The 57,269-nt window shown below is 59.7% G+C and carries 52 protein-coding genes (2 of these 52 cut by a window edge); 32 read left to right on the forward strand and 20 right to left on the reverse strand.

Going from position 1 to position 57,269, the window contains the following annotated elements; genetic code table 11:
* The 4 genes in view from C934_RS0117930 to C934_RS0117945 are tightly spaced (at most 4 nt apart) and all read left to right on the forward strand, a layout consistent with a single transcriptional unit that may run on beyond the window.
* Positions 1-909 carry the 3' portion of an ABC transporter permease gene (locus C934_RS0117930; protein WP_018858030.1) on the forward strand. It extends 27 nt beyond the left edge of the window, so the window shows 909 of its 936 coding nt (coding positions 28-936); its start codon lies off the left edge, out of view; it ends in the stop codon at positions 907-909.
* A 4-nt stretch (positions 910-913) separates the two neighbouring features.
* Entirely contained in the window at positions 914-1,735 is an 822-nt protein-coding gene (locus C934_RS0117935) for an ABC transporter permease (protein ID WP_018858031.1), read from the forward strand.
* Positions 1,732-2,640 carry an ABC transporter ATP-binding protein gene (locus C934_RS0117940; protein ID WP_018858032.1) on the forward strand — a complete coding sequence of 303 codons (909 nt, stop codon included), beginning with the start codon at positions 1,732-1,734 and terminating at the stop codon, positions 2,638-2,640. The genes C934_RS0117935 and C934_RS0117940 overlap by 4 nt, the downstream gene beginning before the upstream one ends.
* A complete protein-coding gene (locus C934_RS0117945; protein ID WP_018858033.1) occupies positions 2,637-3,602 on the forward strand; it encodes an ATP-binding cassette domain-containing protein in 966 nt (321 codons plus the stop codon). Before C934_RS0117940 ends, C934_RS0117945 begins: the two co-directional genes overlap by 4 nt.
* Before the next feature lie 175 nt (positions 3,603-3,777).
* On the opposite strand, the gene C934_RS0117950 is transcribed toward C934_RS0117945, so the two are convergent.
* Together C934_RS0117950 and C934_RS0117955 are read right to left on the reverse strand one after the other, a co-directional pair.
* Positions 3,778-4,755 carry a L,D-transpeptidase family protein gene (locus C934_RS0117950; protein ID WP_018858034.1) on the reverse strand — a complete coding sequence of 326 codons (978 nt, stop codon included), beginning with the start codon at positions 4,753-4,755 and terminating at the stop codon, positions 3,778-3,780.
* A 180-nt stretch (positions 4,756-4,935) separates the two neighbouring features.
* On the reverse strand, positions 4,936-5,715 hold the full coding sequence (locus tag C934_RS0117955) for an ABC transporter ATP-binding protein (RefSeq protein ID WP_018858035.1): 780 nt from the start codon (positions 5,713-5,715) through the stop codon (positions 4,936-4,938).
* Between the two features lie 442 nt (positions 5,716-6,157).
* On the opposite strand from C934_RS0117955, the gene C934_RS0117960 reads away from it, so the two are divergent.
* A complete protein-coding gene (locus C934_RS0117960) occupies positions 6,158-6,595 on the forward strand; it encodes a hypothetical protein (protein WP_018858036.1) in 438 nt (145 codons plus the stop codon).
* A 105-nt stretch (positions 6,596-6,700) separates the two neighbouring features.
* Here the strand turns inward: C934_RS0117960 and C934_RS0117965 are convergent, their stop codons facing one another.
* Positions 6,701-7,333, reverse strand: a complete 633-nt coding sequence (locus tag C934_RS0117965) for a hypothetical protein (protein WP_018858037.1) — start codon at positions 7,331-7,333, stop codon at positions 6,701-6,703.
* Positions 7,334-7,829: 496 nt separating this feature from the next.
* Between C934_RS0117965 and C934_RS0117970 the strand changes: the two genes are divergently transcribed.
* A complete protein-coding gene (locus C934_RS0117970) occupies positions 7,830-9,107 on the forward strand; it encodes a DUF3422 family protein (RefSeq protein ID WP_026371888.1) in 1,278 nt (425 codons plus the stop codon).
* A gap of 214 nt (positions 9,108-9,321) precedes the next feature.
* On the opposite strand, the gene C934_RS0117975 is transcribed toward C934_RS0117970, so the two are convergent.
* The 4 genes from C934_RS0117975 to gabD form a co-directional block, all read right to left on the reverse strand.
* Positions 9,322-10,863: a SpoVR family protein gene (locus tag C934_RS0117975; protein WP_018858039.1), complete on the reverse strand. Its 1,542-nt coding sequence runs from the start codon at positions 10,861-10,863 to the stop codon at positions 9,322-9,324.
* An 11-nt stretch (positions 10,864-10,874) separates the two neighbouring features.
* Positions 10,875-12,191 (reverse strand): YeaH/YhbH family protein, encoded by a 1,317-nt coding sequence (locus tag C934_RS0117980; protein WP_018858040.1) that lies wholly within the window; start codon positions 12,189-12,191, stop codon positions 10,875-10,877.
* 25 nt (positions 12,192-12,216) lie between these two features.
* The gene (locus tag C934_RS0117985) at positions 12,217-14,166 is read right to left on the reverse strand and encodes a PrkA family serine protein kinase (protein ID WP_018858041.1); all 1,950 of its coding nucleotides are present in this window, start codon (positions 14,164-14,166) and stop codon (positions 12,217-12,219) included.
* Positions 14,167-14,571: 405 nt separating this feature from the next.
* Entirely contained in the window at positions 14,572-16,026 is a 1,455-nt protein-coding gene (gabD, locus tag C934_RS0117990; protein WP_026371889.1) for an NADP-dependent succinate-semialdehyde dehydrogenase, read from the reverse strand.
* Between the two features lie 234 nt (positions 16,027-16,260).
* On the opposite strand from gabD, the gene C934_RS0117995 reads away from it, so the two are divergent.
* The 4 genes from C934_RS0117995 (at position 16,261) to C934_RS0118010 (ending at position 18,589) form a co-directional block, all read left to right on the forward strand.
* Positions 16,261-16,953 carry an RNA polymerase sigma factor gene (locus C934_RS0117995; protein WP_018858043.1) on the forward strand — a complete coding sequence of 231 codons (693 nt, stop codon included), beginning with the start codon at positions 16,261-16,263 and terminating at the stop codon, positions 16,951-16,953.
* Positions 16,954-17,042: 89 nt separating this feature from the next.
* The gene (locus C934_RS0118000; RefSeq protein WP_018858044.1) at positions 17,043-17,567 is read left to right on the forward strand and encodes a DUF4142 domain-containing protein; all 525 of its coding nucleotides are present in this window, start codon (positions 17,043-17,045) and stop codon (positions 17,565-17,567) included.
* A gap of 11 nt (positions 17,568-17,578) precedes the next feature.
* Positions 17,579-17,896, forward strand: coding sequence for a plastocyanin/azurin family copper-binding protein (locus C934_RS0118005; protein ID WP_018858045.1), 318 nt, complete (start codon positions 17,579-17,581; stop codon positions 17,894-17,896).
* 105 nt (positions 17,897-18,001) lie between these two features.
* Positions 18,002-18,589, forward strand: a complete 588-nt coding sequence (locus C934_RS0118010; RefSeq protein ID WP_018858046.1) for an IMPACT family protein — start codon at positions 18,002-18,004, stop codon at positions 18,587-18,589.
* 69 nt (positions 18,590-18,658) lie between these two features.
* On the opposite strand, the gene C934_RS0118015 is transcribed toward C934_RS0118010, so the two are convergent.
* The 7 genes from C934_RS0118015 to C934_RS0118045 all read right to left on the reverse strand — a co-directional run bounded on the left by C934_RS0118015 (position 18,659) and on the right by C934_RS0118045 (position 27,411).
* On the reverse strand, positions 18,659-19,681 hold the full coding sequence (locus tag C934_RS0118015; RefSeq protein ID WP_018858047.1) for an LLM class flavin-dependent oxidoreductase: 1,023 nt from the start codon (positions 19,679-19,681) through the stop codon (positions 18,659-18,661).
* A gap of 134 nt (positions 19,682-19,815) precedes the next feature.
* Entirely contained in the window at positions 19,816-21,363 is a 1,548-nt protein-coding gene (locus C934_RS0118020) for a DHA2 family efflux MFS transporter permease subunit (RefSeq protein ID WP_026371890.1), read from the reverse strand.
* Positions 21,364-21,413: 50 nt separating this feature from the next.
* The gene (locus tag C934_RS0118025; protein ID WP_018858049.1) at positions 21,414-21,791 is read right to left on the reverse strand and encodes a VOC family protein; all 378 of its coding nucleotides are present in this window, start codon (positions 21,789-21,791) and stop codon (positions 21,414-21,416) included.
* A 353-nt stretch (positions 21,792-22,144) separates the two neighbouring features.
* A complete protein-coding gene (locus tag C934_RS0118030) occupies positions 22,145-22,366 on the reverse strand; it encodes a hypothetical protein (RefSeq protein WP_018858050.1) in 222 nt (73 codons plus the stop codon).
* 323 nt (positions 22,367-22,689) lie between these two features.
* Entirely contained in the window at positions 22,690-23,883 is a 1,194-nt protein-coding gene (locus C934_RS0118035; RefSeq protein ID WP_018858051.1) for a helix-turn-helix domain-containing protein, read from the reverse strand.
* A gap of 222 nt (positions 23,884-24,105) precedes the next feature.
* The gene (locus tag C934_RS0118040; RefSeq protein ID WP_018858052.1) at positions 24,106-25,326 is read right to left on the reverse strand and encodes a dihydrolipoamide acetyltransferase family protein; all 1,221 of its coding nucleotides are present in this window, start codon (positions 25,324-25,326) and stop codon (positions 24,106-24,108) included.
* Positions 25,327-25,329: 3 nt separating this feature from the next.
* Entirely contained in the window at positions 25,330-27,411 is a 2,082-nt protein-coding gene (locus C934_RS0118045) for an alpha-ketoacid dehydrogenase subunit alpha/beta (protein ID WP_018858053.1), read from the reverse strand.
* Positions 27,412-27,762: 351 nt separating this feature from the next.
* On the opposite strand from C934_RS0118045, the gene C934_RS33775 reads away from it, so the two are divergent.
* The 4 genes from C934_RS33775 (at position 27,763) to minE (ending at position 30,021) form a co-directional block, all read left to right on the forward strand.
* A complete protein-coding gene (locus C934_RS33775) occupies positions 27,763-27,900 on the forward strand; it encodes a DUF1127 domain-containing protein (protein WP_018858054.1) in 138 nt (45 codons plus the stop codon).
* Positions 27,901-28,187: 287 nt separating this feature from the next.
* Positions 28,188-28,913 (forward strand): septum site-determining protein MinC, encoded by a 726-nt coding sequence (minC, locus tag C934_RS0118055; protein WP_018858055.1) that lies wholly within the window; start codon positions 28,188-28,190, stop codon positions 28,911-28,913.
* A 32-nt stretch (positions 28,914-28,945) separates the two neighbouring features.
* Positions 28,946-29,764 (forward strand): septum site-determining protein MinD, encoded by an 819-nt coding sequence (minD, locus tag C934_RS0118060; RefSeq protein ID WP_018858056.1) that lies wholly within the window; start codon positions 28,946-28,948, stop codon positions 29,762-29,764.
* Complete coding sequence (minE, locus tag C934_RS0118065; RefSeq protein ID WP_018858057.1) at positions 29,761-30,021, forward strand: cell division topological specificity factor MinE; 261 nt, start codon at positions 29,761-29,763, stop codon at positions 30,019-30,021. Before minD ends, minE begins: the two co-directional genes overlap by 4 nt.
* Before the next feature lie 57 nt (positions 30,022-30,078).
* Here the strand turns inward: minE and C934_RS0118070 are convergent, their stop codons facing one another.
* Positions 30,079-30,690, reverse strand: coding sequence for a TetR/AcrR family transcriptional regulator (locus C934_RS0118070; protein WP_245267968.1), 612 nt, complete (start codon positions 30,688-30,690; stop codon positions 30,079-30,081).
* Between the two features lie 216 nt (positions 30,691-30,906).
* Between C934_RS0118070 and C934_RS0118075 the strand changes: the two genes are divergently transcribed.
* The 12 genes from C934_RS0118075 (at position 30,907) to C934_RS0118130 (ending at position 44,576) form a co-directional block, all read left to right on the forward strand.
* Positions 30,907-31,380, forward strand: coding sequence for a (2Fe-2S)-binding protein (locus tag C934_RS0118075; RefSeq protein WP_018858059.1), 474 nt, complete (start codon positions 30,907-30,909; stop codon positions 31,378-31,380).
* Positions 31,380-32,363: an FAD binding domain-containing protein gene (locus C934_RS0118080; protein ID WP_018858060.1), complete on the forward strand. Its 984-nt coding sequence runs from the start codon at positions 31,380-31,382 to the stop codon at positions 32,361-32,363. The genes C934_RS0118075 and C934_RS0118080 overlap by 1 nt, the downstream gene beginning before the upstream one ends.
* Positions 32,360-34,654, forward strand: a complete 2,295-nt coding sequence (locus C934_RS0118085; RefSeq protein ID WP_018858061.1) for a xanthine dehydrogenase family protein molybdopterin-binding subunit — start codon at positions 32,360-32,362, stop codon at positions 34,652-34,654. Before C934_RS0118080 ends, C934_RS0118085 begins: the two co-directional genes overlap by 4 nt.
* Positions 34,655-35,224: 570 nt before the next feature.
* Entirely contained in the window at positions 35,225-35,974 is a 750-nt protein-coding gene (locus C934_RS0118090) for a glycerophosphodiester phosphodiesterase family protein (RefSeq protein WP_018858062.1), read from the forward strand.
* Between the two features lie 72 nt (positions 35,975-36,046).
* Positions 36,047-36,751, forward strand: coding sequence for an HAD-IA family hydrolase (locus C934_RS32095; RefSeq protein WP_018858063.1), 705 nt, complete (start codon positions 36,047-36,049; stop codon positions 36,749-36,751).
* Between the two features lie 54 nt (positions 36,752-36,805).
* Positions 36,806-37,762, forward strand: coding sequence for a sugar-binding transcriptional regulator (locus C934_RS0118100; RefSeq protein ID WP_018858064.1), 957 nt, complete (start codon positions 36,806-36,808; stop codon positions 37,760-37,762).
* Between the two features lie 265 nt (positions 37,763-38,027).
* A complete protein-coding gene (locus C934_RS0118105) occupies positions 38,028-39,656 on the forward strand; it encodes an ABC transporter substrate-binding protein (protein WP_018858065.1) in 1,629 nt (542 codons plus the stop codon).
* A gap of 89 nt (positions 39,657-39,745) precedes the next feature.
* Entirely contained in the window at positions 39,746-40,762 is a 1,017-nt protein-coding gene (locus C934_RS0118110; RefSeq protein ID WP_018858066.1) for an ABC transporter ATP-binding protein, read from the forward strand.
* Complete coding sequence (locus C934_RS0118115) at positions 40,759-41,742, forward strand: ABC transporter ATP-binding protein (RefSeq protein WP_018858067.1); 984 nt, start codon at positions 40,759-40,761, stop codon at positions 41,740-41,742. The genes C934_RS0118110 and C934_RS0118115 overlap by 4 nt, the downstream gene beginning before the upstream one ends.
* An 11-nt stretch (positions 41,743-41,753) precedes the next feature.
* Positions 41,754-42,680, forward strand: coding sequence for an ABC transporter permease (locus C934_RS0118120; protein ID WP_018858068.1), 927 nt, complete (start codon positions 41,754-41,756; stop codon positions 42,678-42,680).
* Between the two features lie 10 nt (positions 42,681-42,690).
* Entirely contained in the window at positions 42,691-43,569 is an 879-nt protein-coding gene (locus C934_RS0118125; RefSeq protein ID WP_018858069.1) for an ABC transporter permease, read from the forward strand.
* Positions 43,570-43,661: 92 nt separating this feature from the next.
* Positions 43,662-44,576: a TIM barrel protein gene (locus tag C934_RS0118130; protein ID WP_018858070.1), complete on the forward strand. Its 915-nt coding sequence runs from the start codon at positions 43,662-43,664 to the stop codon at positions 44,574-44,576.
* 694 nt (positions 44,577-45,270) lie between these two features.
* On the opposite strand, the gene C934_RS0118140 is transcribed toward C934_RS0118130, so the two are convergent.
* Both C934_RS0118140 and C934_RS0118150 read right to left on the reverse strand, forming a co-directional pair.
* Positions 45,271-45,552, reverse strand: coding sequence for a GlsB/YeaQ/YmgE family stress response membrane protein (locus C934_RS0118140; RefSeq protein WP_018858072.1), 282 nt, complete (start codon positions 45,550-45,552; stop codon positions 45,271-45,273).
* Positions 45,553-46,930: 1,378 nt separating this feature from the next.
* The gene (locus C934_RS0118150) at positions 46,931-47,155 is read right to left on the reverse strand and encodes a hypothetical protein (protein ID WP_018858074.1); all 225 of its coding nucleotides are present in this window, start codon (positions 47,153-47,155) and stop codon (positions 46,931-46,933) included.
* Positions 47,156-47,993: 838 nt separating this feature from the next.
* Here C934_RS0118150 and C934_RS35205 point away from each other — a divergent pair.
* The 4 genes from C934_RS35205 (at position 47,994) to C934_RS33785 (ending at position 49,483) form a co-directional block, all read left to right on the forward strand.
* Complete coding sequence (locus C934_RS35205) at positions 47,994-48,140, forward strand: hypothetical protein (RefSeq protein ID WP_018858075.1); 147 nt, start codon at positions 47,994-47,996, stop codon at positions 48,138-48,140.
* A gap of 109 nt (positions 48,141-48,249) precedes the next feature.
* Positions 48,250-48,516, forward strand: a complete 267-nt coding sequence (locus C934_RS0118160) for a DUF1488 domain-containing protein (protein WP_018858076.1) — start codon at positions 48,250-48,252, stop codon at positions 48,514-48,516.
* 50 nt (positions 48,517-48,566) lie between these two features.
* Entirely contained in the window at positions 48,567-48,758 is a 192-nt protein-coding gene (locus C934_RS0118165; protein WP_018858077.1) for a hypothetical protein, read from the forward strand.
* Between the two features lie 392 nt (positions 48,759-49,150).
* Positions 49,151-49,483, forward strand: a complete 333-nt coding sequence (locus C934_RS33785; protein ID WP_083929875.1) for a hypothetical protein — start codon at positions 49,151-49,153, stop codon at positions 49,481-49,483.
* Positions 49,484-49,667: 184 nt separating this feature from the next.
* On the opposite strand, the gene C934_RS0118180 is transcribed toward C934_RS33785, so the two are convergent.
* The 3 genes from C934_RS0118180 to C934_RS0118225 all read right to left on the reverse strand — a co-directional run bounded on the left by C934_RS0118180 (position 49,668) and on the right by C934_RS0118225 (position 54,094).
* Positions 49,668-49,922: a hypothetical protein gene (locus tag C934_RS0118180; protein WP_018858080.1), complete on the reverse strand. Its 255-nt coding sequence runs from the start codon at positions 49,920-49,922 to the stop codon at positions 49,668-49,670.
* Positions 49,923-50,863: 941 nt separating this feature from the next.
* Positions 50,864-51,082 carry a DUF982 domain-containing protein gene (locus tag C934_RS0118195; RefSeq protein ID WP_018858081.1) on the reverse strand — a complete coding sequence of 73 codons (219 nt, stop codon included), beginning with the start codon at positions 51,080-51,082 and terminating at the stop codon, positions 50,864-50,866.
* A 2,424-nt stretch (positions 51,083-53,506) separates the two neighbouring features.
* On the reverse strand, positions 53,507-54,094 hold the full coding sequence (locus C934_RS0118225) for a L,D-transpeptidase (protein ID WP_018858086.1): 588 nt from the start codon (positions 54,092-54,094) through the stop codon (positions 53,507-53,509).
* Between the two features lie 656 nt (positions 54,095-54,750).
* On the opposite strand from C934_RS0118225, the gene C934_RS0118230 reads away from it, so the two are divergent.
* Positions 54,751-56,502 carry a type I secretion system permease/ATPase gene (locus C934_RS0118230; RefSeq protein ID WP_018858087.1) on the forward strand — a complete coding sequence of 584 codons (1,752 nt, stop codon included), beginning with the start codon at positions 54,751-54,753 and terminating at the stop codon, positions 56,500-56,502.
* Positions 56,499-57,269: the 5' portion of an HlyD family type I secretion periplasmic adaptor subunit gene (locus C934_RS0118235; RefSeq protein WP_018858088.1), read on the forward strand. The gene runs 534 nt beyond the window's last position; only the first 771 of its 1,305 coding nucleotides appear in the window; its start codon is at positions 56,499-56,501; its stop codon lies beyond the right edge, outside the window. Before C934_RS0118230 ends, C934_RS0118235 begins: the two co-directional genes overlap by 4 nt.

Genomic DNA, 57,269 nt, shown 5'->3' on the forward strand with positions numbered 1-57,269 from the left:
CTGCAGATCGTGCCGACGGTGATCGTCGTGGCGTTGTTGATCTTCGTTATCTTCAGCGTTGTGCCGGGCAGCTTTGCCACCAGCCTTCTTGCCGACGGCAAGCGCACCGCTGACCCACAGCTGATTGCCCACCTCAACCAGGAATTCGGCCTCGACAAGCCGCTGACGGAGCGGTTCGTGAAATACGTCACCGACCTTGCGCGGCTCGACCTCGGGACCAGCTTTCGAAGTCGCCAGCCGGTGCTCGATCTGATCGGCGACCGCATGTGGGCTTCGCTGGAACTAGCGCTCGCCGCCATGGCGTTCGCGGTCGTGGTCGGCGTGCCCCTCGGCTTTCTCGCCGCTCTCCGTCCCGGATCGATTCTCGACACGACGACGATGATCGGCGCGGTCTCGGGTCTTTCCATGCCCCAGTTCTGGCTCGGGCTCCTGATGATGTACGTCTTTGCGCTTCATCTGAACTGGCTGCCGAGCTTCGGCTATGGCGACGGATCGTTCCGTAACCTGATCCTGCCCGCCGTCACGCTCGGCGTTACGCCGCTGGCGCTTCTGGCACGCACCACGCGGGCTGGGGTTCTCGACGTGCTGAACGCGGATTTCATTCGCACCGCGCATTCGAAGGGCATGAGCGAAGCCAAGGTCGTGCGCTGGCACGTGATGCGCAACGCTCTCGTGCTGATCGTGACAACGGTCGGTCTGCAATTCGGTTCGCTGATCGGGCAGGCCGTGGTGATCGAGAAACTTTTCGCCTGGCCTGGCATCGGCTCGCTCCTGGTGGACAGCGTGGCGATCCGCGACATTCCCGCGGTGCAGGGAACGATCCTGGTCATCGTCCTCTGGTTCCTCGTCATCAACACCCTTGTCGACCTGATCTACGCGGCGATCGACCCGCGCATCAAGCAGGGGTGAGGCGATGCGCTTTGGTTTCAATTTCATCCTCGGCGCGCTTCTCACGGTGCTCGTCATCCTCGCCGGCATCTTTGCTCCCTGGATCGCGCCGTTCGATCCGGTGTTGAATGCCGATCTGATGAATGCCGAATTGCCGCCCGATGCCACATTCTGGTTTGGTACGGACGCTCAGGGCCGTGATGTCTTTACGCGCATCCTCTTTGGCGCGCAGATTTCGCTGACCGTCGGGATCGTCTCGCAGGTCATCAACTCCATCATCGGCTGCACGCTCGGCATGACTGCCGGCTACTGGGGCGGCTGGTGGGACGATCTCGTAAACGGTCTCACAAACGTCATGCTTGCCATCCCCTCCTTGATCTTCGCGCTGGCGGTCATGGCCGTACTTGGCCCGGGCCTGCCATCACTACTGATTGCCCTGGGGCTCACGAACTGGAGCTGGACGTGCCGCATTGCGCGCTCCTCCACCCTGTCGCTGAAGTCTCAGGGATATGTGCAGGCGGCACAGACGCTCGGCTACGGCGATCTGCGCATCATGTTCACGCAGATCCTGCCCAACATGATGGGTCCGATCCTTGTCATGGCGACGCTGGGCATGGGCTCGGCGGTGCTTTCAGAGGCGGCTCTCTCCTTCCTCGGACTTGGCGTCCAGCCGCCCTTCCCAAGCTGGGGCGCGATGCTGACGGATGCGCGCCAGTTGATCCGGACCGCACCCTGGGTCGCGGTGTTTCCGGGGCTTGCCATCTTTCTCTCGGTGCTGGGCTTCAACCTTCTGGGCGATGGGCTGCGCGACAGGCTTGATCCGCATATGAGGACGCGCACGCCATGACTGCTCCGCTTCTCGACATCAAGGAACTCAAGCTCGATGTTTCGGCCGGGCGCTCTCTTCTTCCGATCCTCAAGGGCGTCTCGTTCCAGATCATGCCGGGTGAGGCCTATGGACTCGTTGGCGAATCCGGTTCTGGCAAATCGGTGACGTCGCTTGCCGTGATGGGTCTCCTGAAAAGGCCCTTGCGCGTTTCGGGCGGTGAAGTCGTCTTCAAGGGCCAGAACCTGCTCGCCCTGCCGAAGCGGGAGATGAGACGGCTGCGGGGAAACCGCGTCGCCATGATCTTCCAGGAGCCGATGACGGCGCTTAATCCGCTCTCCACGGTCGGGCGCCAGATCGCCGAGATGTTCGTCCTGCACCAGGGCAAGGACTGGGGCGAAGCGATGAAACTTGCCGTAGACGCGCTCGCAAGCGTGCGCGTGCCCAATCCGGACCGACGCGCGACGAACTATCCGCACCAGATGTCGGGCGGCTTGCGCCAGCGCGTGATGATCGCCATGGCGCTCGCCTGCAATCCGGATCTCTTGATCGCGGATGAGCCGACAACGGCGTTGGACGTGACCGTTCAGGCCGAAGTGTTACGGTTGATCAAGGAACTCTGCGCCGCGCGCGGCACCGCGGTCCTGTTCATCAGCCACGATCTCGGCGTGATCGCCAGTGTTTGCCAGCGGGTGGGAGTGATGTATGCCGGTTGCCTGGTGGAGGAGAACGATACCGCCCTGCTGTTTTCCGATCCGAGGCACGAGTACACGCGCGGGCTTCTCGGAGCGCTGCCGCGGCTGGGGAGTCGCAGCCTGCATGGACGCCAGCGCCTGGTAGACATCGACAGCATCATCGCCGATCGCTCGAAGTTGACCGAGACGCGGTTCATTGCGCCACGCCGCGACGAAGGAGGAAAGCCGTGACCGGGTCTTTGCTGCAAGTGGACGACCTGCATGTGCGCTTTCCGGTGTCTGGCGGCGGGCTTTTGGGAACCGGACGGCGGACGCTTTACGCCGTAAACGGCATCAGCTTCGAATTGGGCAAGGGTGAGTGTCTGTCGATCGTTGGCGAATCAGGCTGCGGCAAGTCCACGACGGCGCTGTCGATCCTCGGTCTGCAGGCGCCGACCTCAGGAACGATCCGCTACCGGGGTCAACCGCTGACCGGTCCTGGTGCGCCGGGGCGCATGCAGCGCGCCAAGGCGGTGCAGATGGTGTTTCAGGATCCGTACGCCTCGCTGAATCCCCGCCAATCGATAAGGGCGTCACTTGCCGCACCCCTTAGCCTTCATGGCATCAAATCGGCATCGGAGATTTCCGACAGGATCGAGGCGATGCTGATCAATGTCGGTCTGAAGCCGGAACAGGCCAGTCGCTACCCGCACGAGTTCTCGGGCGGGCAGCGCCAGCGCATCGGCATTGCCCGCGCACTCATCCTCGAGCCCGAGATCGTCGTATTGGACGAACCTGTATCCGCCCTCGACGTCTCGATCCGAGCGCAGATCATCAATCTTCTTCTGGATCTGCAGGAAAAGCTCGGTCTTTCCTATCTGATGATCAGTCATGACCTAAGCGTGGTGGAGCACATGAGCGATCGTGTGCTGGTGATGTTCTTCGGCCAGGTCGTCGAGGAAGGTGGGTGGCGCCAGATCTTCGAGACGCCGGCCCATCCCTATACACGCCGCCTTATAGGGGCCATTCCCGATCCCGAAATCGCCATGAGCGGGCAGCCGAAGGCGAAGCGCTTCCATGATGCCCAGCTCCCGGCCGGACGCGGTTTCGGATCGGACGGGAGCCCGGCACCGGATGTCTTTGCCGCGCCGACCCCGTCGGAACTGGTCGAAATTGCCGACAATCACAGGGTGAGGCTGTCCGTCGCGGCTTGATTGAATTAGGGCCGCACTGCAATGACGTCCTATGCCCCAGTTGCCGGTGAGGAAGGTGGTTGGAAGCATTTGAAATCGCTTTTGCTGCTTGGTGCGTCGCGTTTGATCCCGATGCGTGACCCATACGAAGAGGCGTGCGAAAAGCCTTGTCAGCAAGACACCTGACAGGCTCGCATCAGTCGACAAACTCGACAGTCACGCCTGGTTTTACCATCGCGGCCAATTCCTCGGCGTCCCAGTTGGTCAGGCGGACGCATCCATGTGATCCGATCTTGTCGATAAGGGAGGGTTCCGGTGTGCCGTGAATTCCATAGGTCGGCTCTGTCAGATCGATCCAGATGGTTCCAACCGGGCCGTTGGGACCTTTGGGCAGCGTTAAGGGCCTGGTGTTCTTTCCCTGCTGAAAGTTGATTTTCGGATCGTAACTGTATGGCGGCATTCGCGCGACGCCCTTGACCTTGTGGGTTCCTGACGGCGAAGGCGTTTGCCTGCTGCCGATCGTGGCGGGATAAACGGCCAGCAAGGAGCCATCCTTGCCAAACGCCAGGACTTGCCCAATTCGTCGTCGCACTTCAATCCTCTTGACCATATCTTCTTTCGCGCTGCCGGGCATCGCCACCAGTATTGTCTTTCCGACCGTAAACGGCGTGCCGGCGTTCAGCGCTTTCAGAAGATCGATGTCCATGTGGAACCGCTCGGACAGTTTCTCGGCAACACTTGTGTATCCGAGGTACCTCATCTCGGCTTGCCTGGCGTAGTCTTTGGGAATGCGGTCGACGAGATCTTGTGTGTCTTCCGGGGAGATTACATAGGTCCCGATGACTGGCTGGTCGTCAAGCAGAAGGCGAATGACGTCAGGATCCAGCTTTCCATCAGTCGGGATGCCCCGCATGGCTTCCAGGCCAGCGATCGCCTTGGTGACGTTCTCGCCGTAATGCCCGTCTATCACCCCGGGAGACGACCCCAAGCGATCCAGAAGCACCTGCAGACGTATAACGGCAGGCTCTGGTCGAGGGGAGGCTTTGGCTGGTCGCTCGGTTGGAATGGAGTCGAGCGAGGCACTGTTGATGGTTTCCGCACCAAGCTCCTGGGCGCTTGCGGTGCCAAGCAGGCCCAGGGTCAGCGACACGACGAGAAAGATCGTTGTTTTCATGAGCGTGAAATCTACGACTGGCCAAGTTGTTCCAACGGCGGCGTCCGTTGAGGCAGTCGGGAGTTCAATATCATCAAACGGTATGCAGAATGCTTTCACGCGGTTCACTGCACCGCGACTCTGTTACAGCTCACTCACTGAGTGGAGTCTCGGTCAAAGCCGGATCGCAAGACTACGGCTTTAGAGAACGTAGCTGATCGGATCGTTGCTGACCGGATGCGGAAAGACACCCATTTCCAGATCGAAGACCGATTTGAGCACATCGGACCTTATGATGTCGGCTGGCGTGCCGTGTGCCGAGATGCGGCCTTTCCTCAAAGCCACGATCTCGTCGCAATAGCGGGCGGCCAGATTGATATCGTGGAGGACGACGACGATCGTTAGCCGGCGCTCGTGACTGAGTTCGCGCAGCAGCGCCAACACGCTGTCCTGGTGTAGCAGATCCAGCGCGGAGGTCGGCTCATCAAGAAGCAGGCACTGCGCATTCTGCGCCAGCATCATGGCGATCCAGGCGCGTTGCCGCTCGCCGCCGGACATGCTTGCAACCGGGCTGTCTGCAAAACGCTCGAGATCGGTTCGCCCTATGGCCTCGTCGACGAGTTTCTGATCGGCGCTGGTGAAACGGCCGAGCGTGCCGTGCCACGGGAATCGGCCAAGCGCCACCAGTTCACGAACCGTCATGAAATCGGTCGCTGGTGTGAACTGCGGCATGTAGGCAACCTGCCGGGCGAAGGGTCTGGCGCCCCAGCGCGAAATCGCCTCGCCTTTCAGCTCGACCCCACCGGAGGTCGGGGCAATCTGTCGGGCCATGATCTTCAGAAGCGTGCTCTTGCCGCTACCGTTCTGCCCAACCAGACCGTAGATGCGTCCGCTCTTCAATGTCAGGTCTATCCCGGAAAGGATGCTCTTTCCTGCCGCGTGATAGGCAATCTGTGACGTTGTCAGGAAGGGTGTCGACATGCGGCTTCTCTTTGCTTGCATCAGATAGCGATCGCGGCTTTACACGGTCTTTCAAAACTTTACCGTTACTATCAACTTATATATTCTCTGGCGCGCCATTATTTCGAAATGAAGGTTGGGCGCCTTGAGACTGGTTGCTCCGGACGCTGTCTTGGAAAGATTGGCCCTTTCCGTGCATTTCGCCAGCAGCGCCCGAAATCGATCTGGTCAAGTTGCGACAACTGACCCTCCTAAGTCTTTGCGAGTTGGTCGGAAGAACAGCAGCCCGCCATATACGCTGTTCTACCGCAGGCGGCTGCATGCAGTCCGTCGTTCAACTTGTTCCCGACCTGCATAAATCCTTTCTCAATGATCTTGATTGGGCCTCGCTGTCCCCTAGCTCAATTATTCAGGGCGTACGCGGCAATGGGGCTGCGCAAATTTCAGCCGAATGGAGCCCACCATGAAACATCAGACATTGGAGCAACTGCAGAATATTGCGGATATCGACCAGGCGTATCCGCACCGCGTCATGTCGCGAAGCGAGCGTCTCGAGCGCTGGGTGGAGCTTCTCGAGTTGAGCCCGCATCGACGACTGGCTACCCTCTACCAGACCGAACATCAGCCGACCTCAGTGCTATCGCTCCTGCGTAGCGATAACTCGCCGATCTCGGTCGCCTTTGAGGACCCGATCCTGCGAGCAGCGGGGCTTGAGAACGATACTTATGGCCAGGCCAAGAAGTTCTTCAGTCTAAGCGACGGCGAACTGCATAACGTTCTTTGCTACTGCCATTTCGGCGCGACGGTCAGCGCCGCCACAGCCGCCCACTATGTACGCGGTATTCTTGGCGTGGATCGCCCAGGTTTATTCGCTCGCCTGCGGGCACTGTTCACATCTTGACTGGAACGAGACCAGGCGCCATTCGAACACCTGATCACTGCTCCCGTCTTCAAGCCGCCGCTCCGGCGGTCGCCGGCTCGTCGCTTGCGATCGCCAGCTAGCTGATCACTCACCATCCTCGCCAGACAGTCCGGTCTGCTGCTCCAGACTGCTCAGGCAGGCATCGTTATGGGCAAAGCGGAAAATGCTGTAGACCGCCAGTCCCCAGTCCTCACTTCCAGAAATCGTGACGCTGGCCGACTGGGCATTCTGGAACTTCGTGCTCAGATTGTCCCATTGCTCGAACACTTGCCGCTCCTGAGCGATGACCGCCTGCCGGAACATGCCGTCCTTTCCGAATTTGGACGTGGCGACATGGTCGACCTTCTCGTCCGCTGGCCCGAACTGGGAAGCGAGAAGCGAAGCCGCCTCCTTGTAAACCTGCCGTGTCGTCGTGCCGCGCTGATCATCGTCGATGTAACGGGAAATCGCGACGACGTTGCATATTCCCATGCCGTGGACGTAGGCTAGCACATATTGGTCAAAGAGGTCGCTTCCGCCAGGCAGAACGTTGCATGAGTACTGGCCTGTCGTATCCGGCTGCTCGCCATTGATCGGTTTGCAGCCGAGCGCTGACGGCAGCGCATCCTGTGAAACGCCGAGCGGCCGGAAGGCAGGAACATTTGTCTCGGACGGTGAAATGGACGCAGTCATAGTTGCGGCAAAAGCCACGGACGCCAGAATATCGATTACGGCCATCGAATCTCTCCCGAGTAAGATCGGGCAATACCACAACAGCAGCCGTCAGAAACCCGATCTGCGCGCCAGGCAGGGTGCCGCAAGTTGACTTTCCACAGCCTTTCGCGTTCAGCACATTCGCGCCGAAGGTTGAAATCCAATGGTCGGGAATTGTTCCATCACGATTCTGTGGCGAGCGGTGCCGCAACTGTCCGCATAGCGTGCTATTCAAGCATGAGTTGCTTGCCGGTTGGAGTGGCTGTGGCAAACGGTCGCGCGGACCGATCGTGCTAGACAGGCATATGAGGAGATGCTTGCATGCCGCCAGCTGAGGGGCCGATGTAGGGATAAGATCATGGACATTCGAAATCTTTTTGCGAATGGCAAAAAGAACTTGAACGTGTCAGCGCCGATCAGAGGTGAACCAATCGAGGTTGTTCAGTCGCGCTCCCGGGCTCAGCCGAATCACAGTATCGATAGCGATGAGCGGGAAACACACACCGAAAGGAGCGCACGCATGACGCAAGGAAGCTTTGGCTTTCCGCCTGCGGATCTTCGATTACGCGCCTTGGGGGAAATTCACGCGCGACCCTATGCGCTCGTTCAGGCGCGACGCGTCATCTTCCAGCTCGCTTTCCTGACGGAGAGTGCCGGTGACAATGACCATGAGATGCTTGCTGATCTTTCCCGATCCAGCGGCGTTGCTCCGCCGACCCGCGAGACCAGCCATCATGCGATAAGCTGGGGCCAGGGCACGTTGCGCTGGGAACGGCACACCGAATTTTCGACCTACTTCTGGGATTGCCCCGCCCCAGAGAAGTTCGGCGCCCCGATCGCCGTTCATCCTTTCGGCGACAGCTTCTCGCCACCAGGTCCGTTCATATCGGGCATTCGCCTGGAAATACGCCCCGACACGCCCGAGACAGTGCAGGAAATTGCCGTTTTCGATCCGACCAGCCTGTGTCGAAGCGAACTCCGAAACGGTCAGGCAACGATCCTCACCGATTTCCGCCAGGATGGCGACGGATTGACGAAGTTTCTGGTGATCGATCGCGGCATGTCCGACAGCGCACGCGGTGCGCTGGTCCAGCGCCTCCTGGATATCGAGACCTATCGCACGCTGGCGATGATGGGCCTGCCGCTTGCACAGTCACTCTCGCCCGAAATCCGCCAGATCGAGTCCGGCCTGACGGCCATTACGCAGCGGATGAAGCTGCATGCACGGGATGAAGCGGACCAGATGCTGTCCGAGATCACGCGCCTTGCGGCCGAACTCGAGGCGAATGCAGCGCTCAGCCTCTATCGGTTCGGGGCAAGCCGCGCCTACTACGAGATCGTTCAGGAGCGCATTCGGGCTCTTGCCGAGACGGCAATACCAGGCAGCGAAACACTCGGCTCATTCCTGGAACGGCGCCTGGCACCGGCCATGCGAACCTGTCAGTCGGTCGAGGAGCGCCAGGCGAACCTTTCGCGCAAGCTTGCCCGGGCAACGGCCCTGCTGCGAAGCTGGATCGACGTCGAACTCGAGCGTATCAATACGACGGTGCTGAATTCGATGGATCGCCGGGCGCAACTGCAGCTGCGTTTGCAGCAGACCGTCGAAGGCCTATCGGTGGCGGCAATCTCTTACTATGTCGTCGGGCTCTTCGGTTATATGGCAAAGGGTGCGCACAATGTCGGCTTCGAGGTGTCCCCCGAGACGCTGACAGGTCTCTCGGTACCGATCGTGGTTGCCGGCATGTGGCTTGTCGTGCGAAGCATCCGGCGGAGGCATGCCGAAGAGGACAAGCGTTGACGTTTGGCGTCGTAGGCTGCCACCGTCCTGTCAGGGCGCGTCGGCCGGCCAGACGATGCCAGGAGTCCGTCATGGACGGCACCATGCTTCCCGAGACGTACACAAGGGAACCGTCGTAAAGGAAGTCGGCCAAAACGCGTTCGATCCGGAGGGCAAGCGCTTTCGTTGACCGTAAGCCGCATGGCTCCCACGGTTGCGCTAATCCCGGCTGGCTTCAGAGTTGCGCTGTCGAACACTCGTAGAGCGCCGCGCCCGTTCCAGCATCGACACCACTCAGGCTCACGTCGTAACCCCAGAGGTGACGAATATGGCCGAGCGTGGCATCACGGGTGCTCTCTTCCAGGAGGATGCCATTCTTCACATTATGCTGTAGCCGAAGTTGCCGGTCACCTAGCAAGTCCACGTCGATAACCTGGATATCGGGCTGTCTGGCCCCGACGTCGTAACTGTGGGCAAGCGCCGAGCGGATCCTGGAATAGCCGCGCTCATTATGGATTGCGGATACCTCGCAATAGCTGTCGGTGGCGCGATCGGAGAGCAGGAACAGCCGGAACTTGCGGATCATCGCCGGGCTCAGATATTGGAGCATGAAGGACTCGTCGCGGTGGTTTGCCCAGGCGTCGAGCAGCGTCCCCTGCCAATCGCCGTTGCCGGCAAACGACGGAAACCAGTCGCGATCTTCCGCCGTCGGTTCCATGCAGATGCGCTCGATGTCCTGCATCATCGCGAATCCCAGTGCGTAAGGGTTGATGCCCGGGAAGCGCGAATCATCGAAGGCCGGTTGAAAAACGACGTTGGAGTGGCTTTTCAGCAGTTCCAGCATCGCCCCTTCGCTGATCCGGCCCTGATCGAAGAGGCGGTTGATGATCGTGTAGTGAACGAACGTCGCGCAGCCCTCGTTCATCACCTTGGTTTGGCGCTGTGGATAGAAATATTGCGCAATGACGCGCACGATCCGGAGAAGTTCGCGCTGCCAGGGATCGAGGATCAGGCTGTGCTTTTCCAGGAAGTAGAGCAGGTTCTCCTCCGGAAGATTGAGAACCTTCTTGCGTTCGGACGCGTCGCGTTCGGCCTCTTCCGGATTGCGGTTTTCCGTTGCCAGCGGCAGCGTGCGCCACAGATCGCTGTAGGTCTGCTCTTCATATTCCAATCGCTCTCGGGCGCGTTCTCTGACTTTTTCGGAGGAAAGGCGGGGCGGGCGCCGGTAGCGGAAGACGCCCTGGTCCATCAGGGCGTGCGCTGAATCGAGGATCGCCTCCACGGCGCGTAATCCATGCCGCTCCTCGCACTTGGCGATGTATTTCTTGGCGAAATCCATATAACTCAGGATGGAGCCGGCGTCCGTCCACTGGCGGAACAAGTAGTTGTTCTTGAAGAAATGATTGTGGCCGAAGGCTGCATGCGCGGTCACCAACGCCTGCATCGCCATGGTGTTTTCTTCCATGAGATAGGTGATGCAGGGGTTGGAGTTGATGACCAACTCGTAAGCGAGGCCGCGCTGTCCCTTCCGATACAAGTGATCCTCGAAGATGAAGCGCTTGCCGAAGGACCAGTGCTGATACATCAGCGGCATGCCAACCGACGAATAGGCATCGAGCATCTGCTCGGAGGAAATGATCTCCAACTGGTTGGGATAGACGTCCAGTCCCATCTCATCGAGCGCAACGGTCTCTATCGCATCGTAGGCGCGCGAAAGGGTCGTGAAATTCCAGTCGGAACCATCAAACAGCAGGCCTGAACTCGAGCGTCTCGCCATTCGGTCGTCCCTTACTTGCGCGTGCGCATGGCAGGCTGTCGGGTAAAGAGCTTGCGGAACACGGGGTAGATGTCTGCCGGTCTGGAGATCCGCGTCATCTGGAAGTTAGGCACTTCGCCGTCGACCGTGCGATAGGCGCGCCACAGCGACGTGCCGTTGTCGGTCGCTCCAAAGATCTCGGTTTCACGCTCGTCAATGATCTCGACATAGGCATAATACTGGCACAGGCGCATCAGGTGGTCGCGAAGCAGCGCCGCGCACCGTTCGGAATCTCCGCTGATGTTGTCGCCGTCGGACGCTTGAGCGGCGTAGATGTTCCACAGATGTGCCGGATAGCGTTCCTCGATGACACGAAGCATTTCCTCGAGGGCAGTGGAAACGACCGTGCCGCCGCTCTGCTTGCTGTAGAAGAACGTCTCCTCGTCGACCTCGCGCGCCTCGTCGGTATGACGGATGAAAACGATATCGATCCGCTCGTAACGGCGGGTCAGGAAGAGGTGGAGCAGCACGAAGAAGCGTTTCGCGAGGTCCTTTTCGCGTTCGCCCATCGAGGCCGACACGTCCATCAGGCAGAACATCACCGCGCTGGCATTGGGAAGTGGCTGGCGCTCGAAACGGTTGAAGCGAATATCAACCGGATCGACATAGGAGATGCGTCGACGCCTGCGTTCCAATTGCTCGAGCTCCTCGCGCAATGCCTGCAGGCGCCGCCGCTCCTGTGCCGACAGGTTCGGTTCGGCCTCCAAGATGGCGATCTGATCTGCAATCGCCTTCACCGCCGCTTCGCTCGGGCGTTGCAGCGCGATCCGGCGGCCGAAGCTATTGCGCATCGTCCGCCCGACATTGATGTTCGTGGGGGTGCCGGCCGTGCTGAAGCCGACGCGGTGAGGCTTGTAGGTCACCGTCTCCTTCAGGTTCAACTTGACCATGTCGGGCAGTTCCAGATCCTCGAAGAAAAGGTCGAGAACCTCGTCGCGGGACAGGATGAACTGAAAGTCATCCTCGCTCTCGCCGCGGCCGGCGCCCTTGCCACTTCCGCCGGCACCGCCTTGCGGTCGCGAAAGCTTATCGCCCGCCATGTATTCCTTGTTTCCTGGCAGAATATACTCGCGCGCTCCACTACCGGAAGCAGGCTGAAAAGTCGGCTCGCCGGCGCCGCGTTTCGGCATCGGAACGCCATGGGCGGCGTCCACGTCGGCAATCCTATCCGATTTGACCTGCTCCTTGATCGCCCGCTTTAGCTCCTCGCGGGCGCGGTTCAGGAAACGCTGCCGGTTGCCGAGGCTCTTATCCTTCGGGTTGAGCCGGCGGTCGATAAAATTCGCCATCTGCCAATCCCCCGGTTCGGCATCGTCAGCCGGCCTTATTGACCCGCATATACCAATCGACGAGCCGCCGGACCTGGCGAACAGTATAGCCGCGTTCCGTCATGCGCTCGACGAATTCCGCGTGCTGCTTTTCCGTCGAGCTGTCCTTCTTGGAGCCAAAGCTGATGACGGGCAGGAGGTCTTCGACCTGGCCAAACATGCGCTTCTCGATCACTTCGCGAAGCTTTTCGTAGCTCGTCCAGGACGGGTTGCGCCCATGGTTCTTGGCGCGGGCGCGCAGGGTGAACTTCACAACCTCATTTCGGAAGTCCTTCGGGTTGGCAATGCCCGCCGGCTTTTCGATTTGCGACAACTCGCTGTCGAGAATTTCGCGGTTGAGGATCTGGCCTGTGTCGTAGTCCTTGAAGTCCTGGTCTTCCAGCCAGGCATCGGCATAGGCGATGTATCTGTCGAACAGGTTTTGTCCATATTCGCTGTAGGATTCCAGATAGGCTTTCTGGATTTCATGACCGATGAATTCGGCATAGCGTGCCGCAAGCTCGGACTTGATGAAATCCAGGTAGCGCGCCTCCGTTTCCTTCGGGAACTGTTCGCGCCGAATTGCCTGCTCCATGATGTACATCAGGTGGACCGGGTCGGCGGCGACCTCCTTTGTATCGTAGTTGAAGGTTTCCGACAGCACCTTGAAGGCAAAACGCGTGCTGACGCCTGTCATGCCCTCATCCACACCGGCGGCGTCACGATACTCCTGCACCGACTTGGCCTTGGGATCGGTGTCCTTCAGGTTCTCGCCGTCATAGACGCGCATCTTCGTGTAGAGCGGCGAATTTTCATGAACGTGGAGGCGTGTCGCAACGGTGAAGCGGCTAAGATTCTCGAGCACTTCAGGGGCACACGGGCTCTTTGCCAGCTCGCTTTCACGAAGCAGCTTTTCGTAGATTTGCCGTTCTTCGGTGACCCTCAGGCAATAGGGCACCTTGACCACGAGGATGCGGTCGAGGAATGCCTCGTTGTTCTTGTTGTTCTTGAATTGCAGCCACTCGGACTCGTTGGAGTGAGCAACGACAATGCCCTGGAAGGGGAAGGCGCCGAAGTTCTCCGTACCGTTATAGCTGCCCTCCTGGGTGGCGGTCAGCAGGGGATGCAGTACCTTGATCGGGGCCTTGAACATTTCGACGAACTCGAGAAGCCCCTGCGTCGTTCTGTTCAGCCCGCCACTGTAGGAGTAGGCATCAGGATCGGCCTGACTGAAGTTTTCAAGTTGACGGATATCCACTTTGCCGACGAGTGCGGACACGTCCTGATTGTTTTCGTCACCCGGCTCCGTCTTCGCAATTGCTATTTGTCGCAGACGCGAGGGCGTCAGTTTAACCACACTGAATTTCGAAATATCGCCGCCGATCTCGTCGAGCCGTTTCGTCGCCCAGGGCGAGATGAGGCCCGTGAGCCTTCGCGCCGCAATCCCGTACTTGTCTTCCAAGAGACCCGCCATCCGCTCCGGGTGGAACAGGCCGAGGGGGGATTCGAAGACGGGGCTGATCTTGCCATTGACCGCCAAAGTGTAGATCGGGCGCTGCTCCATCAGTCTCTTGAGGCGCTCGGCGAGCGACGATTTGCCGCCTCCCACAGGACCGAGCAGATAGAGAATCTGCTTTCGCTCCTCGAGACCTTGCGCGGCGTATCTGAAGTAGCCGACAATCCGCTCGATTGTATCTTCCATTCCATAGAAGTCGGCGAAGGAGGGGTAAATCTTGACTGTGCGGTTGGCGAAAATCCGCCCTAGCCGCTCATCGGCGCTCGTATCGATTAATGTCGGCTCGCCGATCGCTTCGACCATTCGCTCTTGCGCGGTCGCATAAAGGCTTTTGTCATCACGGCAGGCTAGCAGGTATTCCTGTAGACTTAGTTCTTCTTGCGCGGCGCTTGTGTAAATCTCCGAGAAAAGATCAAAGACGTCACTTTCACCTTTTTGCATGATGCTCTCCCGCGGCCGGTCGGTTGAGGCGGGATTGCCGCCCCGTAGGCGCGCTCATTGAGACAACGGCACAAACTAGCATTCGTTCCTTCAAATACTTACAGGAATTCGAATTTGGCTCGAGTAGGCCATGTAGCATCTCATCGTCTCCATTCTTGCGCCAGATTGCGACTCAAATGTTGAACTGTGCTGATTACTAATATGGCACGAAAGACGTGCAATAACCATGGCTAAGGTAATCACGCTATCGCTATGAACAGCGCATTTCATCCCGGGCCAATGCTATGTCGGCGAACAAAATCGCAGCGCGCAGTAATCATGCGCCGGTGGACGGCAGCTCCAGAACCCGTGCCGTCCATGGCAAAGAAGCGGTAAAGGAAATTGCGAGCTGGCGCCACTCGGGCGCTAGCTGATGCCGCCGAGGCAGACGTATTTAATTTCCGTAAATTCTTCGATCCCGTATTTGGAACCCTCACGGCCAAGGCCGGAGAGTTTGACGCCGCCGAAGGGAGCTTCCGCCGTCGAGATCAATCCTGTGTTGACACCAACCATGCCGTATTCGAGGGCCTCGGCGACGCGGAAAACGCGAGCGAGATCCTTCGCATAGAAGTACGAGGCCAGGCCAAACTCGGTATCGTTTGCCTGCTGGATGACATCAGCCTCATCCTTGAAGCGGAACAGCGGCGCCACCGGCCCGAAGGTCTCCTCGCGGGCAACGGCCATCTCCCGCGTGACATTTGAAAGCACGGTCGCTTCGTAGAAAGTGCCGCCGAGCACGTGACGCTTTCCGCCCTGTACGACGCTTGCACCCTTGGCGAGCGCATCGGCAACGTGTTCCTCGACCTTCTCCAGCGCTGGCTGGTCGATCAGCGGCCCCAGAATGACACCCTCGTCGAAGCCATTGCCGGTCTTCAATTTGCCGACGGCTGCCGCAAGCTTCTGGGAGAAAGCATCATAGACACCTTCCTGCACGTATAGCCGGTTTGCGCACACGCAAGTCTGGCCATTGTTGCGGAACTTGGCGATCAGCGCACCTTCGACGGCGGCATCAAGATCAGCGTCGTCGAAGACGATGAAGGGTGCATTGCCGCCGAGTTCCAGGCCAAGTTTCTTGATTGTCGGAGCACTCTGCTTGTAGAGCTCGGCGCCGATTTCCGTGGAACCGGTGAAGGTCAATTTGCGGACGGTCGGATTGGCGGTCATTTCGACGCCAATCTCGCGTGCCGAGCCGGTGACAACCGAAAACAGGCCCTTCGGAAGCCCGGCGCGTTCCGCAAGCACGGCAATCGCAATGGCCGAGAAGGGCGTCTGGCTGGCCGGCTTCAGCACCATGGCGCAACCAGCAGCAAAGGCAGGCCCCGCTTTTCGCGTGATCATGGCGTTCGGGAAGTTCCAGGGGGTGATCGCGGCAACCACGCCGATCGGCTGCTTCATCACCATGATGCGCTTGTCGGGCTGGTGACCGGGAACCAGATCGCCATAGACCCGCCGCCCTTCCTCCGCGAACCATTCGACGAAGCTTGCGCCATAGACGATCTCGCCGGTCGCTTCGGCAACCGGTTTGCCCTGTTCAAGCGTCAGGATACGGCCGAGATCGTCCTTGTTTTCGATCATCAGCTCGAACCATTTGCGAAGAATGCCCGAGCGTTCCTTGGCGGTGCGTGCCGCCCAACCCTTTTGGGCGACGCGTGCCGCCTCGATCGCGGCTTTTGTCTCGGGCGCTCCCAGCTTGGGTACGCGGCCGATGATTTCACCGGTCGCCGGATTGTTGACTTCGATCGCATTCGCCGGATCGGCCTCGATCCATCGGTCGCCGATCAGGGCTGCCTGCCGAAAGAGTGTGGGGTCCTTGAGGTTCATGTTGTCCATCCCATCGAGAAATTGTGCCGTTCCGCATCTCCGCGGCCGCCTCGGCCAAGGCTTACGACAATGTCGCCATCCTCTTCCGCCCTGTCAAACGCGTTGTGGTAAAAGGGTCGCGGACAGTGCCGAGGTGCAATCTCGAAAATGGTTGGAGGTTTCCAACACCGGCGCGCGCTTTTCGGGAACCTTTGCCGTCGAGCTCCATCTAATATCAATGTCAGGGAGGTGACGATGTCGCAGATTCAAGCAGATGGGGCCGAAGCACTCGATACGCTCGCCGATGTCGAGCTGGCGCGCCGCGCGGTCGCCCGCGATCGCCACGCTTTTCGCGCGATCATGAAGGCTCACAATCAGAGGCTCTACCGTCTGGCAAGAAGCATTGTTCGCAATGACAGCGAGGCGGAGGACGTTGTTCAGGAGGCCTATGTGCTCGGATTTGCGCATCTCGATCGTTTCCGGGGTGAGTCCTCGCTCGGGACCTGGCTTTCGCGCATCGTAATCAACGAAGCTCTCGGACGTCTGCGCAAGAAACGGCGGGCGGCGGGCGTCGCGCGTTCTGCCGACGAAAACAGCGGAGCGATGATCCTCCGATTTCCTGTCGACAACACCGGCGATCCGGAGCGCACCATGGCACAGCGGCAAATTCTGCAATTGGTCGAGCAGGCGACCGACGCCCTGCCGGATATCTACCGAACCGTCTTTGTCGCAAGAGTGATCGAGGGGCTGAATGTGGATGAGACCGCGGCGTTGCTCGGCCTGAGGGCCGAGACCGTCAAGAGCCGGCTACATCGCGCCAGGCGCTTGGTAAGGGAGCGCCTCGACGAGCAGATCGGTCCCGTGCTCCTTTCCGCATTTCCCTTCGCGGGCCGTCGTTGCGAACGCCTGACGATGGCGGTGATGAGCCGTCTCGGTTTTCTCGACTGATTTCGGGAACCTTCTCGTCGGGCCGACATCCAATGTCTGTTCCAGAAAAACAATGCCCGGCCTCGCCGGTTCGGGCGAAGGAGGTTCCTATGCAGACTCGACAGATTGCGACCCTGACCGCGCTTTGCCTGTTCGGACTTGCGCCATCCGCATGGGCAGCGGACAAGCCGACGGACCCGCAGATCGCGCATATCGCCTATACGGCCGGCACCATCGATATCGAGGCCGCAAAACTTGCGATCTCGAAATCCAAGAACAAGGATGTTGTCGCCTTCGCGGAGGACATGGTGCGAGACCATGAGGCCGTGAACAAGCAGGCTCTTGCACTGGTCAAGAAGCTCAAGGTTACGCCGGAGGACAATGAAACGAGCAAGACGTTGACCAAGGCTGCAACCGATGAGCGAGCAAAACTTGCCAAACTCAGCGGAGCGAGCTTCGACAAGGCCTATGTCGACAACGAGGTCGCCTATCACAAACAGGTCAATGGCGCGCTCGAGACGCTATTGATCCCGTCGGCGAGCAACGCGGAGCTCAAGGAGTTGCTCCAAACCGGCCTCAAGGTCTTCCAGGGCCATCAGCAGCATGCCGAGCATGTCGCTGGCGAGCTTAAATAGGAGATACCAGCATGCTGAGACGGCATCTGTGGATCGTTGCGGTATCTGCGTTGATCATCGGTGTCGTTCCGGTGCGGGCGGAAACAGTCACTGTAACAATCGAAAAGATGATGTTTTCGCCCGCTGAGATCAGCGCAAGGCCAGGCGACACGGTCGAGTGGATCAACAAGGATATTCTTGCCCATACGGCGACCGTGAAGGGTGACTGGGAGGTGGTCATTCCTCCCGGGAAATCCGCAAGTGCCGTGCTGAAGGCGACCACATCGGTCGATTACTATTGTCGCTTTCATCCGAACATGAAGGGTCGTATCTCGATACCCTCTCAATAGTAGGGCTGCGCGGCGCTGCGTGGAGACACCCTCCGCCGCCATATCCGACCATCGGCGAATAGAATCCGTCTTCGCTCGGCCTTCGCGCTGCCCTATACAGCTTTCATGTATTCGCTGGAACGCCCTGTAGCCCTTGAGCAAATCGTGAAGAAGAGCCGGTTTCTGGCGATTAGTGTTCCGATCGCCAGCGAGCTCGACGCGAAGGAGGCGCTTGCGGTACGCAGCCATGGCGATGCCAACCATAATTGTTGGGCCTGGCGCATCGGCCAGACCTACCGTTTCAGCGATGACGGCGAGCCAAGCGGAACAGCAGGAAAACCCATACTGCAGGCGATCGATGGCCAATCACTCGACAAGGTCATTGTCATCGTGACGCGCTGGTTCGGAGGTGTGCTTCTTGGCACCGGTGGGTTGATCCGCGCCTATGGCGGGACGGCGGCCGCCTGCCTCCGGTCCGGCGAACTCATCGAACTCGTTCCAACTTTGGAAGGAACGATCCGCGCCGGATTTTCCGACCTTGCGATCCTCAGGGCAAGGCTCGCCGCCTTCGAGGGGGTGCACGTCCTGAGCGAGGCTTTCTTCGAGGCTGGCGCGGAGGTCGCGGTGAGCTTTCCGCAAGCACGGTCGGACGAGATTGCCCGTTTGATTGCCGACACCACAAGCGGACGCAGCGCGCTCGCCCTCAAACAATAGGGCGAGCGCGAGCCAGAGCCTTCAGGTCAGCATCCAGTAAGCGCTCGAGCAAGCAATGCGGCGCCCGACTTAACGCCAGCCTAGCGCCGGTGCCACATGTTTGAGGATCGCCTCGATCACATGAGCGTTGTATTCGACGCCGAGTTGATTGGGGACTGTCAGCAACAGGGTGTCGGCTTCGGCAATGGCTTCGTCTTCGGAGAGCTGCTTGACCAGCGCCTCAGGTTCGGCCGCATAGGAGCGACCAAAGATCGCTTTGGTGTTTTCGTCGATATAGCCGATCGAATCCTGTTCCTTGCCGCCGCGGCCGAAGTAGGCACGGTCGCGATCGTCGACGAGCGCGAAGATGCTGCGGCTGACTGACACGCGTGGGGTGCGAGTATGGCCGGCTGCCTTCCATGCCTCCCTGTAGGCGCGGATTTGTGCTGCCTGCTGGACATGGAAGGGTTCGCCGGTTTCGTCATCCTTCAGCGTCGAACTCTGCAGGTTCATGCCGAGCTTGGCTGCCCAGATTGCAGTTGCATTAGACCCCGCGCCCCACCAGATGCGCTCGCGCAATCCTTCCGAATAGGGTTCAAGGCGCAGCAGGCCGGGCGGGTTAGGAAACATCGGACGCGGGTTTGGTTGGGCAAAACCTTCGCCTTTAAGTGCTTCCAGGAACACCTCGGCATGGCCACGGCCCATGTCTGCATCGCTCGAACCATCCTGTGGCTGGTAGCCGAAATAGCGCCAGCCATCGATGACCTGCTCCGGAGAGCCGCGGCTGATCCCCAGTTGCAGGCGGCCACCGGCAATGAGATCGGCAGCACCGGCGTCCTCAGCCATGTAGAGAGGGTTCTCGTAACGCATGTCGATAACCGCAGTGCCTGTCTCTATGGTCTTCGTCTTCGCACCGACTGCCGCCAGGAGCGGAAAAGGCGACGCCAGCTGCCGCGCAAAGTGGTGGACGCGGAAATACGCGCCGTCCGCACCGAGTTCTTCGGCGGCAACGGCAAGATCGATGGATTGGAGCAGCGCGTCACCCGCGGAGCGGGTTTTTGATTGAGGCGAGGGCGCCCAGTGGCCGAAGGAGAGAAAGCCGATTTTCTTCATGATTTTACCCGTTGGATATCGCGGTTGCCGTGGGAATTTTGATGGGCATAACATGGGGAGCAGCGTCTGCCACGAAAAGACGATTGAACGCTCTGTTCATCCTTTGAGATTGACGTCCACCAAATGAGCGGCCGCTACGGCTGCGATGCGGTCAGCCGTCTTGCAAAAGGCAGGAAGAGCAGCGCGCAGCCTGTCAGTATGGCGACGATCAGCCAAGCCTGGTTGATCGCCTGGACGCTTGCTGCTGTCTGTACGAGCGGATCCAGCGCAGCGATCGTGTCCGGTGTGAAGTCGCCGGTGCTGCCGGTGATCGTTCCCGCCGGAGCCCCAATAAACGCCGCCGTGGCTGCATCGCCGGCCCGCAGTTGCTCCCATAGTCTCTGCCCAAGCGGCTCCGACCTCGTGTAGATGATCGTATCTATCATGGCGATGCCGATCGCCCCGCCCAGATTACGCATCAGATTGAAGAGGCCGCTTGCGTCGGGCACCCGCGATGCCGGCAAGGTTCCGAGGGCGAGGCGTGTCGGCGGCAAAAGGCAGAACATGATCGCGGCACCGCGCACGACCTGCGGCCAGAACATGGCATCGAAGTCGGAGCGCGGATCATGGAATGCGCTCATCCCCAGTCCGATCGCAAACAACCCGAAACCTGCGGCCGAGAGCAGACGCGGATCTGTCCGCTTTTCCAGCGCAACGGCGATCGGTGCGGTGAAAAGCTGCGTTATGCCTGTGACCAGCATCGTCATCCCGATTTCCAGGGCATTGTGCCCTCTGACGAAGGCAAGGAACACCGGCATGAGATAGACCGAGCCGAACAGGCCGATCCCGAGCACGAAGCTGAGGGCGGATCCGACCAAGAAATTCCGATCTCGGAAATGATGCAGGTCGACGATGGGACGCGTTCTGCGCAACGACCGGGATGCAAATGCGGACCCCGATACCAGGCTGAATGCTAGCAAGCTCAGGACGTACGGCGAGATCCAGCCGCTCGTCGGCGCCTCCTTCAATCCCAGTTCCAGGCTCGCCAGCGCCAGCGCCATCATAAGGAGCGACAGACCATCGAGGTGCCGCAGTTCGGACACGTCGCCCTTCTGCCGGGGCAGGAACTGCCACGCCACCAGCGCCGAGACAATGCCGGGAACGATATTGATGAGGAACAGCCAATGCCACGAATAGGTTGACGTCAGCCAGCCGCCGATGATCGGTCCAACCGTCGGTGCCAAGACAGCCAGCACGCCGGCGATTGTCGTGGCGAGTGCCTGCCGCTCATTCGGAAAGAGGATGAAAACGGCCGAAAAAACCGCCGGGATCAGCGTTCCACCTGAAAAGCCCTGAACGACCCTCCAGGCAACCAGTTCGCCAAAGTCGTTGCTTGCCGCACAGCCAGTGGAAGCGACGACAAACAAGCCTATGGAGGCGACGAACAGCCATCTCATCGTCAGGACACGCGTCAGCAAGCCGGTCAACGGTATCGCGATCACCTCTGCGATCAGATAGACGGTCTGGATCCAGCTCATCTGGTCAGGATCGATATTGATGGCCTGCTGAATTGTCGGCAGGGATGTCGCGACCACCTGGATGTCCAAGATCCCCATGAACATCCCAATGCACATCGCAATGAAGCCCACCCAGATCACCGCCGAAGGCGGATGAGAGGAGGCGGGCTCAAGGTGTTGTGACATGCGGTTGCCCTGCGATCGGGATGGTTCAAGACGGCCCGCGCTGCGGGCCTTCACTCAGGACGGCGGAAAAACGCTTCCAGGCGATAGCCGTCCGGATCGATGACAAATGCTGCGTAGTAGAACGATCCGTACTCGGGGCGTATTCCCGGTTCGCCGTTGTCAGTCCCGCCGCTGGCCATGGCGTTTGCGTGGAAGGCTCTGACGCCTTCCTCGTTGGGGGCAACAAAACAAAAGTGCAGTCCCGACTCCATGTCGGGAACGACAGGGCGCTCGGCGAGCTTTATCCAAAGCTGGGGCTGTTCAGCACCGTAGCCCAGCCATTTGTCACTCGTTGAAAGCCTCGTATAGCCCAGCGGCTCAAGTGCTGCGTCGTAGAATTTTCGTGCACGCTCGAGATCGGACACGCCGATAGAAACATGATGAAACATCATTCCTCCTTCTATGACGGCGCTCGTGTTTGATGAGCCGCAGCCAATCGGGCCGCTCGCGACTGTACAGCGTCGCATCAGTAAAGCAAATGATGGAGCTCAATTGTCGATCCCGGTTCTGCCCCGAGGACTGACGGCAGCCAGGAACATTGCCAAAGCAGGCTGAAGTCTTTGAAAAGAAACTGATGGATTGTGGCGCCAAGCGAGTTTGACAGGCCTTCAGGAACGCGCAGCGTCGGCTCAACGACCGAGGCCCACCGCTTGCATTAGTGCAAAGCGGTAGGCCCCGGACACGCTGAAGAGATGCTGGCATTTCGCGTTCAGGTGGTGCTGCCCGCGAAAGGTACTCGATGCTAGTTCGCCTTAATCCTTCGCGCGAGAGCCATTACGTAATCGTCGGCGATATCGGCCAAGGTCAGAGCGACCTCGGTTTCCTTCCATCCCGCAGCAACGGCTCGTTGCACGAAAGCTCGAAAAGCCTGTGCAAGGACTTCCTCACGCTCGACGACGCGGTACGGATCATTCGTAGAATATTGAGGGTTGCTGATCTGGATCGTAGGGTTGGTCGGTTCCATGATATGCCCCTGAAAGTTGCCCCATCTGATGACGGGCGCATTTCCTGGTGCGTTCCGTCTTACTGCCTGCACTGCGATTATGCTTCTTTATTAAGGGGTTACTGGGATCTTGTCGTTAGCTACGCATCCGGAAACTTGCAGCAGCGTCCATTTCTGCGGCTCCAGGGACGGCCCCAGGTGCTCTCGCTGTTGAGCGATATTGGCACAGCCGTGGGTGCTCGCCTTGCACGAGGCATGACCCAGCAACGCGGGAACTTGCGGTGGCGGGCATTCAGCGCGAAAGGGGAGGCGACCGACGCAAGGCGTTAGCGCAATGACCGCGTTCAGGCTCGACGGTTGTGCCCAAGCGTTCTCAGCCAAGTGTCGAAGGACTGACCACTCTCAGCCTCGGCTACCGGCTCGACGGAATAGCCAATATTGGACGGCATGCCCGAAGTCCTCGCCTCACGCGGGCTGTAGCCGAATTCCTTGCTGAAGGCGCGGCTGAAATGTGCGGCTGAGGAAAAGCCAGCCGCGAAGGCGATATCGGCGATTTGTTGCCGGTTGGAGGTATCGCTCAATGCGGCGTGCGCGGACAAGAGCCGGCGTCGCTGGATATAGTGATGCACACCGCCGTCTGTCTCGAAAGCCTGGTAGAGCCGCGTGCGGGAGACGCCCAGTTCCCTGCACAAACGGTCGGTCGTCAGGTCGGGTGACATCAGATTGTGCTGGACGAAGCGGTGGACGCGTTCCTTCAGTGGCAAGTCGCTGCTTTGTTCTGGCGACGAGACATGTGCTGACGATGATACAACACAGGCCAGGATCAGATCGCGGACGGTCTGTACCACGTGAGAAAGATCCGCCTCGGCCAGCAGCGCCAGCTTCGTCTCGACGCCATCCAGATAGTCGATCAGCAGTTTGGCGCGTGTTCCGACGAGCGCGATGTTGTTCTTGATGTCGACAGCGGAGGCGGGATGGAGCAATTCGCGAGGCAGGTAGAGGGACAGGGTTTGGGCGTCCGTCGATCGACCGCGAAAGGGATGCCCCAAACTGCGCAATTCGACATTTCCAGGCTCGCCCTCGGAGACATGTCCGCCAACTTCCGTCCATGTTCGGCCGCCGCGCAATACAGAGATATGCCAGTGATCGATCGGGCTTGATCGAACCTTCGCTTCCGAACGCATATAGCTATGGGCGGGCGTGTTTTGCTGAACGACAAGCATGCCGCCGAGGTTCCAGACTGCGTGGTCGGCCACAAAAGCTGTATCCGTGGGAATGCTGTCCGGGCGCCTTATATCGACAAGTGGCGCGACATAAGACTGCCAGGCGGAAAATTGTTGTCCCGGCTCAAGGTCGCGCGTGGAAAATCGCAGAGGTTTCAATGCCGGAGGAGGCGCAGCGTGCCCGTCCGACGGTTTGGTTTCGCGAGGAAAGCGACGGCGTTCCACCTGCACGGTCTTGCTATCGTCGCGCTTGCCGCCATCAGGGTGTGGAGGGGAGGGGCGAGATCGTTCATCGTCCGGCAATTCGGTCTCCATAGCGGATCAGGGAGCACGGCCTAGCTATCCCACCAGTATTGAATCAACTTTTGTCAAAGCTAGCGCGTGCCGCGTTGCAGTCAATGAAAACGCTACCATAGGACGCCGTTATGCACACTCGCGCGATTGTGGATGCGTGCTGCATGCAGCGGTGCCGTTTGGGTGATAAGTGGGGCACGCCAGTCGAGCTCACAGCGCGCGGCTATTTGCGAGCCGCCTGCGCTATTCCCGCCAGCCCTCCAGGGTCTGAACGAAAGACGTCAACCAGGCATTTGTCTGGTGGGCGTCCAGCGCGCGATGATCGATCGTCAACGAGACATATGCCATTGGTCGAATCTGGATGGTGTCGACGCCGTCGATCTCTCGTACGACGACGCGCTTCTCCATCTTTCCGACGCCAAGAATTGCCGACTGCGGCTGATTGATGACGATGGGCGTAGCGACCAGCGAGCCAGACACGCCATGGTTTGAGATGGTGAAGGTGCCGCCGCGCATATCGGCGTTGGTCAGGCCACCCGAACGCCCGCGATTGGTCAGGTCTTGAAGTCTGGCGGCGACAGCGGGTAACGCGAGGCTCTGCGCTTGCTGGATCACCGGGACGACCAGGCCCCTGTCGCCGAGGGCCATGCCGACGCCGATGTTGATATCGTCGAAGACCTCCAGATGATCCTCATGCCAGCGGCTGTTGATCTCCGGTACTGCCCGCATCGCCACGACGCAAGCGGCGATGATATAGGCCGTATAGGAGAGATTGATGCCGTCGGCGGCCAATGCCGCCTTGTTCCTTTCGCGATGCCTGATGACTGCCGTGAAATCGGCCTCGAAGATCGATGTGACATGAGGGGCAGCCGTAAGCGACTCCAGCATGTGCCGGGCGATGGAAAGCCGCATGGGCGTATGTGCGACCATACGCGACCCGTGACTGATCTGATCGCGGGCGAGAGTGGCCGGCTCGGAGCCGGTCGGCCTGCTCACGGACGACGGTACCCCGTCGCGTCGCTGCTTTTTTTCGAACGCGGCATCCATATCCAAGCGCGTGACACGTCCGTCCCTGCCGGTGCCAAGCACCGCAGCCGGGTCGATGTCGTATTGCTCGCCGGCACTGCGTACCGCCGGCGAGAACCGGTCCCCGCCTGCATCGCTTGTCTCGCGGGACGGCAAGGGGGGAGTATCCCGCGCATGGTTGTCACCAGCGGCGGCGGCTTTGAGGCGGATACGGCCAAGAACCGCGCCAGGCGTCGCATCCGTGCCCGACGCCATGACGATCTCGTCAAGTATCCCGGCCGCGGGTGCGGAAATCTCCTGCGTCACCTTGTCCGTTTCAAGCTCGACGAGGGGATCATCCAGGGCGACAGTCTCGCCCGGTTGCTTCAGCCAGTTGCGAACGACCGTCTTCGTACCCTCCTGCTCGACGGGAACGACGACTTCGGCGAAATCGACCATGATCTAGTACTCCACCAGGGCGGTGATCTTCTGCCGGATGCGGTCCACTGACGGCAGTGCCCATTCGAGCAGGGACGGATTGTGCGGGCTCGGGATGTCAGGCATCGTCAACCGCGAGACCGGGGCGTCGAGATCCATGAAAGCCTCGTCAGCAACGACGGCGGCGATCTCCGCGCCGAAGCCGGCTGTCTTAAGGTCCTCATGGACGATAAGGCAGCGCCGTGTGCGACGAACCGACGAGATGACGCTCTCGCGGTCCCACGGCGTCAATGTTCGCAGATCGATGACATCGGCGGAGATGCCTTCTGCCGCTTCCTCGCAGCGCGGAACCATGGCACCCCAGGTCACGATCGTGATTGCGTCGCCCCTGCGTGTAAAGCGTGCCTTGCCAAAGGGAAGCGCGAAGTTGTCGCCGGGGTAGGGGCGACGAGCCCATGGATGGTCGAGCATGGCGCGATGCTCGAAGAAGATCACCGGATCGTTCCCGCGCAGGGCCGTTCGCAACAGCCCGACTGCGTCTTCGGCGTTCGAGGGAACGGCAACCTGCCAGCCTGGTTGATGGACGAAGGCGACCTCGTTCGTCTGGCTGTGCCACGGATCCCCACATTTGAAAAAGCCGCCGGGCACGCGCAGCACGACCGGCGCGGCGAACCGGTTGTTGGTGCGCCAGCGGATCGTACCGCAATCGTTGATCTGTTCGGTCGCGGGCTCGGCGTATTTGCGGAACTGGATCTCGGGAACGGGAACGAGGCCCGCGAGCGCCATCCCGACGGCGCGACCGACGATGCCTTCTTCCGACAGCGATGTGTCAAAGACACGGTCCTTGCCGAATTTCTCCTGGAGTCCAAGCGTGACCGCGTGAACGCCGCCCTTCGGACCAATGTCCTCGCCAAACAGCACCACGCGTGGGTTGGTGGCCAATTCGTGGTCCAGTGTGCGCCTGATCGCCGTGACCATATTGATGCGTTGGCCATCTGGCGCGGCCTCGTTGCTGCATTCCGGAGCCTGGTAGCCGTCGCAGTGCTGACCGCCCATTGACTGCATTTCCCCGTCGAAGAACACATGGCGGGTGACGGTTTCGGGAGACGAGAAAGCCCGACTTTCAGCCTCCGCGCGTGCCTTTTCCGCTGTGTCGCCGGCCCCGAGCCTGCAGGCTTCCCACTCGTCCGCGCTGATTGCCAAGGGGACCAGGTAGTCTCGCAGACGAGGCAGCGGATCGCGGGCCCATTCCGCCTTTACGAGCTCTTCACTTTTATAGGACTGGGTGTCCTGGAAGCTATGACCCTCCAGCCGCGGAACCGTCAGCCGCAGGAGAGCGGGCATTCTCTGCTCGCGGACGAAACCGACCGCGTTTTGCGTGAGGCGAGCCACGTCAGCGGGATCGCAGCCATCACCTTCAAAGATGGCAAGGCCGCGCCAGCTCGCGAGATTGGCTGCAATGTTTCCGCCCGGCGTTTGCATATCGGAGGGAACGGAGATCCCGAAGCCGTTATCCTCGACGTAAAACAACATCGGCAGCTTCTGCGTTGTGGCGATTGTCAGTGCCGACCAGAAGCCATTCGATGCGACCGAGCCATCTCCACCAAGGACGACCGCTATCGCGTCACTGTAGTCATGCTCCCCGAGGACCGTTGCATGGTAGTGAATAGCCTGGGCCCAGCCCGCGGTCGGGGTGTACTGGGCGCCGACGCCGCCGCACATCGGCAGGGCTGAGGCGCCGTCGCGGTTCGGATAGTTGAAGACGACGCCAATGTCGCGACCGTCCGAATAGCCGCCGGCGCGCGCCATCGCCGAGCCGAGCGCATCGGCCGGATCGACGCCGAGCGACAAAAGCAGCGGGCGTGACCGATAGTAGCCGCAGGTAGCATCGTGGCGGTTCGTCAGCTGCAGCCCGAGCATGATCTGCGCCATGTCGTGGCCGCGGGCGGAAAACTGATAGAGGATCTTTTTCTCGGGGACGAGCCGCGTTTCTTCCATCTCGTCAAGGACGCGCGAGAGATGCAGGAGATAGGTAACGCGCTTCCAGTCTATTCCCTCATCGGGTGCGTTCCTGCCACGCATTATAAGCGCGGTCGCCTGTGCCATCTTCGATCCTCCCAAATCTCTGATCCACGAGGAGGTTAGTACAGCCTTGGAGAAATTTCGTTTCAGTTTTCCGCGAAAGGCACGGTGGTATGAAACGTCCATTTCACCAGACGGCGATATTTCACACCATCAATTCGGCATTCTCGATAAGGTTCCGGTTTGGCCGGTATTGCCGGTGGCTGCCTATCGAATCGTCGGGCAGATCCGCGTGTCGCCGAGGGGATCGTGCAAGTTTCCTTCGCAACCTGCATCTCGAGGCTGCGAATTCCAGATGCCTCATATGCGATTTTCGAAATGCTCATTCATAAAGCAATGCGCTATATAATTGTGCATCGCACAAGGAGATATGACATGAAAATCGGCAACAAGATCGGAGAGTTCCTTCAGCTCCGCAAGGCATACAGAGATCTTTCCAGACTTGACGACTCGGCGCTGAAGGACATCGGCGTCAGCCGTGGCGACATCAAGCGGCTGGTTTACGGCCGCTAAGGCACCGAACGACACCCAGACCTCAAGGCCCGCCCAAGCGGGCCTTTATTGTTTCGGGGATTGCCTGGCAGGTTCTTGGCGTCCGCTGCCAGCGACACCCCTTTATGAGAAGGCATCCTCGCTTACCCCAGAGTGGCGATCCAAGATGCCTGCTGTCAGCGCATCAGGGGCTAGTAGCTTCGATTTGCGGTGAGAGGATTTGCGATCTGTTAATGATCTGGGCGCCCGAAATTAACTATTTGTTAACCAAATCAGACATAGAAATAGTCAACGATTTCTTAACATAGATGACCAAAGTGCTAACTGACGCTCGCTCGATCCGTATCAAGGGCCGCTCTTTTCTGGCGGTCATGCTTTCGCCAGATCTTCCCTTCGATGACTGGCTCGTAAGACTAGACGATCTTGCCGCGCGCTCCGCCGGCTTCTTCCTGGGGCGACCGGTCGTGCTCGACGTCGGCGATCTCCAGATCGACCGGGCGCAGCTGAAGGGCCTGATTGCCGAGCTGGCGCAGCGCAACGTCAGCATCATGGGCATCGAGGGCTGCCGCCCGTCGCTGATCGGCCCCGGCATGCCCCCAGCCCTCAAGGGCGGGCGCCCGGTTTCGGATTTCGAGGTTCCGCAGCAGGAGCCGGTCATCGATGTTCGCGCCACCCAGCCAGAGGCCGTCGAGGCCCGACCTGCGTTGCAGTCGATCGTCATCCGCGAGCCGATCCGTTCAGGCCAGTCGCTGATCTTTCCGGAAGGCGATGTCACGGTCATCGGGTCTGTCGCTTCAGGTTCGGAAATCATCGCCGGTGGCTCGGTTCATATCTACGGGACGCTGAGGGGGCGGGCCATGGCGGGCTCCGTCGGAAATACATCGGCCCGGATCTTCTGCCGCAAGCTTGAGGCAGAGTTGGTGGCGATAGATGGCATCTACAAAATGGCGGAAGACATAGCGCCGAACCTTCGCGGACAGCCCGTTCAGCTTTGGCTGGAAGGCGAATCGATCAAGGCAGAGAAACTTATCTAGGCCCGAAGCTGGCTATCACACAGGAGAGAAAGATGGGGAAAGTCATCGTCGTCACTTCGGGCAAGGGCGGAGTGGGCAAGACCACATCCACCGCAGCCCTCGGAGCAGCCTTGGCTCAAAGAAACGAGAAAGTCGCTGTTGTCGACTTTGACGTCGGCCTGCGCAATCTCGATCTCGTCATGGGCGCTGAGCGAAGGGTCGTGTACGATCTGATCAACGTCATCCAGGGGGACGCGAAGCTTTCGCAGGCGCTGATCCGTGACAAGAGACTTGAGACGCTCTTCCTGCTGCCGGCATCCCAGACCCGCGACAAGGACAACCTGACGGCGGAAGGCGTCGAGCGCGTTATCAACGACCTGAAGCGTCATTTCGACTGGATCATCTGCGACAGCCCGGCCGGGATCGAGCGCGGTGCCACGCTTGCCATGCGCCACGCCGACGTCGCCGTCGTCGTCACTAATCCCGAAGTCTCTTCAGTCCGTGATTCCGACCGTATCATCGGGCTGCTCGACTCGAAGACCGCGAAGGCCGAAAGCGGAGAACGGATGGAAAAACATCTGCTCCTGACGCGCTACGACCCCAACCGTGCAGAACGCGGTGACATGCTGAAAGTCGATGACGTGCTGGAGATCCTCTCCATCCCACTTCTCGGCATCATCCCAGAAAGCTCGGATGTGCTTCGCGCATCCAACATCGGTGCCCCCGTGACCCTGGCCGATAGCCGCAGCGCGCCGGCGATGGCCTATTTCGATGCTGCGCGCAGGCTGGCGGGTGAGGAGCTTCCAGTCGTCGTTCCGGGAGAAAGGCGGGGCATCTTCGGTAAGATCTTCGGACGGAGGGCCGCTGCATGAGCATCTTCAGCATCTTTGGCAAGCAAAGGACCGCGCCAGCGGCCCGGGAACGACTACAGATTCTACTCGCGCATGAGCGCGTTTCGGCAGGATCCGATCTCGTATCGTTGCTGCGCGAGGAGATCCTCGCCGTGATCGCCAAACACGTGCAGGTCGATAGCGAACGGGTTCGCGTGACGATGGATCGCGACGAGCATATGTCGATCCTCGAGATCGACGTCGAAATCCCACTGGGCGCGACCGTCCGGGCAGCATGAGCAAGGGGCGGCGCCACGAGCGCCGCCTCCCGCTTGGCGCAAAGCCTGGCAATGGCGTTACTTCTTCGTCCGCAACCCATCCATCAAGAGACCGATCAGCCGGTTCGAGCGATCCCGCCACTCCGCAGATGCCGGTAGCGAATAGATGCTCGAAAGGGCGTGCAGAAGGTCGCTCGTGTCGATATCGTTTCGAATGAAGCCCTGATCGGCTGCCGCTCTCAGGAGCCGTTCAACGGCGCCGCGCAGGATGCCGCTGCCTTCGGCAAACAACGAGGCGTTGGAGTCCATCAGGATTTTCAAGCTGCTTGCCATCCCCCGCTTTGCGGCAATGTAGCCTACAAAGCGGCGCATCCATTCTTCCAGCGCAGCGTCAGGCGCGTGGCTTGCCGCGAGATCCGCCGCCGCCGCGGCGAGGCTTTCCAGTTCCCGCCGATAGACCACCTCAACCAGATGCTCGCGCGTTGGAAAATGCCGGTAGAGCGTTCCAATGCCGACGCCGGCCCGGCGGGCAATGTCTTCCAGCGATGTTTCGACGCCAGCTTCCGCAAAGACGGCGGCGGCGACTTCTACGAGCTTCTCACGATTACGACGGGCGTCGGCGCGCAGTGGCGGCGGTGTCGACTGTGCTGTCTTCGGCGGTGCCGAGGCCAAAATAAGCTCCAAGCGCATTCCGGACTTGACGGCAACCGGCAAGTCACTAGATTAAACGGAGGCTCCTCCGTTTGTGAGGAGGTGCCTTTTACCTCTTAATCCAGAAGGGGGCAGGATGTCATGTCGAAACGTGCCCAGACTTGCTTCCCGTGAGTTTAGGTAGCGCTCCTATTCCCGGCGGCCACCCTCTTTCTGGATTTACATCCAATCTCGTGACGATAGCAGGAGCTTATCATGACACGAACGGTTCATCTTTCCCTGGACATCAACGGACGGCGGCATGATCTCGATGTCGAACCGCGCGTGATGTTGCTCGACGCACTGCGTGAGCAACTTGGCCTTACTGGCACGAAGAAGGGTTGCGACCAGGGGCAGTGCGGCGCATGCACCGTCCACGTCGACGGCAAGCGCGTGCTCGCCTGTCTGACGCTCGCCGCCCAGGTCGAAGGGCGAAGCATCACGACGATCGAAGGACTTGCGGCCGAAAGCGGCGGCCTGCATCCGGTACAGACCGCCTTCCTGGAACATGACGCCTTCCAGTGCGGCTATTGCACGCCGGGCCAGATCATGTCGGCCGTCGCCTGCATCCGCGAGGGGCGAGCGGGCTCGGACGACGAAATCCGGGAATACATGGCCGGCAATCTCTGTCGGTGCGGCGCCTATAATCATATCGTGGCGGCGGTCCGCGAAGCGGCGGAGATGGCGTGATGAGGGACTTCAGCTATTTCCGGGCAGGTTCGCTCGACGACGCCCGCCAGCATGCCACGCAGCCAGGCGCGATGCTGCTTGCCGGCGGCACGACGCTTCTCGACCTGGCAAAATGTGGTGTTGCGGAACCCGATTCAGTCGTCGATATCAGTCACCTTTCGGGTCTGTCGCAGATTGCGGCGGATGCTGATGGCGTTACCATTGGCGCGCTGGCGAAAATGGAAGATGTGGCCCACAGCCCAGGAATACGCGCCGACTATCCGGCCGTTTCGCAGTCGCTCTTGCTGGCAGCTTCTCCTCAGTTGCGCAATATGGCGACGATAGGCGGCAATCTTCTGCAGCGTACGCGGTGCCCCTATTTCCGTGACCCTGCGACGTTTTCTGCCTGCAACAAGCGCAACCCCGGTTCCGGCTGCTCGGCGATCGGGGGTGTGACCCGAAATCATGCGGTGCTCGGAACCAGCGAGGCGTGCATTGCTGTCTATCCGGGGGATCTCGCCGTTGCGCTGGTTGCACTGGACGCCACGATCGACCTCGGTGGCCGAAAGGTGACTGCTGACGAATTCTTCGTGCTTCCCGGCGACACACCCGATCGTGAAACGATCCTTGAGCGCGGCGAGATGGTGGTTGCGGTCCTCATTCCGGCGTCGCCAATCGCCAGACATTCGACCTATCTCAAGATCCGGGACCGCCAGTCCTATGAATTCGCAGCCGCAAGCGCTGCCGTCGGTCTCGAGATGGAGCCAGACGGCAGGACGATCCGCGACATCCGCGTCGCGTTGGGTGGCGTTGCCACCAAGCCCTGGCGTGCACGAGCCGTCGAGGAGGCTCTGATTGGGAAGCCCCTCGATGCCGGTATCATCGAGAAGGCAAGCCGAGTGGCGATGGATGGAGCCATCGCGCATGGCGCCAATCGCTACAAGGTCGAACTCGCGCCGCGTGTCATTGCGCGCGCCATCCTCAATCTGGGAGGTCTCGCATGACCATCATGGAACCCCGAAACAAACGTGGTGATGCTTCCGACGGTACGATCGGCGGTCGCCTCTCGCGCTTCGATGGAAAGCTGAAGATCACCGGTAGCGCTACCTATGCTTTGGAACAGCCAGTCGAGGGCTTGGTATATGCTGTCTTGGTGCAGAGCCGGATTGCTGCCGGTCGGGTTGTAAAGGTCGACGCGACGCGGGCAGAGGCGGCTCCAGGCACGCTACTGGTGCTGACACCCGATGTCGATCTCGGCCTGAAGGTGGCGTCCGACTGGTACGGAAACCGGCCGGACAACCAGCCCTATCATCCCCTTTCGCACAATGTCAGCTTCAACGGTCAGGCGGTTGCCGCCGTGATCGCGGAAACACTGGAGCAGGCAACCGAAGCGGCAAGGTTGGTTGACATCACCTACGAGGAAGGGCCGGCGGTCGTCGATCTCGATAACCCAGAAGCCGGAGAAGGAAAGCTGCTCGATGCGCTAACGGTGAGCTGGGGCGATGCCGAGACCGCGCTCGCCTCCTCCTCGGTGCGTGTCGAGGCAGAGTATCGAACGCCACGCGAATATCACGTGACGATCGAGCCGCATGGCCTGATTGCCAAATGGGACGGTGATCAGCTGACCGTATGGGAACCGAGCCAATGGACGCACGGGATGGCCCGCACCTATGCCGAGTGGTACGGACTGCCCCCTGAAAATGTGCGTATCGTCTCGCCCTTTATCGGTGGTGGCTTCGGCTCCAAGGCAACAGCCTATGCCTATGGCGCCGTAGCAACGGCAGCAGCGCGCAAGCTTGGGCGAGCGGTAAAGCTCGCTGTTGCGCGCCCGCAGACTTTTACGGCCTATGGTGGCCGTGCCGCGACCAGGCAGACAATCGCTCTTGGCGCCAACGCCGATGGCGTGCTGCAGTCCATTGTGCATCGGGGTGCCAGCGAGACAGCGACTTACGCCGATTTTCCCGAGCAGACAAACGCCGCGACGCCACTGATGTACGCTGTGGAGAATTTCAGCGCGAAACACAGCATCGTTCCTGTCAATACGGTTGTGCCGGGAGCTTTGCGCGCTCCTGGCAAGAATCCAAGCGCCTTCGGCCTGGAAAGCGCCATGGATGAGCTCGCCTACGCGGTCGGGATCGATCCTGTCGAACTCAGGTTGCGCAATTACGCCGAGGTGGACCCACAGTCCGGCAAGCCGTGGTCGACCCGCCGCTTGCGCGAGGCGCTTGCCGAGGGCGGCAAGGCGTTCGGATGGTCACGCCGCAGTTTCGAGCCACGCTCGATGCGAGATGGCAGACAACTGATCGGCTGGGGGGTGGCGTGCGGAACCTTCCCGGTTCTGCGCGCTTCGAGCGAGGCACTGATCCGAATTCTCGCCGATGGTTCGGTGGAAGTCGTCAGTGGCGCGATCGACATGGGACAGGGCACTTACACGATCCTCGCCCAAACCGCGGCTGAAGTGCTCGGTGTTCCGGTCGAAAGCATCAATGTCCGGCTTGGTGACTCCTCGCTTCCCGGTGCTACGGTTGCTGGCGGCTCGATGCTTGCCGGCGCAATCACCGGGGCCGTCCACAAGGCAGCATCGGCTGCCCGCGACGAACTGATCGAGCTTGCCCTCAACGACAGTGCCTCTCCTTTCCGTGATACCGGCGCCAATACGCTGACACTCGCGAGCGGTCGGATTTCAGTGCCTCGCGACGGGGAGCTTTCGGTCTCCATCCCGGAGCTGATGACAGCTCTTGGCCGCGACAGCGTTGAGACACGGCGAAACACTCTTCCAGAGGGAGAGCAGGGGCCGGAAGGTCACCGGAAAGCCTGGACCACGATGACAAGCATCAAGGGGCCGACTGCGGGCGAGTTCGCCATGCACAGCTGGTGCGCGCATTTTGTGGAAGTGAAGGTGGATGAGGATTTCGGTACCGTCCGTGTCTCCCGCATGGTCTCGGCCTTCGATTGCGGCAGGATCTACAACCCCAAGCTTACCGAAAGCCAATGGCGTGGTGGGATCATCATGGGGATCGGTCAGGCGCTGCTCGAGGAAGGCCTGGTTGACCCGCGCAACGGGCGCGTCATCAACAACAACCTCGGTGACTACCTCGTTGCGACCAATGCCGACATTCCGCCGATCGAGGTAATCTCCGTTGGCATCCCCGACCTCAACGCCTCGGTGCTCGGGGGCAAGGGTGTCGGCGAAGTCGGCATTGTCGGCGTTGCGCCGGCAATCGCCAATGCCGTCTTTCACGCCACCGGCAAGCGGGTTCGCGACCTGCCGATAACGCTTGAGAAGCTGCAGTGACGAGTGGCTTCGTCGGCTTGCGTTCTGCGCAGGCGACGGGCCGTGCAGCGTAAAGCGTATGGCGGGTTCCCGCGCATCCGTGATTGGATTGCGCGGGAATGATTGCCTTATGAAAAATACATCCGCGACCGCGGGCCTGGTGCCTGGCGGGTCGTGAATTCGCACCTACCGGAAGGATGTCGAATCACAAGGCTTCGCTGATATCTCAGCATCGACGGCAGCCATTGGCATTCAGGCACATGAAGCCGCTCCAATGCCGCTAACCGCACCGCAAATTTTGAACCCGATCAGCGCGCCTTGTTCCCGGAATTGAGCATTTGCTCATCCGTGGAGGTAGATGTCACGCAACGGTTATCTGCGCTCACTATACCGGGCCGCTAACGCTGTCCGTTAGGCGGCTAAAGCGCAGACCGAAGGCCCCACGCGATGCCAGCTTCTGGAAGCGTCGATACTTCGCTCCTGTTGCCTTGGCCGCGAGACGCGACGGTGCCTGTCACATTGCTGGCAGACAAGCGTCGCTTCCGGGAGGCGGCACTTTCGACCAGTTGATCTTTACGGAAGGTATTTCCCATGACGAAAATCGTTGGCCATCGCGGAGCACGAAATAAATGGCCCGAAAATTCGATTGAGGGTTTCAGAAAGACCTTGGAACTCCCTGTCGATGCGATCGAATTTGATGTGCATTTGACCGACGCCGGTGAACTCGTCGTCATTCACGACGCCACGCTTGAGCGTACGACCGAGGGAGCGGGCAAGGTCCGGGCTTTGTCACCTTCCGATCATCAGGCGACCCGCCTCAAAGGATCGCAGGAGGTAATCCCGACCCTTGACGAGGTGCTTGCTCTGTTTGCTTCCTCGAGACCCGTCGAACTTCATGTCGAGCTGAAAGCCGACGCGGATGGAGCGCATTACGAAGGGCTTGAGGCCCTGGCGGCAGCGGCCATTCGACGTCACGGGCTTGCCGGGCGCAGCCTGCTGACAAGCTTCAATCTGGGGGTTCTCGCACGGTGCCAAGAGGTTGCTCCCGAAATCGGCCGCCTGTGCTCGATCAATGCCAAGTCCGCCGAGGCGCTGGGTGCGGCTGCGACCTTCACCAAAGCTGCGGAAGTCGCCGGCCTCGTTGCCATCGAGAAGTCGCTGCTGGCCGCAACCTTTCACGAGGTTGCCGCGATCATTTCACGCGATCGTCTCTGCTGCTGGGTGTTGAATGAGCAAGAGGAGATCGAACACTGGCTCGGGCAGGGCGTCGGCTGGATCACCAGCGATGATCCAGCCCTGGCCCTGGCGGTGCGCGCCGGATCGCGGCATTCGGCCGCTTGATCACCTGGGCCTCCCAGCAATGGCCTGTGCACGCAGACATGCGAACCACGGAATACCCTGAATAGCGAACCTATGAGTAATTTGGATCTTCTGATTTTTGATTGCGACGGCGTGCTGATCGATAGCGAACCGATTGCGGCGCGCACGCTTGCGCATGCCATAACCCAGGCCGGCATGGAGATGACGCCGCGCCAGGTGCTTGTCGAGTTTACCGGAAAGTCGGAGGCTGACTTGCGGCAGATTCTGGCCAGCCGCATCTGCGCCGACCTCGATACCGTTTTTGCCGGATGGCATGCCGAAATATTTGCTGCCTTCCGCCGCGACCTCCTGCCGATGGAGGGCATCAGCGCCGTTCTCGATGGGCTCGACGTTGCAAAATGTGTCGCATCGAACAGCACGGTCGAACGCCTCAAAAAGAGCCTGGGCCTTCTCGATCTGTGGTCACACTTTGCCCCGAACATATTCAGCGCCGAGATGGTCGCCGCCCCAAAGCCCGCGCCGGATCTCATCCAGTTCTGCCTCTCCAAAATGAACGCGAGCAGCGCGCGCAGCATCGTCATCGATGACAGCGCTGCGGGTATTCAGGCGGCAGTTGCTGCCGGTGTGCCGGCAATCGGCTTCGTGGCGCCAAACGATCCGCGTTCGGGCAGACGCGAGGCGTTGTTTGCGGCAGGAGCCGAGGAGGTCGTTCTCGGTGCCAAAGAGCTGCTGCATGTCTTGCGGCGACGAGTCGGCAACCAGCACCAGGCCCGGCCATCGGTCGAGGTGGGTGCGTGACGTCGATCGACGCCGTGACGCAGATGAGGATGAACCAGCGGGGAGAGGGGCGACATGATTGCAAGGCGAGATGACCATGGCAGCCGGCTCGATTTCACGGCCAAGGCTGGCTGGCTTTATTACATAGGGGGGCACAGCCAGGACGAGATTGCGCAAAAGCTCGGCGTTTCCCGGCAAACCGCCCAGCGTCTCGTGTCGCGCGCTGTCTCGCAGGGCTTGATCAAGATCCGGCTCGATCATCCGGTTGGCCACTGCATGAGTATGGCAGCAAGGCTGAAGAGCAAGTTTTCGCTGCAGTTCGTGGAAGTCATTCCGTCTGGCGACCAGGCTCAGGGCTTGAGCGGTGGCCTTGCCCAGGCGGCGGCTGCCGAAATCGAGCGCCGGTTGGCTTGCAACAAGCCTGCCGTGATCGCCATTGGTACCGGTCACACATTGAAGGCCGCTATCGAGGAAATGGTGCCCATGGAAGCACGCCAGCACAAGATCGTTTCCTTGACCGGCAATATCACCCGCGAAGGCTCGGTCTGGTTCTATAATGTGGTCTTCAAGCTTGCCGACCTGATCACGGCGAAATGCTTTCCAATGCCGGTTCCGGTTATCGCCTCGTCGCGACAGGAACGGGTGGTCCTTCACAACCAGCCCGTAATCCGCCAGACACTATCGCTTGCCGCATGCGCTGACGTTGCCTTTGTCGGCATTGGGGACGTCGGCGTTCAGGCGCCTCTTTTCCTTGATGGTTTCATCCTGAAGGACGAACTGAAGCTCCTGCACGAGGCAGGCGCAGTCGGAGAGATTGTCGGGTGGACGTTCGACAAGGACGGCAAGCTGATTGAAGGCATTACCAACGATCGCGTCGCGAGTGCGCCCATCCCATCCTGCAGCAGGACACTGGTGATCGGCGTGGCGAAGGGTCAACAGAAACTGGCGGCGATCCAGGCTGCCCTGAAGGGACGCCTGATCAACGGTCTGATGACCGACGAGATTACTGCGCAGAGCCTGCTGGGATCATAAAGGTCGGGGCGCCCGAAAAGGCGACTTGATCGGCGAATTGTGCATCGCTCGCCTTGGCTCGACGAAGAGCCCGTGAACCAAAATCCAGACGGATTGGGGGTGGAATTCGATGCCTGGAAAAGTAGAGATAAGTTAACAAATACATCATCTTAAATGTCATGTAAACTTCATCGTTTCATCAAGAAACCGACATGCAGTCTGCCATAAAACACCGCGACATTATGACCGATCCATTTCCGTCAAAACTTCGTCAAAGGGGACCTTCATGCTTTCTATCAATCGACGCAACGTCCTGGGGCTGCTTGGCGCAACTGCAGGCACCGCGATTTTGCCACGCTTCGCGTTGAGCCAAGGCAAGCGGCCGTCCGTGACGATCGCCGTGCAGAAAATCACCAATAACAACACGCTTGATATCTGGAACGAGCAGTCGAATGTCGGCGAGCGAGTTTTCTTCCCCAACCTCTGGGAAGGTTTGATCCTGCGTGACTGGATGGGCAATCAGGGTCCAGTTGCCGGTCTCGCCACAGAGTGGAAGCGCATCGACGACAAGACGCTGGAACTCAAGCTGCGTCAGGGCGTGAGGTTCCACAACGGCGACGAGTTGACTGCTGACGATGTCGCCTTCAGCTTTTCCTCCCAGCGCGTGTGCGGCAGCACGCAGCCGGCAGGCGGCAAGACGATCTTCGAAAACGACAACAAGCCGACGTCCGTCAAGGAATTGCCGGCAGCGGTACCGGGCGTCGGCCGTCGTCTGTGGCCGGCGCTCGCTGGCGTCGAAGCCGTCGACAAGTACACGGTTCGCTTCCACAACGCGACGCCTGACGTGACGCTCGAAGGCCGCCTCTACGCTTTCGGCAGCCAGATCGCCAACCGTCGGGCCTGGGACGAAGCTGGGACCTATGTCGATTGGGCCCGCAAGCCGGTCACGACAGGTCCCTACATGGTCGCCGAGTTCAAACCCGATGTGTCGCTGACACTCGTGGCCTTTGACGAATATTGGGGCGGTCGCCCGCCGCTCGAACAGATCCGCTTTGTCGAAGTTCCCGAAGTCGCCTCGCGCGTCAACGGTCTGCTTTCCGGTGAGTATGATTTCGCATGCGACCTTCCTCCCGACCAGATCGCAGCCGTTCAGGCGGCTCCTGGCTTCGAGGTGCAGGGTTCGACGATCAACAATCACCGCATCTCGGTCTTCAATATCCAGAATCCGATCCTGCAGAACCCGCTCGTCCGCCGCGCCATGACGCATTCGATCGATCGCCAGGCGATCGTCGACGCGCTGTGGGCTGGCCAGACGAGGATCCCGGCAGGCCTGCAGTTTCCGTTCTACGGCGACATGTTCGTCGAAGGCTGGTCCGTTCCGGAATACAATCCGGCTCTCGCCCAGGACCTCCTGAAGCAGGCGAACTACAAGGGCGACGCGATCCCTTTCCGGTTGCTCAACAACTACTACACCAACCAGACCGCCAACGGTCAGATCATGGTGGAGATGTGGAAGCAGGTCGGTCTCAACGTCGAGATCGAGATGAAGGAAAACTGGGGCCAGATCCACGATCCGGCAGGCATCAAGGGGGTACGCGACTGGTCGGCCTCAGCCAACTTCAACGATCCCGTCTCCTCGATCGTTGCCCAGTTTGGCCCGAACGGCGAAGTCCAGCAGAAGAAGGACTGGTCGAATGCCGAGGTCAACCAGATGTCTCAGATCCTGGAAACCAGCACCGACCGCGCGCAGCGCAAGAAGGCCTTCGCCCGCATGCTCGAGATCTGCGAGCGCGAAGACCCCGTCTACCAGGTCTTGCATCAGAATGCTGTCTTCACCGGCATGAAGTCGTCGCTCAAGTGGAAGGCCGCTCCCGCCTTTGCAATGGACTTCCGCGCCAACAACTGGCCGAGCTGATCACAGCGATGAACCGGATCCGGCGGCGACCAACTGCCGGATCCATTTGGTTCGTTACGAACGCAACCGCCGACAGGAAGGGTGAGCCGATGAGCACAGCTGCCGCCAAGCTCGTGGAAATGCGCGGGCTGAAAGTCGCTTTCGATAGCGTGCAGGTACTGCATGGGATCGATCTCGACATTGCAAAAGGCGAGGCCATCGGCCTGGTCGGTGAATCGGGCTGCGGCAAGTCGGTGACATGGCTTGCGGCGCTCGGTCTGTTGCCCGGCAAGGCGAGCGTCATGGGATCGGTCAAGATCGACGGGCAGGAATTGCTCGCGGCACCTCGTTCCGCGCTGGAGCAAGTCCGAGGCGGACGCGTCGCGATGATTTTCCAGGACCCGTCAAGCTCTCTCAATCCGGTTCTGAAGATCGGGCGCCAGATCACCGAGGCGCTTCTCATTCATCGCGGCCTTCGCGGCGAGGCGGCAAAGACTGAAGCATGGCGGCTCATGGATATGGTCGGCATCCCGGATGTGCGGCGCCGTTTTGACCTTTATCCGCATGAATTCTCAGGCGGACAGTGCCAGCGGCTGATGATTGCGATGGCCCTTGCCGGCGAGCCGGATCTGCTGATCGCCGACGAGCCGACGACAGCGCTCGACGCGACAATCCAGGCGCAGATCCTGGACCTGTTGACCTCTCTCAGGACCGAGACGGGCATGGCGACCGTTTTCATCAGTCACGACCTCGGCGCGGTGTCGCAGGTTTGCGAGCGAGTCTGCGTCATGTATGCCGGGCGCATTGTCGAGGAAGGGATGGTGGACGAGCTTTTCGCTGAGCCACGCCATCCTTATACCCGCGGTCTCTTCGACGCCATTCCAGGTATCGATGGTCCGCGGCAACGTTTGATCCCGATTGCAGGGACTGTACCGGATCCACGGAACCTGCCCAAAGGATGCTCCTTTTCGCCGCGCTGTCCTCGCGCTGTCGAGGCATGCAATCACGAGTTGCCACAGCTTGTTTCGATCGGCCGTGGACGCCAGCTCGCATGTGCTCGGCCGGTCCCGCCAGCGGCGATTGCCGCCGAGACGAGAGACCGCATCGCAGAGGGGATGATGCATTGACGCCGTTGATCGAAGTCCGCGACCTCGTTCGCATCTACCATGTCCGCCGTGGACTGTTTGGTCGCCCGACACCGGTGCGCGCCGTCGACGGTATCTCGCTTGCCGTCATGCCCGGCGAGACCCTTGGCATCGTCGGAGAGTCTGGCTCGGGAAAGTCGACGCTCGGACGCATGCTGCTCGGGATCGACGCCGCACAGGAAGGCGTGGTCGTGTTCGATGGCAAGCCAATGCCGAAAAGCAGAACCCCGGAGTGGCGCAAGCTGCGGGCAAAGATGCAACTTGTCTACCAGGATCCGCTCGCAGCCCTCGACCGACGCCTGACGATCGCAACGCAGCTGTCCGAACCGCTGGAAATCCACCGGCTGATCCCAAGGGAACATCGCGCCGCACGGGTTGCGGAACTGATGAACGCGGTTGGCCTTCGGCCGGATCAGGCCACACGTTTCCCGCACGAATTGTCAGGTGGCCAACGCCAGCGCGCAGTGATCGCGCGCGCAATCGCTTCCCGCCCGAAGCTTCTGGTGTGCGACGAACCGGTTTCGGCACTCGACGTCTCCATCCAGGCCCAGATCATCAATATGCTTCGCGATCTCCAGCAGCAGCACGGCATCGCAATGGTATTCATCAGCCATGACCTCAAGGTGGTGCGCAACATGGCCGATAAGGTTGCCGTCATGTATCTCGGCCGTGTCGTCGAAGAGGCATCGGCTGACGTGATCTTCCACTCGCCGATGCATCCCTACACGCGTGCACTGGTATCGAGCGTACCGCGTGCAGGCATCCCGCTGCAAGGACGCACGATCCTTCAGGGCGAGCCGCCCAATCCGGCAAATCGACCGTCAGGCTGCGCCTTTCATCCGCGCTGCCCGCTGGCGCGCGATCTCTGCCGTATCGACGCGCCTCGGCTGAAGACCGTCGGGCACGAGCGGACAGTGGCGTGCCACGTGACAGCGGGCGAAGACGCCCGGATTGCAGCATAGGGAAGGCTCAGATGATCCGCTTCGTTCTCGTGCGGTTGTTCCGGGCGCTGATCACGATCCTCGCTGTCGTGACGTTTGCCTTCGTCGTCTTGCGCATGTCGGGCGATCCGGCGCAGGTCATGCTGGGACCCGATGTGCCGCAGGATTCCGTCGACGCCTTCAGAAAGGCGTGGGGTCTCGATCAGCCGCTCTGGATCCAGTATATCGCTTATCTCAAATCGATATTCACCGGCGATTTTGGCGTGTCGATGCGCGATAAGGCGTCAGCGCTGCGTCTCGTCATGGAGCGCGTTCCGGCCACCCTGCAACTGACGGTGCCGGCGTTGATCCTGAAACTTGTGATCGGCATTCCAGCGGGCGTCTACGCCGCGCTGCATCGGCAGAGTTTTGCCGATCGTGGGGTCATCCTTCTGGCGATCCTTGGCTTCACAATTCCCTCCTTCGTGACGGGGCTCGTGCTGGTTCTGATTTTCTCCGTCATGCTCGGGCTTCTGCCATCCGGCGGTCAGGACACGTGGATGCACGGCATCCTGCCGACGATCACGATGAGCATTGGGGGGATCGGCATCCTTGCCCGCTTTTCGCGCAGCGCGATGATCGAGGTGATGGGGCAACCCTATATCCGGACGGCGTCCGCCAAGGGGTTGAAGTGGAGCGATGTCGTCTGGAGCCACGCGCTGCCCAATGCCGCCGTCCCGATCGTTACCATCGTCGGCTTCATGGTCGGATCGCTGATCGCGGGTGCCGTTGTCGTGGAGTCGATCTTCTCCTGGCCGGGCATCGGTCGTTTGCTAGTCGTGTCTGTCAGCAATCGAGATCTTGCGGTCGTTCAATGCATTCTCCTGATCATCGCAGCCACGATGGTCGTCTCCAATCTTGTTGTCGATCTGCTCTATGGCTGGCTCGATCCGCGGTTGCGCTCTCACACAGGACATTGAGGAAAGAAGCATGGCTAATGTCGAACTTGGTGAGGCGCGGACCGTCCGAATCGCAAATGGCAGGACGTCGCGGCTGCTGCAAACCGTACCGCCGCTCGTTTTCCTTGGCATTCTGTGGCTTCTCACAATGGTGGTGGTTGCTGCCTTCGCCGACCACATGCGGCCCTACAATATTACCGCCATGGACCTCACCAGCCGGCTTTCCGCACCGGGTTCCACCAAACATTGGCTTGGCACAGACGAGCTTGGTCGCGACGTTCTCTCGCGCCTGATCCAGTCGATCCGCCTCTCGTTGGTCATCGCCTTTGGCGCGACGCTTCTATCAGCAGTCTTTGGCACGCTTCTCGGCTTCGCCGCTGCCCGTTTTCGCGGCGCAGTCGAGCACGTCGTGCTCGTGCTGGCGGATTTCCAGGCGGCCTTGCCTTTCCTGATCATGTCGCTTGCCGTGCTCGCCTTTTTCGGCTCATCCATGGTGCTCTTGGTTTGCCTCATGGGCTTCTATGGCTGGGAGCGTTATGCCCGCATTGCTCGCGGCCTGGCCATTGCCGCTGGCGCGCAGGGCTATGCGGCGGCAGTTGTGCAGCTCGGCGCGACCCCGACGCGGGTCTATTTCCGCCACATCCTGCCCAATGTCGCTTCGACCCTCATCGTCTCGATGACGCTGACCTTTCCGGAGATCATCCTGATGGAAAGCGGCCTGTCGTTCCTCGGGCTGGGGGTCCAGCCGCCTGAGACCAGTCTTGGCAACATGGTCGGCTTCGGACGGGAATACCTGACGCGTGCCCCCTGGATCATGTTGGCACCAGCCACGGTCATCATGCTGACGACGCTTTCGATCTCGCTTGCCGGCGACTGGCTTCGCGACAAGCTGGACCCGACCGTCAGCTGAGGCGGACTAAGGGCTCACGTGTCGCAAGCCAGACCTCTCCATTCTGCGGCGACACCGCCGCAGTTCACGCACCCTCAACAAAGGACATGCCCATGAGCAATATCATCTCGACCGGCTTCAATTCCGGCTCCACCGACGGAGAACTCGACAGCCTCGAAGCCGATCTGCGCCGCCTTGCTGGCCTCGGTGTGGAGACCGTCGAACTCGGCCTGACGACCATCGACCTGATCGCCGGTGGCCGCGTCGTCAAGGATCGCGCAGAACGCCTGGCCGCACTGACCGCCCAGTTTCCATTCCGCTACACGGTCCATGGGCTCGTATCGTCCAACTTCATGGATCCGGCAACCGCACGCTATCAGATCGATGCCGCCAAGGCGCTTGTCGAGGTCTGCGATCGGATCGGTGCAAGGGTGATCGTAAAGCATGGCGGCCACTTGCGCGCCGACCAGCTGTTCGAGCGCGCCACGGCTGATCAGCGCGAACGCGAGGCTCTGTTCGAGCTGGCTGAACATGCCAAACGCTACGACGTGCGCATCGCCTTCGAAAACATCTTCACCACGGAACCGGGCCAGTACCGGCAGACGCCGGCCGAGGTTGCCGAGACCGTCAAGGCGGTCGGCCATCCGAACCTCGTGGCGCTGATCGACTTCAGCCATGCCTATATAGAGGCGACCTATCGCGGCCTGAACTTCCGCGAACAGATCCGCGCCATGGCGCCCGTTGCCGGCCACCTGCACGTCCATGATTCCTTCGGTCGTCCGCAGGCCTTCTACAAGCCCTATCATCTTCAGGAATCGACCGCGCTCGGCATCGGCGACCTGCACATGCCGCTTGGCTGGGGTGACATTGATTGGGAGGACATCTTCAGCGAGCTTGAGTTCCTGCCCGGCACCGTTCTGATGATGGAAATCGGCGCCCGCTATCGCAACGAGCAGAGCGCGTCGCTTGAGCGCGCAAAGGGTCTCATTGCGTTGAATAGCAGCCGGACTGCCGCAGCTGTGGAATAACGGCCGTGTCATTAGAGATTACCTACATTGACTGGCGCAGTAAGCATCGCATTTCACAGACGCAGGTGCTCGGCTTCTGCGTGTTCCGGTTTCCACTCATCAAGGTTGGGAGCAGGGGCGACCAACGCCTTACGCCTACATCATTTACTTGGCGACCCAATCCTTGAGATCGGATCAGCGCTAAGGAGCGCCCGAGCATTCGCCACAGCCCCGCTGCCTAACCGGTGGCGGGCTTTTTATTTTTAAGGTAGTCGTTAACATCCCGCGGATATTCAGCTGATGCTTCCAAAGGTGGCAGATGCTCAGACCGAAACTGCCCTGTGTTATCATGGCCGTTGTTTATCTTGCGCTTTTCATTATTGCGAAGTGGAGCTGACTACTTCTGACCAGCCGCCTCTCCTTAGCCGGGGAGGCCGTTTTTTTGCTGTCTGGAAGTAGTCATCGCTGGAGCCGGTTCCGACGCTCTAGAAGAAGCTCATGCGAGACCAATTGCTTACCCGCCGGACTGAGGCTGATTCCGTCTACCACTTCCTCTGTGACGCCTGCTTCTTGGAAGCTGCGGAGCCGATCGTTCGGGATGTCAACTGTTTCGTGGCGATAGAGATTCAAGAGGCAGCTCCATTCTTCGAATGTGAAGTCTCTCCGAGCGATCATTGCTGTGTCCTCCTACCTGACAGATCAAGCGATAGCACAGTTACCAGTCGTCTGGCGGTCGGGGAACACGCGTGCGGACGATATAGATGCGAACCGGGATCAACAGCAGGCATGCGCCGAAGAAGCCGAGCAGCAGGAACGTCACCCAGCCGCCCCAATGATAGCCCGCTCTCTCGGCTATGGCGTTTAGAATAAATGCCCCCGACATTCCAATAACTGCCCATCCAAAGGGCAGATGGGTATGCATAAAATGGTCCGCCATCCACCCTGCGAAGAAGCCCACGATGATCGCAGTAAGCCAGCCAATCTCTCCTTCGGTCATAAATGCTGTCTCCGATTGCATCCAGACTGCGCCAGGGATGAATTATTAGCAGAACCCGAAGGAAATGTTGCTCGCGATTCGTGGCCAGCGTTGCCGTGTGGCCGTCGTACTCGGCGCTCCGAGACCCTTGGGCTCGTCAGGATATCGCCCGTTTCCCATCCACGGGATGATCGGACGTCGGAACGAAACCGAGCCCTACCCGTTTTGGGTCGGGCCTCGCGTAACTTTCTCCCAGCGAAGCCCCAATGCTCTATTGCCCCGCAACCGCGACTGCCGGGGATCAAAACAAACTCCCCGCTTCCTTCAGCGGGGTTTTTTCTGAGAGGTAGAGTCGTCAATAGCAAAGTGTGCGGAGCATCCCTGAATAATTGGGCTTGGACTTGCAGTCGCTTACGCCTTGAACACGCCTAGCGTCCTTGTTCCTGTTATTTGAATGTTTCGTGGCGAGCGTAGCATTACTGTTACGATCAACGGGCTTCGCAGGAGTCGTGCACGCTGAAAGCGATGCTGCAATGCTCAGACCAATGACCAGAAGCGATACGCGTAACATGATCGTGTTTCTTGCGTCGAGCCAAGCCAACCACAGAACCTCCCTGTCTCTTCATGGGAGGCAGACACAGCAACATTACACCAACCAATAATATTAGTCAGCGACAAAATACACGCCGGTGAATGTCTCGAAGGAACATCAGGGCTCACAATCACTAGGGGTGGCCGTGCGTGACGGGAAGCCACACTGGCCGGATGCCCTGACGCTTCCCATCTTCAAACGATGAACCAGAAGCATTTCATCGCTCTCGGCGTGACGGCCTTTATCGGACTGGTTTGCGTAATGTTGGTGGCGGTTTCAATCCTTGGCCACACGGTCGCAATCCCGCCGGTCTAAGCCTTCGGAAAAGACCCCGCCTCGGCACAAGCGGGGTCAGGAGTTCGACTCGATATGAAAGGAAACGGCAGGGAAAAGACAAGCCGCCGTTTTCAGCACCTCAACAATGGGATCCATTCGCGCGGACAAAAAATAAGAGCCCCGCCGGGGTGCAACCAAGCGAGGCTCTTATACAACAGTTTGAAAAGGAGCGGCGAAGACGGGAAGCCGTTCCATGCGATGTAAACGAACGTCTTCGATCCTTGTTCCGCACCCGAGTCCACCTACACGTCTAAAGCGGTGCTGGACCCTGATCGCGATTTCTGTCCTCGAGGCAACTGACCATTTTAGCTGTTGCCATAAAAGAGCCCCGCGGTGTTGCCGGCGGGGCAAGTTCTTCGATGGAAAGGTCGCGTCAGAGAAGGGGTGATCTGGCGCGATCTGTCCGGGGAACGTGTGTTGGAGCGCCTTGTTCCGCTTCTCCATGACATTAGGCAGCGCTTTTCGACTCCATCAACGCGCACTATAGCCGCGCGCAGTGTCTACCAGCAGCTTCAACTGCCGCTCGTCGTGTATGCCTTGCTGATAGAGTTCGATGATGATAGCGGCCGCTCGCTGGCCTTCCTCGGACGCAGCTTCCAGGTGGTTCTGACGACAGTACCGCTCAAGGGCAGCCTGGCATTTCGATAAATCCTCCGACGTCAACGGCTCGTCGTGCCGATGAAATCTCCGGGTCATTTCAGTTTTCCTCCTTGTTGAAGTGGACGGAAAACGAAATGGTTTGTCGATTTTCGAGATTCAAGACCCTTCGATTTGAATCTCAATCCACCACCGGCTCTTCAATCTCCTCGATAATGATTTGCGAGCGGAAGCTGGCGGAGCCTCCGGCGGGCTCGAACAGATAAGTCAGGCCAAAGTCCCGGGATGCCTTATTTTATATACCTGTGGGCGATCAGCCTTAGCTGGTAAGTTAACGCTGGGCTGAGCGGTTAGCCTAGACAACACCGCTGACTTTGCGGCCCGGCGCGAGGGGGTAGGCGCCGGGCCGCATCTTCGCGGTTAGGAACCTTCCGCCCATTAGTCAGTCCGGCGAGAGATGCCTCACCGTCAATCGCGCGCCCACACTTGCAGCGCATGAGGCGGGGAGTGTGGCTTGTCATTCGCCATCAATCAGCTCGACGGCACGGAATGAGTAAAGAGCAGTGGCTGGCCCAAAAGGCCGAATAGGCGGCACCATACGCAGAAGGAGTCCGCCAAGGGGTGCAAGGCGGACTCCAAAAAGCTCAGAGGTCGATCCCAGGAACAGAACTACGACCGGGCAACAAGCACTTGCTCACATAAGCAAGACGATAGCGAGTCAATTCGACTCACGCCCCGCCTATCATCAAAGGCTAGAGATATTGCCGAAGGAGCGCAGCATGATCAAAGGTGCCCCTTCGTTCTGCCGATTAATAATGTAGATAGGCATTGCAATCGTTCTGTTGGCACACCACCTACAACTCATCGGCAGCTTCTAACACGGGCGCTGCCGGGTGCGGGCGCTGAAAGCGTTCCAGCCCCAACAAAGGAGGACGGCATGTCTTCCGCCTCTATTATCTTCTCCAAGGACAATCTCGTGCGAGCCGCTCTACGGTTTCGCTACGTGGACTTTCTCGTCAAATCGACACCAGCAATAAGCCTCGCGTTCATTGTGTATGTCACGTTCAAGGGTGTCTTCTGGTAGGCGCAAGGCTTTAAAAATGCGGGCAGCATGCAGCAGCCTCGGGTCTGAAGTAGTTGTTGGCACCTCATCGAGGTGCCTGTTTCGCGACCAGGAGATTGGGAGGTCTTCCATGGCAATTGTGTTTCCCAACCGAGCCAGAAGCTATGACGGGTCCACGAGGCGGGTTCGCTTCCTCGGCCACGATGGTATGTTCGAAATTCGCTTCTTCGTCGATATCGACGTATTGGCAAATGGACCGTGCGAGATGGCGACGTCGGAACGCGACTGTCTCGCGGCATTTGACAGGCTTCGAGTTAGAATTCTTGGGGTGGCGGAGCGCATATACACGTCAAAACCAAAAAACCTGATCGTTCTTACGCTGGCGGACTTTAAATAGCAGCCGGAAGGACAGTGGTTTCGTAACTTCCCAACCGTAGGAATCCAGTAATGAATGAACGGATGAGCAAAACCCGAGAACGCGCGGAAGCCGAATTCGGGTTGACCCAGACACAATTTCTTTCTCGCACTGACCCGAAAATCGACCCCGTCGTCAGAGCGAGGAATGAGAAGACCGCGCAGCTAAAGGCCATGCGCCTTCAGCAAGAGGCCGCTACGGCGGCCAAGACACTCAAGGACTGAGGCAATGGCCGCGAGCCTTGCTAAGTCATAGCGAAGATCCGACAGCGCCTTGTTGCCATAGTGGGCGGGGGCGTCCGCCTGCATAGATCCGCTGCGTTGGCATTTCGTGCAGGAGTACCGGAGTTCATGCCCGGTGAAATCGGACGGGTAATAGGCCATGCGCATAGCGCCTCTCATTGAAGAGGTTGCCCGCAGCCGCATGCCGATAGGTTGGGGTACGCACCCGCCCGAGCGCGGAGATGAAATGGCGTTGAGCGCTCGCCGCGTCAAGTTCATCTCACCATCTGTTCCCAGCGCCGGCATAAGAAACCAGCCGGAGTTCAACGTGCAGCCGTTCATCGGAGGTTAATGCCCATTAACCCAGACTAGCAGCCTGAAAGGATGTTCCGATGATGAAGAAGCTCTTGCCCGCACTCGCAGCCGTGGTCCTGGCTGTGTCTTTCACCCTTCCGGTTGACGCTGCGCCGATCGTTGTGCCAAACGCAGTACCTATGCACGCCACTGACGTCGAGCAGGTCAAACACCGCGGCCATGGAAATGGATATGCGTATGGCCACTATAAGAACCGGGGGTACGCCTATCGCGATTGCCGGTATTACGGCTCTTGCTACCGTCCACGGTACTACGGCTATCCGCGGTATAACAACGGGTATCCGCGATACGGCTATCGCGACTACTACCCCTACCATCGCAGATCCGGTGTGGGCGTGTATTTTAATTTCTAGCTATCGAAACCCGTCGGGCGCGAATGCCGGCGGGTTTCCTATGCGCTGCGCGCAAAAGATTGAGCCCCAGGGATGGTCCTTCTTGCTCTAGTATTCACCCGTTTCGGCCACGGCAACAATAGGATCACAATTGCAGCTCTTATGGCCGGCGCCGGAGCCCTTACACACAAACTCCGGGCTGCGATCAGCGACAGGACCATAGCACGCCTGCATCACTCCACATCAGCTTCCGATTGGCGTCTACCGGGATTTGAATCCTCCCCCATAGCGGCACCGATACCTCGACATATTGGTTTGCAGGATCAAAATCGCCGGTGTCGAGCTTGGCTTGAGCGGCAGACAGGCCACCTTCGATGATTTCAGCTTGAATAGTATGTCGCCAATTGGGAGCCCATGGCTGCGCAGGTCGAACGGTCTCATGCTCACGCTCTACGGCCATTGCGAATTCCCCTCAAAGTTAACACCACGCGTTCTGGATATCACGTTCTGGTTGATTAATACGGTTTTGCTCAATCAGCATAAGAATAGAAAAAGCCCGACGGGACAGACGTCGACGTCGGGCCTTGAGAGCGGATCCGCCGGCGGGCGAATCCTACCACAGCGTACTTCTAGCGCTGCATCCTATGAACTAGCGGCATGGAGGAAAGTTCCCATGCTGGCCTACGTCCGATGGAAGACTTCGTCTGTTAGGAGCAGGAGAAAGTTGTCGTCGTCGATCTTATTAGCGACTTGGCCGTCCTCAGTCATGTAGTCGATGATGGGCGCTTGAGGCTTCCCGTTCGGCGGAGATGACGGAAATTTTCGTTGTTCGATAATAACGAGGCGGCGTCCAGAGGTGTCTGCACAGTTTATCCGCGCAGTATTTTCAAAGATAGGCATTTGGGATCACGAGAGTTGACATCGATTGCGCCTCGCATGTGGGGTGCGTGCTCGTCACGATCAATGGCCGGGTTGTTTTGTCGCGGTTAAAGCGCGCCGGATACATTCATAGCACAAGCTCGGCGTGCTGGGGGCGGGCGCCGGGTCTGCTCCGGACCAGCTTTAGGCGATGCGTTGGTCCATGTAGCGTGTGTGTGGGCGCTGCAATTAGGAGAACTGATGATGGAGGAGGGATGTTTCCGCTAGCTGCGAGACGATCAATGAGCGGTTGTGACACTGGCGACAAAATCAAAATAATTGAATTAAAGCAATCGGATGTTGCGGAAGAGGTGTCGACCGAATTGGTGTCCGCGACAGTTCGCAGGGGTTCGTTCGCTTTGATCAAGGAAATTACAACGCTCAGCGGGAAGAGGCGCGGTCCGAGGCTCGTCTCGGCCGGAAGTCCATCATGGACCAGCTGAAGGATATTCGGATTTGACCAGAAGCAGGAGCGCGAATGACTCAGTGCACAGCAGCGAGCCTAACGGCGGACTTGGCGTCTTCAGCGTTCATCCGGCCCTCTACGACGGCCCGGCACGCTTTCCATGCTCGTTGCCATTTGGCAGTGTCCTGGTTCGGCTCATGGATGAGCCATGTCAATGCCTCCTCTGCGGAGCCGACGACAATGCGAATGCGGCTGTCTCCCAGCACAAGGGGCTTTTCCCATCGGTGTACCAACATGGCCGCTCTCCAATCATGAGGGGTATCGGCGGTATCGGGCATCCGCTCCGCCTCCCGATAGATGGGTAGCGGCCACCTTAGTTCAATCGTCGACAAGCTGAAGGATATCAAGATTCGAACATGCAGACCCTCAATCGAGCCTTCAACCCGTACAAGGAAGACAGTTGGCGAAGGAGGCGTGCCGAGAGGTCAAGAAGGCTGCATCAAGAGCTAGCCGCAAGATCCGGAAGGCCGCACTCGACTCTCGGTCGGCCGCAACGCCTATCCCGCTAGAGTTTTCTACTAGCGGTAGGTTTTGATACCACTATTGCAGTACGTGCGATGGATGGTTGGTTGTGCTCTTATGGGCGTGGCCCATATTCGGCCTCTGTAACAATGCTCGGGGGTCCGCGAACCCCTGCGGACCCCTTAACTCCCCCAAATTATTTAGTCGTACTAATGCGAACGAGGCGTCGCACGTTCATCGTCGAGCGATATTTTCGTATGGCTTGCAAAGTCACCCGCAAGCAGAGAGGCGCACTGCCATGCGGAACCCCAAACAAGGCCAGTGCGCCTCTCCCCCACATGTCTCAAAGCGCCGCAGCTGCCGTGAAGAACGCGCGTCGATCTGCTTCTCCGTGAGGCCCATGGTAGCCAAACCCGCTGCCATCATGGGCTCAGTCCGGACGAACGATCCGGAATACGCATAGGCGATCTGAACTGCCTTGGATTGCGAAGCGCTCCACGCGTCGACTTCCTCCAGGAGGCGGCGGCTAGAAACTGAAGCTTGAACTGCCCAGCGGAAGCTTTCTACTTTCCGCTCCATGACGGGCCCCGAGGCGATGAATTCCGCCTCTTCCTCCGGGGTCATTTCATTACTCGACACCATTGACGATTTTCTTCATCCGCGTAGCGCCGTTGTCCGCGAGAACCGCGGTGTAGTTCCCCGATTTCGTCGCTTAGGTCGACCCCACGACGGGAGAACCGTTTACGCTCAGGCCGCTGGCGTCGAACATGGCAACCTCGTTGGCCGCAGATACCCCATTGCACTGACCTTCGATGGCTTTGATGGAAACAACGACCGGCACTACGGGTTGGCATCGTTCCTCGTCCAAGACATGGGCCGCTTCGAAGAATTCAAGGGCCGCCCCTTGAACTCTCATAGTCAAAGCAGCCTGCCGAAGTACAGAAATATGGTTCCGGCAAATCCGCCCTCCACTCCCGATATCTCTTGCTATTCACCGGCCAATGATAGCTAGGTCTGTTTTCACGAGGAGACTACGCAAATGGCCAAGGGTCAGGTACGAAGCAACAAGGAAGTTAGGAAGCCCAAAAAGGACAAGGCTGCCCCCAAAAGCGCCCCGCCCACTCTAGGTTCTCAGGTCAAGGATAGCCAAGGCGGCTTGAAGAAGAAGTAAGGTATGCAGAGGCGAAATACAGTCGCCTGTTCTACGCCCACGCAATAAGGAGACCGTAGTGTCAAACCAAAGACAGCGACGCGGCAAAGCCGATCCGGGGTTCTCGGGGCGTGAACCATACCACGTTGCAACGTTTGCAGAGAAGCACGGCATCGCCACGTCCGATGCACAGCGCATCATCAAAATGCATGGATCTGACCGTGATGCTTGTGACAAGGCCGCTAACCGGCTGAAATAGCATAGATAGCTGAGGGCGGCGGGTGAAGGTCGATTGCGGCTGTACCGTTCGGCTCGCTACAGGAGTGCCGGAACGCGCCGTCTTATTGCTGTGGCCGGACGCGCAGAAACAGACGCCTGATCTCCAGACCAATCAATGTCGCTGCAGCGGGAAACGCCACTTGCAGAGCATAGTAACGAGCCGGAGAGTATCCGGGTCCAGAGTACTCCGCAGGTTTCCCGCGTTTGAGAGACCGAGGTCATAGTACTGCTCGATCCATCCGAAAACGGCGTCTGCCACTTCCTCCGGCCCTGCCCCGACCTTGTCGGTAAGCCGCTCTATATCAACGTTGATCAGATGGTGTCGGTGAGCCAGTCCGGCAACCAAACGGTGGTCGTCGTATCTGCCCCAGGACGAGACGGTGCCCCTTGCATACGCCGTTGACGAACCCTGGAGTGTGCGGAGGGGGAGGTTCCGGGAAGGGGTCCAGCCGACCGCAGAACCTCCTGTCGCTCCATGGGAGGCAGACACCGGGATTTTACAAGCAACCCATAATATTAGCCAGTGGAAAAATGCACGTTCTCGGAATACTGACGAGTCTCGGGGATGATATGGGCCAACACGTCAGTAATGACAACTTGAAGGAGCGCGAGGCTCAGAAGCGATCTGGTGCCGCCGTTCCATCGAATCAACCGACCAATGTGCTGAGTCCCAGGGTGCAGTGTGTTGGCAAGCGGCGCGTCCAAACGCCAGACGTGGACCCTTGAAAAGGTTTTGTGTGACCGACACCCGAACTGGGCGATTATTATATCACCGCCGGACGATCACGCGTGTTCCCGGGCGGACCATCTCGTAGAGCTCCTCGACGTCCTCGCGGTACATGCGAAAGCAACCGCTTGACGCATTCGTGCCGATCGAGGACGGATCATTGGTGCCATGGATGCGCAGCAGGCCGTCCGCAAGATAAATGGCCCGTGTACCGAGCGGATTGGAAGGGCCGGGGCGCACGACCATTGGCAGTCTCGGATTCTTCTGGCGCATGCTGGCCGTCGGTCGCCATTCGGGATATTTGCGCTTCGACGTGACATGCGTTGTGCCGTACCATCGTTTTCCCTGGCGCCCGACTGCAATCGGATAGGCGAGCTGTTCACCTTGAGGCGTCGTATAGACAAGCGTGTGCTCGCGTGTGGCGATGACGATTGTCCCGCCCCTTCCCGTTCGGGGTTGGCGCTGCGGCACCGGCTCGCCATAGTCGGGCGGCGGTCCATATGGACCATACGGATCATAGTAGCCGTAGTCGCCATAGTCACCGTAGCCGTCATACGGACCGTAAATCTGCGCCTCGGCCTGAAAGGTCGCAAACAAAAGCACTGCTGCAAATAGAACCAGGAACTTCATTGTCCGCTATCCGCTGTTTTTGATCCAAAATAACCGCGAAAATCTGTGGCGCCATTGTGGCGGCTGATGTTCCGACGCTACACGCGACGTCGATGCTTGCATCCGGTGGGGGTGGACGGAATACCGGTTCGCCTCTCGCCAGGGGTCTCGGGCCATATGCACGCGCCGCAGCGAGATTTTCTCAGTCGAGGGCTTTGAGACTACAGAGCGATACTTGCTCTGGTGCCGCTCGATTTGTCCGATCGATTGGGTGCCCGCACTTGCTACCACCCGTCAGATGCACAGCGCAGATCATTTGAACGTGGATCGTACCCGGTGAGACTTGCGGAGCCTTCGAACCCCCCGCTGGAAACGCAAATCCGGACACGAATTGCAACCGGGATCTTATATAAGTCACAAAATGCCCTCACAAGTACTGCCGAATCGCTCAGCAATCGCGCTGCCGCGGTTCGAAAGAAGACAGTCATTCGACGAAGTGACTGGAACACGACTTCGCGCTTAACGCCTGATTTGGCGACTTAGCGCGGAATGAAGAGACGCCGCTGTTTGCGGTCGTCATTCGGTCTCTTTTGCCTCAGTCTAGGCAAGCGATCTCGATTTCTCGGCCACCGAAGCCTCGGCATGGTGTGTCTGCGCTACGACCACAAGGAGTCCATTTGTCTGAAACCGGATCCCTCTCGCAGCCGCGACCCTTCCTTGGGCTCTTCTCGTCGTTGCGTGTTGGCGCTCTGGGGCTTGGTGTAACCAGTTGCCTCGTCAACATCCTGGCGCTCAGTGGCTCGTTCTTCATGCTCCAGGTCTATGACCGCGTCATTCCCAGCCGCAGCCTGCCGACCCTCGTCGGTCTGGTCATCATCGTTGTGTCCCTCTTTGCGTTCCAATGGCTTCTGGATCTCACGCGATCCCTGCTTCTCGGGCAGATCGGACGGGCGGTGGATGAGCGGTTCTCAGGGCGGGCCTTCCTCTCAGTTGCGCTGTCGGCATCGCGCAAGCCGGCGCCGGGAGACGGTCTGCAGACGATCCGCGATATCGATACAGTGCGTGGATTTCTGTCCGGCCCGGGCCCGGGAGCGTTGTTCGATCTGCCCTGGATGCCCTTCTACCTCGCCCTCTGCTTCCTGTTTCACCACTGGATTGGCCTCACGGCCGTGGCTGGCGCGCTTCTCTTGACGGGGCTGGCGCTGCTTGCGGAGCTGAAGTCACGCGGTCCGACGAGGGAGACGGCCACCATCCTTTCTGAGCGAATGGCTTTCGCCGAAACCGCGAGGCGCAATTCGGAAGCGGTCGTCGCAATGGGCTTTGGTGGGACGCTCTCGGCGCGCTGGGCCGAAGTCAACCGGCGCCACCTCGACAGTCACTTGCGCACGGCCACTTTCGTCAACTCGCTTTCAACCCTGTCGCGCTCCGCGCGCATGTTGCTGCAGTCCGCCGTGCTGGCCGTGGGCGCCATACTCGTCATTCGACAGGAAGCAACTGGCGGCATCATGATTGCGAGCTCCATTCTCGTGAGCCGCGCGCTCGCCCCGATCGAGCTTGCCATCGCGCACTGGCGAGGATTTGCGGCTGCCCGCCAGGCATGGTCGCGCCTCGACCGCGAGGTCCAGCTCTCCGACGGGCGACTTCATGACGTCGCGCTGCCGGCGCCGCGACAATCACTGGCAGTGGAGAACCTTCATCTGGCGGCTCCGGGCTCGAAGATGCCAATCATTCGCGGGCTGTCCTTCGAGGTCCAAGCCGGTGAGGCAGTTGGCATCGTCGGTCCGAGCGCCTCGGGCAAGTCTTCGCTGGCGCGGGGCATCGTCGGCCTTTGGCCGGCCCTTGCCGGGGATATCAGGCTGGACGGAGCGTCGCTGTCACAATGGACGGCGGAAGCACTCGGCCGCAACATCGGTTACCTGCCGCAGGACGTGTCGCTGTTCGAGGGAACCATCGCCGACAACATTGCCCGGTTCGATCCGGAGGCCTCTTCGGAGTTGATCATCGCGGCCGCCAGGGCCGCGGGTGTCTACGATATGATCGTGAGCTTTGCCGATGGCTTCGATACGCGGATCGGCGAGCAGGGCAGAACCCTGTCGGCGGGCCAGCGGCAACGCATCGGGTTGGCAAGGGCCCTCTATGCGGATCCGTTCCTCGTTGTGCTCGACGAGCCGAATTCCAATCTCGATGTTCAGGGCGAGCTGGCACTCTCGCAGGCAATCGAGTCCGTTCGGTCGCGGCAAGGGGTGGTGTTGATCATCGCTCACCGGGCGAGCGCGCTTTCCGCGGTCGACAAGGTGCTGGTTCTCGAGGGCGGTCGGGGCAAAGCGTTCGGCCCGAAGAACGATGTTCTCAAGACGGGACCAAAGTCAGTCGCTGCCACCGGTTCCTTTGTCCGACTGCTTCGCGCCGGCGGGGAGTTGTCGTTATGACCGGGGCTGTGACATCGACGGAACGGGCAATCCGCCGACTTACGCTGCTTGCCCTTGCGACAGCTGCCCTGCTCGTCGGGGTTCTTGGCGGGCTTGCCTCGGCGATTCGTATAAACGGCGCGGTGATTGCCCAGGGGACACTGGTCGTCGACAGCTATGTGAAGCCGGTGCAGCACCAGAAGGGCGGCACTGTGGGACAGGTCTTCGTCCACAACGGTGATCGCGTCACGGCTGGCCAGATACTCGTTCACCTCGACGACACCCAGACGAAAGCAAATCTTGCGATCGTATCGCGGCGGCTGCGAGAGCTTGCAGCGCGATCAGCCAGGCTTTCGACGGAACGCAACGGTGGGGACGCCATCCTCTTTCCCGCATTGGTCACAGATGCTGACGGCACTCAGGCTGCCGGCCTCATGAGCTCCGAACAGCGGCTGTTTGATGACCGTCGCGCATCGCTCAGCGGAAGGACGGCGCAACTGCGCGAGCGCGTCCGCCAGCTCGACCAGCAGGCTGAAGGACTGTCGGCCCAGCAGGAGGGCAAGCGTCGCGCCATCGGCATCATTGGCAAGGAGCTTGCAAGCCTGGAGCCGCTGCTTCGGCAGGGGGTTATTCCCGCAACCCGCGTCTACACCCTGCAACGTGATGCGGCCGATTTGACGGGAGAACTCGGCAGCCTCGTTGCCTCGACCGCGGAAATCAAGGGAAAGATCGCCGAAACGGAGCTGCAGATTATCCAGGTGGGTGACGATCACAGAAGCGAAGTCTCC

The organism is Rhizobium sp. 42MFCr.1 (assembly GCF_000377185.1).
Lineage (GTDB): Bacteria > Pseudomonadota > Alphaproteobacteria > Rhizobiales > Rhizobiaceae > Rhizobium > Rhizobium altiplani.

Coding starts and splice junctions, on each gene's coding strand:
- C934_RS0118015 (WP_018858047.1), bottom strand. CDS start 19,681: ATGAAGAAAATCGGCTTTCTCTCCTTCGGCCACTGGGCGCCCTCGCCT.
- minE (WP_018858057.1), top strand. CDS start 29,761: ATGAGCATCTTCAGCATCTTTGGCAAGCAAAGGACCGCGCCAGCGGCC.
- C934_RS0118075 (WP_018858059.1), top strand. CDS start 30,907: ATGACACGAACGGTTCATCTTTCCCTGGACATCAACGGACGGCGGCAT.
- C934_RS0117960 (WP_018858036.1), top strand. CDS start 6,158: ATGAAACATCAGACATTGGAGCAACTGCAGAATATTGCGGATATCGAC.
- C934_RS0118180 (WP_018858080.1), bottom strand. CDS start 49,922: ATGGCCGTAGAGCGTGAGCATGAGACCGTTCGACCTGCGCAGCCATGG.
- C934_RS32095 (WP_018858063.1), top strand. CDS start 36,047: ATGAGTAATTTGGATCTTCTGATTTTTGATTGCGACGGCGTGCTGATC.
- C934_RS0117935 (WP_018858031.1), top strand. CDS start 914: ATGCGCTTTGGTTTCAATTTCATCCTCGGCGCGCTTCTCACGGTGCTC.
- C934_RS0117955 (WP_018858035.1), bottom strand. CDS start 5,715: ATGTCGACACCCTTCCTGACAACGTCACAGATTGCCTATCACGCGGCA.
- C934_RS0118160 (WP_018858076.1), top strand. CDS start 48,250: ATGGCAATTGTGTTTCCCAACCGAGCCAGAAGCTATGACGGGTCCACG.
- C934_RS0118110 (WP_018858066.1), top strand. CDS start 39,746: ATGAGCACAGCTGCCGCCAAGCTCGTGGAAATGCGCGGGCTGAAAGTC.
- C934_RS0118040 (WP_018858052.1), bottom strand. CDS start 25,326: ATGGTCGATTTCGCCGAAGTCGTCGTTCCCGTCGAGCAGGAGGGTACG.
- C934_RS0118085 (WP_018858061.1), top strand. CDS start 32,360: ATGACCATCATGGAACCCCGAAACAAACGTGGTGATGCTTCCGACGGT.
- C934_RS0117980 (WP_018858040.1), bottom strand. CDS start 12,191: ATGGCGAATTTTATCGACCGCCGGCTCAACCCGAAGGATAAGAGCCTC.
- C934_RS0117965 (WP_018858037.1), bottom strand. CDS start 7,333: ATGGCCGTAATCGATATTCTGGCGTCCGTGGCTTTTGCCGCAACTATG.
- C934_RS0118005 (WP_018858045.1), top strand. CDS start 17,579: ATGCTGAGACGGCATCTGTGGATCGTTGCGGTATCTGCGTTGATCATC.
- C934_RS0118140 (WP_018858072.1), bottom strand. CDS start 45,552: ATGACCGAAGGAGAGATTGGCTGGCTTACTGCGATCATCGTGGGCTTC.
- C934_RS0118030 (WP_018858050.1), bottom strand. CDS start 22,366: ATGGAACCGACCAACCCTACGATCCAGATCAGCAACCCTCAATATTCT.
- gabD (WP_026371889.1), bottom strand. CDS start 16,026: ATGAACCTCAAGGACCCCACACTCTTTCGGCAGGCAGCCCTGATCGGC.
- C934_RS0118090 (WP_018858062.1), top strand. CDS start 35,225: ATGACGAAAATCGTTGGCCATCGCGGAGCACGAAATAAATGGCCCGAA.
- C934_RS0118130 (WP_018858070.1), top strand. CDS start 43,662: ATGAGCAATATCATCTCGACCGGCTTCAATTCCGGCTCCACCGACGGA.
- C934_RS0117985 (WP_018858041.1), bottom strand. CDS start 14,166: ATGCAAAAAGGTGAAAGTGACGTCTTTGATCTTTTCTCGGAGATTTAC.
- C934_RS0118020 (WP_026371890.1), bottom strand. CDS start 21,363: ATGTCACAACACCTTGAGCCCGCCTCCTCTCATCCGCCTTCGGCGGTG.
- C934_RS0118010 (WP_018858046.1), top strand. CDS start 18,002: ATGTATTCGCTGGAACGCCCTGTAGCCCTTGAGCAAATCGTGAAGAAG.
- C934_RS0117970 (WP_026371888.1), top strand. CDS start 7,830: ATGACGCAAGGAAGCTTTGGCTTTCCGCCTGCGGATCTTCGATTACGC.
- minC (WP_018858055.1), top strand. CDS start 28,188: ATGACCAAAGTGCTAACTGACGCTCGCTCGATCCGTATCAAGGGCCGC.
- C934_RS33775 (WP_018858054.1), top strand. CDS start 27,763: ATGAAAATCGGCAACAAGATCGGAGAGTTCCTTCAGCTCCGCAAGGCA.
- minD (WP_018858056.1), top strand. CDS start 28,946: ATGGGGAAAGTCATCGTCGTCACTTCGGGCAAGGGCGGAGTGGGCAAG.
- C934_RS0118025 (WP_018858049.1), bottom strand. CDS start 21,791: ATGTTTCATCATGTTTCTATCGGCGTGTCCGATCTCGAGCGTGCACGA.
- C934_RS0118000 (WP_018858044.1), top strand. CDS start 17,043: ATGCAGACTCGACAGATTGCGACCCTGACCGCGCTTTGCCTGTTCGGA.
- C934_RS0118165 (WP_018858077.1), top strand. CDS start 48,567: ATGAATGAACGGATGAGCAAAACCCGAGAACGCGCGGAAGCCGAATTC.
- C934_RS0118150 (WP_018858074.1), bottom strand. CDS start 47,155: ATGACCCGGAGATTTCATCGGCACGACGAGCCGTTGACGTCGGAGGAT.
- C934_RS0118035 (WP_018858051.1), bottom strand. CDS start 23,883: ATGGAGACCGAATTGCCGGACGATGAACGATCTCGCCCCTCCCCTCCA.
- C934_RS0118070 (WP_245267968.1), bottom strand. CDS start 30,690: ATGCGCTTGGAGCTTATTTTGGCCTCGGCACCGCCGAAGACAGCACAG.
- C934_RS0118100 (WP_018858064.1), top strand. CDS start 36,806: ATGATTGCAAGGCGAGATGACCATGGCAGCCGGCTCGATTTCACGGCC.
- C934_RS0118080 (WP_018858060.1), top strand. CDS start 31,380: ATGAGGGACTTCAGCTATTTCCGGGCAGGTTCGCTCGACGACGCCCGC.
- C934_RS0117975 (WP_018858039.1), bottom strand. CDS start 10,863: ATGGCGAGACGCTCGAGTTCAGGCCTGCTGTTTGATGGTTCCGACTGG.
- C934_RS0117940 (WP_018858032.1), top strand. CDS start 1,732: ATGACTGCTCCGCTTCTCGACATCAAGGAACTCAAGCTCGATGTTTCG.
- C934_RS35205 (WP_018858075.1), top strand. CDS start 47,994: ATGTCTTCCGCCTCTATTATCTTCTCCAAGGACAATCTCGTGCGAGCC.
- C934_RS0118225 (WP_018858086.1), bottom strand. CDS start 54,094: ATGAAGTTCCTGGTTCTATTTGCAGCAGTGCTTTTGTTTGCGACCTTT.
- C934_RS0118195 (WP_018858081.1), bottom strand. CDS start 51,082: ATGTTGGTACACCGATGGGAAAAGCCCCTTGTGCTGGGAGACAGCCGC.
- C934_RS0118120 (WP_018858068.1), top strand. CDS start 41,754: ATGATCCGCTTCGTTCTCGTGCGGTTGTTCCGGGCGCTGATCACGATC.
- C934_RS0118125 (WP_018858069.1), top strand. CDS start 42,691: ATGGCTAATGTCGAACTTGGTGAGGCGCGGACCGTCCGAATCGCAAAT.
- C934_RS0117950 (WP_018858034.1), bottom strand. CDS start 4,755: ATGAAAACAACGATCTTTCTCGTCGTGTCGCTGACCCTGGGCCTGCTT.
- C934_RS33785 (WP_083929875.1), top strand. CDS start 49,151: ATGAAGAAGCTCTTGCCCGCACTCGCAGCCGTGGTCCTGGCTGTGTCT.
- C934_RS0117995 (WP_018858043.1), top strand. CDS start 16,261: ATGTCGCAGATTCAAGCAGATGGGGCCGAAGCACTCGATACGCTCGCC.
- C934_RS0118045 (WP_018858053.1), bottom strand. CDS start 27,411: ATGGCACAGGCGACCGCGCTTATAATGCGTGGCAGGAACGCACCCGAT.
- C934_RS0118105 (WP_018858065.1), top strand. CDS start 38,028: ATGCTTTCTATCAATCGACGCAACGTCCTGGGGCTGCTTGGCGCAACT.